The sequence below is a fragment of the Arthrobacter sp. 01N444 genome (assembly GCF_056399305.1).
Map to the genome: position 1 here is coordinate 57,672 of NZ_JBFTRB010000006.1, position 57,671 is coordinate 115,342.

General features: G+C 68.2%; 48 protein-coding genes (1 of these 48 only partly in view). 31 read left to right on the forward strand and 17 right to left on the reverse strand.

Annotation, left to right across the window (positions count from 1 at the left end; all coding sequences use genetic code 11):
* A protein-coding gene (gene clpS / locus AC1DKN_RS09240; protein ID WP_018775730.1) for an ATP-dependent Clp protease adapter ClpS crosses the window boundary here: on the forward strand, positions 1-246 show its 3' portion. The gene continues 120 nt to the left of window position 1, outside the view; the window shows 246 of its 366 coding nt (coding positions 121-366); its start codon lies beyond the left edge, outside the window; the stop codon is at positions 244-246.
* Entirely contained in the window at positions 239-799 is a 561-nt protein-coding gene (locus tag AC1DKN_RS09245) for a DUF2017 domain-containing protein (RefSeq protein WP_476871082.1), read from the forward strand. The genes clpS and AC1DKN_RS09245 overlap by 8 nt, the downstream gene beginning before the upstream one ends.
* A 5-nt stretch (positions 800-804) precedes the next feature.
* Here AC1DKN_RS09245 and AC1DKN_RS09250 read toward each other — a convergent pair whose 3' ends face one another.
* A complete protein-coding gene (locus AC1DKN_RS09250) occupies positions 805-1,599 on the reverse strand; it encodes an EAL domain-containing protein (protein WP_476871083.1) in 795 nt (264 codons plus the stop codon).
* Positions 1,600-1,799: 200 nt separating this feature from the next.
* On the opposite strand from AC1DKN_RS09250, the gene murI reads away from it, so the two are divergent.
* From murI to rdgB, 4 genes are read left to right on the forward strand one after another with little or no spacing between them, the layout of a single operon-like run.
* Positions 1,800-2,816, forward strand: a complete 1,017-nt coding sequence (gene murI, locus AC1DKN_RS09255) for a glutamate racemase (RefSeq protein WP_374706737.1) — start codon at positions 1,800-1,802, stop codon at positions 2,814-2,816.
* Positions 2,813-3,610 carry an MBL fold metallo-hydrolase gene (locus AC1DKN_RS09260; protein ID WP_223915988.1) on the forward strand — a complete coding sequence of 266 codons (798 nt, stop codon included), beginning with the start codon at positions 2,813-2,815 and terminating at the stop codon, positions 3,608-3,610. The genes murI and AC1DKN_RS09260 overlap by 4 nt, the downstream gene beginning before the upstream one ends.
* 53 nt (positions 3,611-3,663) lie before the next feature.
* Complete coding sequence (rph, locus tag AC1DKN_RS09265) at positions 3,664-4,422, forward strand: ribonuclease PH (RefSeq protein ID WP_028276043.1); 759 nt, start codon at positions 3,664-3,666, stop codon at positions 4,420-4,422.
* The gene (rdgB, locus tag AC1DKN_RS09270; protein WP_476848863.1) at positions 4,419-5,096 is read left to right on the forward strand and encodes an RdgB/HAM1 family non-canonical purine NTP pyrophosphatase; all 678 of its coding nucleotides are present in this window, start codon (positions 4,419-4,421) and stop codon (positions 5,094-5,096) included. Before rph ends, rdgB begins: the two co-directional genes overlap by 4 nt.
* A gap of 127 nt (positions 5,097-5,223) precedes the next feature.
* Here the strand turns inward: rdgB and AC1DKN_RS09275 are convergent, their stop codons facing one another.
* Complete coding sequence (locus AC1DKN_RS09275) at positions 5,224-5,991, reverse strand: VTT domain-containing protein (protein WP_476849009.1); 768 nt, start codon at positions 5,989-5,991, stop codon at positions 5,224-5,226.
* 114 nt (positions 5,992-6,105) lie between these two features.
* On the opposite strand from AC1DKN_RS09275, the gene AC1DKN_RS09280 reads away from it, so the two are divergent.
* Both AC1DKN_RS09280 and AC1DKN_RS09285 read left to right on the forward strand, forming a co-directional pair.
* A complete protein-coding gene (locus AC1DKN_RS09280; RefSeq protein WP_223915982.1) occupies positions 6,106-7,122 on the forward strand; it encodes a 3'-5' exonuclease in 1,017 nt (338 codons plus the stop codon).
* Between the two features lie 142 nt (positions 7,123-7,264).
* Positions 7,265-7,807: a DUF4395 domain-containing protein gene (locus AC1DKN_RS09285; RefSeq protein WP_223916168.1), complete on the forward strand. Its 543-nt coding sequence runs from the start codon at positions 7,265-7,267 to the stop codon at positions 7,805-7,807.
* A gap of 453 nt (positions 7,808-8,260) precedes the next feature.
* Here AC1DKN_RS09285 and AC1DKN_RS09290 read toward each other — a convergent pair whose 3' ends face one another.
* Positions 8,261-9,445 (reverse strand): ADP-ribosylglycohydrolase family protein, encoded by a 1,185-nt coding sequence (locus AC1DKN_RS09290; RefSeq protein ID WP_476871084.1) that lies wholly within the window; start codon positions 9,443-9,445, stop codon positions 8,261-8,263.
* 184 nt (positions 9,446-9,629) lie between these two features.
* Here AC1DKN_RS09290 and AC1DKN_RS09295 point away from each other — a divergent pair, with 184 nt between their 5' ends.
* From AC1DKN_RS09295 to AC1DKN_RS09320, 6 genes are all read left to right on the forward strand, one after another.
* Positions 9,630-9,986: a YidH family protein gene (locus AC1DKN_RS09295; RefSeq protein ID WP_018775740.1), complete on the forward strand. Its 357-nt coding sequence runs from the start codon at positions 9,630-9,632 to the stop codon at positions 9,984-9,986.
* Positions 9,983-10,324: a DUF202 domain-containing protein gene (locus tag AC1DKN_RS09300; protein ID WP_476871085.1), complete on the forward strand. Its 342-nt coding sequence runs from the start codon at positions 9,983-9,985 to the stop codon at positions 10,322-10,324. Before AC1DKN_RS09295 ends, AC1DKN_RS09300 begins: the two co-directional genes overlap by 4 nt.
* Positions 10,325-10,509: 185 nt before the next feature.
* Positions 10,510-11,514, forward strand: a complete 1,005-nt coding sequence (locus tag AC1DKN_RS09305) for an MIP/aquaporin family protein (RefSeq protein ID WP_476871086.1) — start codon at positions 10,510-10,512, stop codon at positions 11,512-11,514.
* 82 nt (positions 11,515-11,596) lie between these two features.
* Positions 11,597-12,778 (forward strand): exonuclease SbcCD subunit D, encoded by a 1,182-nt coding sequence (locus AC1DKN_RS09310; protein WP_476857503.1) that lies wholly within the window; start codon positions 11,597-11,599, stop codon positions 12,776-12,778.
* On the forward strand, positions 12,775-15,873 hold the full coding sequence (locus AC1DKN_RS09315; protein WP_476871087.1) for an AAA family ATPase: 3,099 nt from the start codon (positions 12,775-12,777) through the stop codon (positions 15,871-15,873). Before AC1DKN_RS09310 ends, AC1DKN_RS09315 begins: the two co-directional genes overlap by 4 nt.
* A gap of 166 nt (positions 15,874-16,039) precedes the next feature.
* Complete coding sequence (locus AC1DKN_RS09320; RefSeq protein WP_476871088.1) at positions 16,040-17,485, forward strand: MFS transporter; 1,446 nt, start codon at positions 16,040-16,042, stop codon at positions 17,483-17,485.
* Between the two features lie 40 nt (positions 17,486-17,525).
* On the opposite strand, the gene AC1DKN_RS09325 is transcribed toward AC1DKN_RS09320, so the two are convergent.
* Complete coding sequence (locus AC1DKN_RS09325) at positions 17,526-18,242, reverse strand: IclR family transcriptional regulator (protein ID WP_476871089.1); 717 nt, start codon at positions 18,240-18,242, stop codon at positions 17,526-17,528.
* A gap of 199 nt (positions 18,243-18,441) precedes the next feature.
* On the opposite strand from AC1DKN_RS09325, the gene AC1DKN_RS09330 reads away from it, so the two are divergent.
* The 3 genes from AC1DKN_RS09330 (at position 18,442) to AC1DKN_RS09340 (ending at position 21,999) form a co-directional block, all read left to right on the forward strand.
* A complete protein-coding gene (locus tag AC1DKN_RS09330; protein WP_476857500.1) occupies positions 18,442-18,978 on the forward strand; it encodes a flavin reductase family protein in 537 nt (178 codons plus the stop codon).
* A 51-nt stretch (positions 18,979-19,029) separates the two neighbouring features.
* Complete coding sequence (hpaB, locus tag AC1DKN_RS09335; protein WP_476871090.1) at positions 19,030-20,484, forward strand: 4-hydroxyphenylacetate 3-monooxygenase, oxygenase component; 1,455 nt, start codon at positions 19,030-19,032, stop codon at positions 20,482-20,484.
* 159 nt (positions 20,485-20,643) lie between these two features.
* Entirely contained in the window at positions 20,644-21,999 is a 1,356-nt protein-coding gene (locus tag AC1DKN_RS09340) for an MFS transporter (protein WP_476858811.1), read from the forward strand.
* Between the two features lie 138 nt (positions 22,000-22,137).
* Here the strand turns inward: AC1DKN_RS09340 and AC1DKN_RS09345 are convergent, their stop codons facing one another.
* From AC1DKN_RS09345 to AC1DKN_RS09365, 5 genes are all read right to left on the reverse strand, one after another.
* Positions 22,138-22,965 (reverse strand): alpha/beta fold hydrolase, encoded by an 828-nt coding sequence (locus AC1DKN_RS09345; protein ID WP_476848875.1) that lies wholly within the window; start codon positions 22,963-22,965, stop codon positions 22,138-22,140.
* Positions 22,966-22,969: 4 nt separating this feature from the next.
* The gene (locus AC1DKN_RS09350; protein WP_018775751.1) at positions 22,970-23,299 is read right to left on the reverse strand and encodes a biotin/lipoyl-containing protein; all 330 of its coding nucleotides are present in this window, start codon (positions 23,297-23,299) and stop codon (positions 22,970-22,972) included.
* On the reverse strand, positions 23,292-24,275 hold the full coding sequence (locus AC1DKN_RS09355) for an alpha-ketoacid dehydrogenase subunit beta (protein WP_476871183.1): 984 nt from the start codon (positions 24,273-24,275) through the stop codon (positions 23,292-23,294). Before AC1DKN_RS09355 ends, AC1DKN_RS09350 begins: the two co-directional genes overlap by 8 nt.
* Positions 24,276-24,390: 115 nt before the next feature.
* Entirely contained in the window at positions 24,391-25,428 is a 1,038-nt protein-coding gene (locus tag AC1DKN_RS09360) for a thiamine pyrophosphate-dependent enzyme (RefSeq protein ID WP_476858808.1), read from the reverse strand.
* Positions 25,429-25,534: 106 nt separating this feature from the next.
* Positions 25,535-26,983, reverse strand: a complete 1,449-nt coding sequence (locus AC1DKN_RS09365) for an amino acid permease (protein WP_476871091.1) — start codon at positions 26,981-26,983, stop codon at positions 25,535-25,537.
* A gap of 183 nt (positions 26,984-27,166) precedes the next feature.
* Between AC1DKN_RS09365 and AC1DKN_RS09370 the strand changes: the two genes are divergently transcribed.
* Positions 27,167-27,643, forward strand: coding sequence for an Lrp/AsnC family transcriptional regulator (locus AC1DKN_RS09370; RefSeq protein WP_476871092.1), 477 nt, complete (start codon positions 27,167-27,169; stop codon positions 27,641-27,643).
* On the opposite strand, the gene AC1DKN_RS09375 is transcribed toward AC1DKN_RS09370, so the two are convergent.
* A complete protein-coding gene (locus tag AC1DKN_RS09375) occupies positions 27,640-28,299 on the reverse strand; it encodes a maleylpyruvate isomerase N-terminal domain-containing protein (protein ID WP_476871093.1) in 660 nt (219 codons plus the stop codon). The genes AC1DKN_RS09370 and AC1DKN_RS09375 overlap by 4 nt on opposite strands.
* 218 nt (positions 28,300-28,517) lie before the next feature.
* Here AC1DKN_RS09375 and AC1DKN_RS09380 point away from each other — a divergent pair, with 218 nt between their 5' ends.
* Genes AC1DKN_RS09380 through AC1DKN_RS09400 form a run of 5 tightly spaced genes read left to right on the forward strand, consistent with a single transcriptional unit; the run spans position 28,518 to position 34,501 of the window.
* The gene (locus tag AC1DKN_RS09380; protein ID WP_230012031.1) at positions 28,518-29,234 is read left to right on the forward strand and encodes an NUDIX hydrolase; all 717 of its coding nucleotides are present in this window, start codon (positions 28,518-28,520) and stop codon (positions 29,232-29,234) included.
* Positions 29,231-30,538, forward strand: coding sequence for a quinolinate synthase NadA (gene nadA, locus AC1DKN_RS09385; protein WP_476871094.1), 1,308 nt, complete (start codon positions 29,231-29,233; stop codon positions 30,536-30,538). The genes AC1DKN_RS09380 and nadA overlap by 4 nt, the downstream gene beginning before the upstream one ends.
* On the forward strand, positions 30,535-32,376 hold the full coding sequence (locus AC1DKN_RS09390) for an L-aspartate oxidase (protein WP_476871095.1): 1,842 nt from the start codon (positions 30,535-30,537) through the stop codon (positions 32,374-32,376). The genes nadA and AC1DKN_RS09390 overlap by 4 nt, the downstream gene beginning before the upstream one ends.
* A 35-nt stretch (positions 32,377-32,411) precedes the next feature.
* A complete protein-coding gene (gene nadC, locus AC1DKN_RS09395; protein ID WP_476871184.1) occupies positions 32,412-33,338 on the forward strand; it encodes a carboxylating nicotinate-nucleotide diphosphorylase in 927 nt (308 codons plus the stop codon).
* Positions 33,339-33,346: 8 nt separating this feature from the next.
* A complete protein-coding gene (locus tag AC1DKN_RS09400) occupies positions 33,347-34,501 on the forward strand; it encodes a cysteine desulfurase family protein (protein WP_476871096.1) in 1,155 nt (384 codons plus the stop codon).
* An 80-nt stretch (positions 34,502-34,581) separates the two neighbouring features.
* Here AC1DKN_RS09400 and AC1DKN_RS09405 read toward each other — a convergent pair whose 3' ends face one another.
* Positions 34,582-35,067, reverse strand: a complete 486-nt coding sequence (locus AC1DKN_RS09405; protein WP_476857822.1) for a GtrA family protein — start codon at positions 35,065-35,067, stop codon at positions 34,582-34,584.
* A gap of 4 nt (positions 35,068-35,071) precedes the next feature.
* A complete protein-coding gene (locus tag AC1DKN_RS09410; protein ID WP_476871097.1) occupies positions 35,072-35,746 on the reverse strand; it encodes a DUF1684 domain-containing protein in 675 nt (224 codons plus the stop codon).
* A gap of 126 nt (positions 35,747-35,872) precedes the next feature.
* Here AC1DKN_RS09410 and AC1DKN_RS09415 point away from each other — a divergent pair, with 126 nt between their 5' ends.
* The 3 genes from AC1DKN_RS09415 to AC1DKN_RS09425 all read left to right on the forward strand — a co-directional run bounded on the left by AC1DKN_RS09415 (position 35,873) and on the right by AC1DKN_RS09425 (position 39,113).
* Complete coding sequence (locus AC1DKN_RS09415; protein ID WP_476871098.1) at positions 35,873-37,345, forward strand: M20/M25/M40 family metallo-hydrolase; 1,473 nt, start codon at positions 35,873-35,875, stop codon at positions 37,343-37,345.
* Positions 37,346-37,375: 30 nt separating this feature from the next.
* Positions 37,376-38,224: a hypothetical protein gene (locus AC1DKN_RS09420; protein ID WP_476871099.1), complete on the forward strand. Its 849-nt coding sequence runs from the start codon at positions 37,376-37,378 to the stop codon at positions 38,222-38,224.
* Positions 38,225-38,309: 85 nt separating this feature from the next.
* On the forward strand, positions 38,310-39,113 hold the full coding sequence (locus AC1DKN_RS09425; protein ID WP_476857819.1) for a transglutaminase-like domain-containing protein: 804 nt from the start codon (positions 38,310-38,312) through the stop codon (positions 39,111-39,113).
* A 26-nt stretch (positions 39,114-39,139) separates the two neighbouring features.
* Here AC1DKN_RS09425 and AC1DKN_RS09430 read toward each other — a convergent pair whose 3' ends face one another.
* Both AC1DKN_RS09430 and AC1DKN_RS09435 read right to left on the reverse strand, forming a co-directional pair.
* On the reverse strand, positions 39,140-39,601 hold the full coding sequence (locus tag AC1DKN_RS09430; protein ID WP_223916163.1) for a MarR family winged helix-turn-helix transcriptional regulator: 462 nt from the start codon (positions 39,599-39,601) through the stop codon (positions 39,140-39,142).
* Complete coding sequence (locus tag AC1DKN_RS09435) at positions 39,601-40,725, reverse strand: LLM class flavin-dependent oxidoreductase (protein ID WP_476857818.1); 1,125 nt, start codon at positions 40,723-40,725, stop codon at positions 39,601-39,603. Before AC1DKN_RS09435 ends, AC1DKN_RS09430 begins: the two co-directional genes overlap by 1 nt.
* Before the next feature lie 277 nt (positions 40,726-41,002).
* Here AC1DKN_RS09435 and AC1DKN_RS09440 point away from each other — a divergent pair, with 277 nt between their 5' ends.
* From AC1DKN_RS09440 to AC1DKN_RS09460, 5 genes are all read left to right on the forward strand, one after another.
* Positions 41,003-42,430 carry an MFS transporter gene (locus tag AC1DKN_RS09440; protein WP_476871100.1) on the forward strand — a complete coding sequence of 476 codons (1,428 nt, stop codon included), beginning with the start codon at positions 41,003-41,005 and terminating at the stop codon, positions 42,428-42,430.
* 43 nt (positions 42,431-42,473) lie between these two features.
* Positions 42,474-43,505, forward strand: coding sequence for a M20/M25/M40 family metallo-hydrolase (locus tag AC1DKN_RS09445; protein WP_476857816.1), 1,032 nt, complete (start codon positions 42,474-42,476; stop codon positions 43,503-43,505).
* Between the two features lie 473 nt (positions 43,506-43,978).
* Positions 43,979-45,250 (forward strand): diaminobutyrate--2-oxoglutarate transaminase, encoded by a 1,272-nt coding sequence (gene ectB / locus AC1DKN_RS09450; protein WP_476848890.1) that lies wholly within the window; start codon positions 43,979-43,981, stop codon positions 45,248-45,250.
* 75 nt (positions 45,251-45,325) lie between these two features.
* A complete protein-coding gene (locus tag AC1DKN_RS09455; RefSeq protein ID WP_476848891.1) occupies positions 45,326-46,777 on the forward strand; it encodes an aspartate kinase in 1,452 nt (483 codons plus the stop codon).
* Positions 46,778-46,792: 15 nt separating this feature from the next.
* Positions 46,793-51,088: a Pls/PosA family non-ribosomal peptide synthetase gene (locus AC1DKN_RS09460; protein ID WP_476871101.1), complete on the forward strand. Its 4,296-nt coding sequence runs from the start codon at positions 46,793-46,795 to the stop codon at positions 51,086-51,088.
* Here the strand turns inward: AC1DKN_RS09460 and AC1DKN_RS09465 are convergent.
* The 3 genes from AC1DKN_RS09465 to AC1DKN_RS09475 all read right to left on the reverse strand — a co-directional run bounded on the left by AC1DKN_RS09465 (position 51,085) and on the right by AC1DKN_RS09475 (position 57,620).
* Positions 51,085-54,264, reverse strand: a complete 3,180-nt coding sequence (locus AC1DKN_RS09465) for an efflux RND transporter permease subunit (RefSeq protein WP_476871102.1) — start codon at positions 54,262-54,264, stop codon at positions 51,085-51,087. The two genes, AC1DKN_RS09460 and AC1DKN_RS09465, sit on opposite strands and share 4 nt — an antisense overlap.
* A 119-nt stretch (positions 54,265-54,383) precedes the next feature.
* Positions 54,384-55,886, reverse strand: coding sequence for a malate:quinone oxidoreductase (locus tag AC1DKN_RS09470; protein ID WP_476871103.1), 1,503 nt, complete (start codon positions 55,884-55,886; stop codon positions 54,384-54,386).
* Positions 55,887-55,964: 78 nt separating this feature from the next.
* A complete protein-coding gene (locus AC1DKN_RS09475; RefSeq protein WP_476871185.1) occupies positions 55,965-57,620 on the reverse strand; it encodes an ABC transporter substrate-binding protein in 1,656 nt (551 codons plus the stop codon).
* Positions 57,621-57,671: the final 51 nt, after the last annotated feature.

Here is a 57,671-nt window from a genome sequence, read left to right on the forward strand (position 1 = left end):
CCCGTGAACCTGATGAGCTATGTGAGCTATGTGTTCCGCAGCTATTTCGGCTACTCGGAGGCCAAGGCGAACAAGCTGATGATGGAGGTCCACAAGAAGGGCCGCTCGATCGTGGCGCACGGCAGCAAGGAACAGGTGGAGCAGCACGCCGTCGCGATGCATGGCTACGGCCTCTGGGCGACGGTCGAAAAGGCCACCGGCGGCAACGCGGGCGGTTCCGGCAAAGGCAAGGGAAAACGTGGCTAAGGCATTCAAGTACGGGCTCAAGGGCATCAAGGGCCATCTGGAACCGGCCGAGCGGGAGCTGCTGCGCAGCCTTTTCGATGACGTCATCTCCATGCTGGAGCCGGAGCAGCGCGCCAACGAGGACCCGCTGGCGGCACTGGTGGGCCTGGACACCGAAGCCCGCGAACCCTCGGACCGCGCCATGCGGCGGCTGTTGCCGAACGTGATGAAGAACGACGACGACGCCTCCCTGGAGTTCCGCCGTTACACCGAGCGGTCGCTGCGCGAAAGCAAGATCGGCGCGCTGAAGGCGGCCGCACTGAGCCTGGACCGGGACAACCTCGTCCTGGCCCCGGACGACGCCCGGCACTGGGCCACCGCGCTCAACGATGTCCGGCTGGTGCTGGCCGAACGCCTCGACATCCGTGACGATGCCGACGCCGACAACATCCACCTCATGCAGGACTGGGCCCAGGCCGAGGACGTCGAAAGCTACCTGGCCCTGGTGTACAACTTCACCACGTGGCTGCAGGAGTCGCTGGTCCAGGCCATGGTGCACTCGCTCGATAGGTAGGGCAGCTAAGCGACAGCGGTGGCGTCAGAAACAGGCACGGACTGTATCTGTGGAAGCTCCTCGAATGCCGGCTTTGCGAACCAGTATCCCTGAAACAAGCGGATGCCGGCTTCCTTCAGAATCCGGAACTCCGCCTCCGTCTCGATGCCCTCTGCGAGCACCGTGATGTCGAGCTCCCTGGCGATGCCGACGATGCCAGCAACGACAGCCTGGCGGGCCGGGCTGGTATCGATTCCTCGGATGAGCTTCATGTCGATCTTGATCAGGTCTGGCTGGAAATCGACCAGGAGCCCCAGCCCTGCATGACCGGCACCAAAGTCGTCGATGGCGGTGGTGAAACCATGCTTGCGGTATTCGGTGATGATGTTCGTGAGGTGGGCAGTGTCGGAAACCTCCTCATTCTCCGTGAACTCGAACATGATCGACGACGTCGGAAAGCTGCAACGCCTGGCTGCAAGCAGCGTCGCACGAAGGCACGCAGCCGGTTCGTAGACCGCGTTCGGCATGAAGTTGATGGAGAGAATCAAGCCCTCACCGGCAGGAAACAGCCGCGATGCCAGCTCGATTGCCTTGACGCGGCAGTCCTGGTCGAAACGGTACTTCTGCTCAGGTGCGACTCTGGAAAGGACGTGAAAAGCCCCCTCGCCCGACAAGCCTCTGACCAGTGCCTCGTAGCCCCATACGCGAGCAGCAACGGCGTCATAGATCGGTTGGAAGGCCATGCTGAAATCGAAGTCGAGCTGTGACGACGTCGTGCAGCCGTCGCATGTCATATGCGGTCCTTTCGCTGTTTCGTCCATCGTGGGGGCACGACGGTCGCCCCCGATATCTCGACGGCGCCCATAGCATACAGGGCGGGGACAGCGGCAGGCTGCCACCGATGAGCAGGGGTCTTCCCCGCGTTGCCCATCCGCCGGAAACCCGTGTGACCCATCAGACACGAGTTGCAGGACACAATGTGATGGCCGCGCCTGTAGTGAAGCCCTATCCTCGAATAATCATGACTTCAGCATCAAATACGGATCCGGCAGCGCCAGCTGCGGCGGAGACCGCAGCGGGCAGCGCCGGAAATGCCGGGCTGGCATCGCGCCCCATCGGCGTCTTCGACTCCGGCGTCGGCGGCCTCACGGTGGCCCGCTCGATCATCGACCAGCTGCCCAACGAATCCATCCTGTATGTCGGTGACACTGCGCACGGCCCCTACGGCCCCCTTCCCATCGCCGAAGTCCGGGCCAACGCCCTCGGCGTCATGGACGAGCTCGTGGATTCCGGCGTGAAACTGCTGACCATCGCCTGCAACTCCGCGTCCGCCGCCGTGCTGCGTGACGCCCGCGAACGGTACACGGCCCGGTACGGGATCCCCGTGATCGAAGTGATCCAGCCGGCCGTGCGGCGTGCCGTCGCGGCGACCCGGACGGGCCGGGTGGGCGTGATCGGGACCTCGGCCACGGTGGGCTCGCGCGCCTACGAGGACACCTTCGCCGCGGCCCCGGACCTGGAGATCACGTCCGTGGCCTGCCCGGCGTTCGTGCCGTACGTGGAGGCCGGGATTACCACCGGACCGGAACTGCTCGCCGTCGCCCGCGACTACCTGGCACCGCTCATTGCCGCCGGGGTGGACACCGTGGTGCTCGGCTGCACCCACTACCCGCTGCTCACCGGCGTGATCTCCTTCGTTATGGGCGAGGACGTCACGCTGGTTTCCAGCGCCGAGGAGACGGCCAAGGACGTCTACCGGGCTTTGGCCTCCCGGGGCCTGGAGCGCACGGACACCGCGGCGCCGGAGCACAATTTCATCGCCACCGGCGACGCCGCCCAGTTTGAGCACCTCGCCCGGCGCTTCCTGGGCCCCGAAGTCCTCAGTGTCCGCCACGTGGACCACGTCGCGGCGCAGTACCCCACCGGCAGCCTCGCCCGGATCACCCCGGAAATGATCGCCGCCGCCCGGGCCGGCGCGGGACGGCCGCGGATCTCCAACTTTGTGGGCGGATCCGCGGGCGGGGGACCACGGCTGTGAAGCTGACAATCGTGGGCTGTACCGGCTCCTTCCCGGGGCCGGGCTCGCCGGCGTCGTGCTATCTGCTGACCGCCAACGACGGCGAGCGGAACTGGAAGATCGTCCTGGACCTCGGCAGCGGGGCGCTCGGCGCCATCCAGCGCTACACAGACCTGGAGGACATTGACGCGATCTTCCTCACCCACCTGCACCCGGACCATTGCATGGACCTGTGCGGGCTCCATGTTGCCGTGCGCTGGAAGCCGGGCGGCTGGGGACGGGGCAGGATTCCGGTGTGGGGGCCTGCCGCGACGGCCGACCGGATGGCCACGGCCTACGGGCTGGACCTGGATCCGGGCATGCACGAGGAATTCGATTTCAGCAACTGGTCCGAGCGCAAGCCAGTCAGCGTCGGCCCGTTCACGGTGACGCCCTACGCGGTGAACCACCCCGTTGAGGAGGCCTACGCCCTCCGCGTGGAGGTCACCGAGCCCGCCAAGGACGGCACGCCCGTGACCCGCGTCCTGAGCTACTCCGGGGACACGGATTCCTGCGCGGGCCTGGAGGACGCCGCTCGCGACGCCGACCTTTTCCTGTGCGAGGCGGCGTTCGAGGAAGGCCGCGACGACGGGATCAAGGACGTGCACCTGACGGGCAAGCGGGCGGGGGAGGCCGCCGTCGCCGCCGGCGCGCGCCGGCTGTTGCTGACGCACATTCCCGTCTGGACGTCGCCGACCACCGTCATGGCCGAGGCCAAAGAGATCTTCGGCAAGGACGTGGCCGTCGCCGTCGCGGGTGTGCACTACACCGTCTAGCGCGCGCTGGCCGCCCGCGCGGGCCGGGGCGGGTGAGTCGATAAGCTAAAGGCATGACTTCCCAAGCTCCCAGTGTCCCCGTCATCCGCGCCGACGGCCGTACCCCCGACCAGCTGCGCCCGATCAGCATCACGCGCGGCTGGTCCAAGCAGGCCGAGGGTTCGGCCCTGATCGAGTTCGGCAACACCCGGGTCCTGTGCACGGCTTCGCTGACCGAAGGCGTGCCGCGCTGGCTCAAGGGCGAGGGCCGCGGCTGGGTCACGGCCGAGTACGCCATGCTGCCCCGGGCCACGAACACCCGGTCCGACCGTGAGTCCGTCAAAGGCAAAATCGGCGGCCGCACCCACGAGATCTCCCGGCTGATCGGCCGCTCGCTGCGCTCCATCATCGACACCAAGGCCCTCGGCGAGATCACGATCGTGCTGGACTGCGATGTCCTGCAGGCCGACGGCGGCACCCGCACCGCGGCGATCACCGGAGCCTACGTGGCACTTGCCGACGCCATCCGGTTCGCCCGCGAGAAGAAGATGATCGCCCGCAACGCCCAGCCCCTGATCGACACGATCGCCGCGGTGTCCGTCGGCATCATCGACGGCGTCCCGATGCTCGACCTGCCCTACGTCGAAGACGTGCGCGCCGAGACCGACATGAACGTCGTGGTGACAGGCTCCGGCAAGTTCGTCGAAGTCCAGGGCACCGCCGAGGGCGCACCGTTCGACCGCGACGAGCTGAACAAGCTGCTGGACCTGGCGCTGCTGGGCACGGAGCAGCTCGCCGCGATCCAGCGCGACACCCTGGCGGAGGCCCCGTGACGGAGACGCCCCTCGCGGACCGGCCGGAAGCCGACGGCCCGGGCCCGCGGCTCGTCCTCGCCACCCACAACAAAGGCAAGCTCCGGGAACTCCGTGAGCTGCTCCGCGGCCAGGTTCCCGGGCTCGACGTCGACACGCAGGTGGTGGACGCCGGCGCCGTCGGTGCCCCCGACGTCGCCGAGACCGGCGTAACCTTCGCCGAAAACTCGCTGCTCAAGGCCCGGGCGGTGGCAGAGGCCACGGGGCTCGTGGCGATCGCCGACGACTCCGGGCTTTCTGTGGACGTCCTCGGCGGCGCGCCCGGGATTTTCTCGGCCCGCTGGTCCGGCCGGCACGGCGACGACGCCGCGAACCTGCAGTTGCTGCTCGCCCAGCTGGCCGACGTGCCGGACAAGTACCGCGGGGCCGCGTTCGTCTGCGCGGCAGCGCTGGCGGTCCCCGGGTCCTCGCCCGACGGCGGCCGGGAAGTCGTGGAATACGGGCAGCTGGAAGGGACACTCCTGCGGGAGCCGCGCGGGGAGGGTGGCTTCGGCTATGACCCCGTCCTGCAGCCGAACGGGCTGGACCGCAGCTGCGCCGAGCTCAGTTCCGAGGAGAAGAACGCCATCAGCCACAGGGGCCATGCGTTCCGGGCGCTCCTGCCGGCCATCGTCGAGGCCCTGGCCGGGAAGTAGCCGGCCCGGCCAGGCTCAGGACGAAGGAAGGCGCCCCACTCGGTGGGGCGCCTTCCTTGTTAACTGCTGCGTTCACTGCGGCACTGCATTTACTGCGGCGCTGCGCTACATTTACTGCGGCGCTGCGCTACGGGGTCCGGCGTTCTTCTTCCGGCTCGTGCTCTTCGATGAATTCGTCCACGACGTCGGTGCCGTACTTCTCGGCCTGGCGCTTGGCGATCGTGCCGCGGACAACCTCGATGGCGATCGGGATCACGGAGACCAGCACGATGGCGATGAAGATGATGTCCAGGTTGTCCTTGACCCACGGGACCTTGTCCCCGAGCAGGTAACCGAGGAGCGTGACGCCGCCGCCCCACAGCACCGCGCCGATCACGTTGTAGGTGAAGAATTTGCGTTTGCTCATCTGCGCGACGCCCACGATCACCGGGACGAAGGTGCGGATGATCGGAACGAACCGGGCCAGGATCAGGGCCTTGCCGCCGTGCTTTTCGAAGAACGCATGCGCACTATCCACGTTTTCACGCTTGAACAGCTTGGAGTTGGGCCTGTTGAACAGGGCAGGTCCCGCCTTGGACCCAATCAGGTAGCCCACCTGGTTGCCGATGATCGCGGCGACGATGATCAGCGCGGTCAGGACCCAGATGTTGACCTGGATGGTGCCGGTGGCCACGAGCAGCCCGGCCGTGAACAGCATGGAGTCCCCAGGCAGGAAGAATCCGATCAGCAGCCCGGTTTCGGCAAAGATGATGCCGCAGACCAGCAGGACCACCCACGGCGCGAAGGCCGGATTCGCCAGGAAAACCTGGGGGTTGAGCCAGTCCGGCAGGAAGGAGGCCAGGTGCGGCTGGACGGGGCCGGCGCCGCCAAGGGCGGACACGGCGAGGTCGCTCATTGCTAGTACGTTCACCTGTTAAGGGTACTTGACGGCAGGCTGCAGGCCCGGGGGCCGAGCCCCGCGGGCCGGTCCGGTGCGGGAGGGTCCGTCCGCGGGCGGTAAAGTTGGGCCGTGACTTTGGACTTTACGGCGATCGACTTTGAGACCGCGAACGGCTTCCGCGGTTCACCGTGCGCTGTTGGCCTGAGCAAGGTCCGTGGCGGCGTCGTCGTAGAGGAAGCCTCCTGGCTCATGCGGCCACCGGAAAACCATGACACATTTGATCCCCACAACGTCCGGATCCACGGCATCCGGCCGGATCAGGTGGCTGGACTGCCCCGGTTCGGGGAGCTGTTCCCGGAGATTGGCGCGTTCATCGGCGGCGACGTGCTCGCGGCCCACAATGCAGGGTTCGATCTCGGTGTGATCCGCTCCGGCCTGGAGGTGTCCGGGCTGTCCGGACCGGCCTACGACTACGTCTGCACGGTGATATTGTCCCGGCGCTGCTACTCCCTGGTGTCGAATTCGCTGCCCTACGCCGCCGAGGAGGCCGGGGTCCCGCTGCTCAACCACCACGATGCCGCCGAGGACGCCCGCGCCTGTGCCGGCATCCTGATCGACATCGCGGCCCGCAACGGGGCAGCAAGCATCGCGGAACTCTACCTGTCCCTCGGCCTGACGGTGTCCCACCAGCCGGCGTTCGACCCCCGGCGCGACCCGCTGTCCAAGGCCACGCTGGCCGCAATGGAGGCGCTCGCGGGGGGAACCGCCGGCTCGCCCCCGGGCCGGCGTTTCGTGGCCGGGTGGCCGGAGGAAGGCCCCAACCCGGCCCCTAACGCCGCCGCCAGCCCTGACCACCCGCTGTTCGGCCAGACCGTGGTGTTCACCGGCGAACTGGCAATTCCCCGCCCCGTTGCCAAGGTCCGTTCCGCGGAGCTTGGCGCCAGGCCCGAAAGCCGGGTGACAGCCCGTACCACCGTTCTGGTGGTGGGCGACGGGTTTGTGGCCGCGGACCTGCGCTCCGGCCGGTTGACCGGCAAGGCGCGCCGCGTCCTGGAACTGCACGAACGCGGGCAACGGATCGAGGTCCTGTCCGAGGGCGAATTCCTCCAGATGGTCGGCGGACATCTGGCTGCCGCACCTGCCTGACCCGGTCCTGGCTGAACCCGGCAGTCACACGGCGCAACAATCATTCCTCCCACTGCGCGCCCGCTCGTAGCCTTGGCGGATGAGCAAACCCACGGATGCACAGGCCCCCACGGCGCCGGCCAAGTCAGCGCCGCCGGCGTCAATGCCGGCGGACTCGGCGTCGTCGGCGCCCGCGAAGTCAGCACCGGCGACGCGCGGAATTGACTGGCATCGGGTGTTCGCGTTTCCGAACCCGGTGAATGAGTACGCCGCCCGCATCACCGCAGCCCTGGTGGTGGCGCTGTCCGCCGTGACCCTGCTGACCGGTTTCGGCTGGGGGCTCGCCGTCATCGCGGCCGGTTTCTGGCTGCGCGTGCTGTTCGGTCCCCGGATCTCGCCCCTGGCCCAGCTCTCGGTCAAGGTCCTGACGCCCTGGCTCGGGCGGACCCGTCTCGTTCCCGGTCCGCCCAAGCGGTTCGCCCAGGGCATCGGCGCTGCCGTGTCGACGGCGTCGGCGGTGCTGCTGGCCGCCGGCCTCGCACCGGCGGCGTGGGTGCTGCTCGCCGTGCTGATCGCCGCCGCGTCCCTTGAGGCGTTCGCCGGGTTCTGCCTCGGCTGCACCATTTTCGGCTTCCTGCAGCGCCGCGGGCTCATCCCCGAGGACGTCTGCGAAGCCTGCAACAACATCTCGCTCCGCGGCGCCTAGGACTCGGGGCGCTTAGGTCCGGAGCACCGGGGCTCCGCCGAAGCGGCCGGGTTCCGCCGAGGCGGTCGCCAAGGACGGACATGGCCTCCGGAGGCTCGGACGGGTGGACATAGTGGCAATATGTCCAGTCCCCGCCGCCGGAGATGGGCAAGTCCTGAGGATGCCGCGGCCAGGGATGGACATGTCCTTCGCAGCGGGGGCGCCCGGACATGTCCTCCGGAGGCTCTGACGGGTGGACAAAGTGGGAATATGCCCAGTCCTAGCCGCCAGAAATGGGCATGTCCTGAGGATGCAGCGGCCGGGGATGGACATGTCCTTCGCAGCGGGGAGGTACGGGGCATGTCCCGCGGACAGGCCGGGCCGCTGCTTCCAAGCGGAGCCGGCTGCACTGCGCAAATGCCGGATACTCGACGCCTGGCGTGCAGGGGCCCGGCTGACAGTTGCCCGCCGAAGCTATGAGCCAGTGACGGCGGCCAGCTTCGAGGCCATGCCCCGGATGACCTCCGGCGCCTGAAGGGCCGCCAGCCAGTCTGCCGGCAGGCACCGCTCGCCGTAGAACGCGCCCAGGATGTTCCCGGCGATCGACGCCGTCGAATCGCTGTCCCCGCTGTGGTTCACCGCCACCGCGATCGCGGCACGGAAGTGGGCCTGGGCAGCGGCCTGGGCGGGATCGGCCTCGGCAGCGCCGGCGTCCGCCGTCCCCGTTCCTGTCCCGGTTCCCGGGGCTGTGGCCAGCACGGCGTACAGCGCGACGGCAAGGGCTTCCTCGGCCACCCACCCCTCGCCGAGTTCGCCGACCAGGCCCTCAGGGCTGAGCACGTCTCCGCCGGGCAGGTCTCCGGCCAACCGCAGGGCCGCCTCCAGCCGCGCCACCACCTCCGGATCCGGATTTTCGCCCTTGCGCAGGATGCCGCCGAGCAGCTGCCCGAGGGCCGATTCCGCCGCTTCGCGCAGCCCGTGGCCGGAGGACAGGGCATGGATGAGAAGGCTGAAAACTCCGGCGCTCTGCCGTGCCGCGGGGTGGCCGTGCGTCAGGGACGCGGCATCGGCGCTGAGCTTATAGACCGTTTCCGCTTCGAGGTGGGGGATCAGGCCGAAGGGCGCCGACCGCATCACGGTGCCGCAGCCCTTCGAATCCGGATTGACCGGCCGCTTCACGGTACCCATCTCGCCCGTGGCGAGTCCGCTCAGGCACGCGTTGCCGGGTGAGCGCCGGCTCTTCAGGACATCCTGGGCATCGATCCAGCGCGGCGGCTGGAACGGGGCCGACGCCGGCACGGCGACGCCCTGGGTGCCCAGCCAGCGCAGGTACGCGAGCCACAGGCACGCGTTGATGTCCGCCGCCACGCCGTCGTTGGCCCATTCCAGCGCCTCGAGGAGGCCGTCGGCGGTGTACAGCGTCATTTGCGTGTCGTCCGAAAACGGGCTGCCGGCGTCGAGCGCGGAAAAATCCTGCAGGCCCGAGGGGCCGAACCGGGCCCGGATGGCGGAAATGCTGTCGAACTCGACGGCGTAGCCCAGCGAATCTCCGAGCGCGCCGCCCAGCAGGCAGCCGTGGATGCGCGAGCCGTGGGCAGGGGAGTGCGGCTGGCCGGGTGTTGGGGCGGGTGCGGGGCTGGTCCCGGGCTCGGTGCTCATGCCCTCAAATTTACCCGGCGCTGCACCGCACCCCGCAATGCCGGCGCCCGCCGGGGACTTAGCGCCGCCGCCTGGGGGCCGGGCGGCGGCGGATGCGGAAGGCCGGTAGGGTGCTGGTAGGACCCGTCCAGCGGTCAGACGAGGCAACCGCCGGCGCCGTACCGCCGGGCAGCGGAGGAAACGAATGCGCGAACCAGCGTGGCGGAAGACCGGGACCACCCCCGACTACAGGTTCTCCCTGGCCAACGAGCGGACCTTCCTGGCCTGGATCCGCACGTCCCTGGCCCTGATTGCCGGAGCCCTTGCGATCGACCAGCTGGCCCCGGAGATCGCGCCCGGACCCGTGCGGATCGTGTTGTGCGTCATCCTCGCGTTCCTGGGCGCGGGCCTGGCCGCCCTGTCCTACCACCGGTGGGGGCTCATGGAGGCTGCCATGCGGAACAACAGGGAGCTGCCGTTCTCCGGAGTGATGCTGGTGATGACCATCGGCGTCGCGGCTGCGGCCCTGGTGTTCGCGGTCCTGATCCTGGTGGCGCGGTGAGGCCAGCTGCGGCCAGGGACCCCGGGCTGCAGCCCGAGCGGACCTCCCTGGCCTGGCGCCGGACGTTGCTGGCCCTCATCGTGGCGGACCTGTTGGTCTGGCGCAGCTGGGCGCTCGCAGGATCCCGGGGCGGCGTTGTAGGTCCCGTTGATTTCCTTGGCATCTGCGCGCTGGCCGCCATGGCCGCGACGCTGGTCCTGGGTGTGTGCGTGCTGGTCCGCGGGCGCGAGCTCCGGCGGTCCAACGCTGCGCCGCCGGCGCCGTTGCTGCGCTGGGCCGCCGCCGCCGTCGTGGTCCTGGCCGCCAGCGCCGTAGCCGCGGTGGCCCTGGGGCACTGAACTGAGCCGCGGCCCGGAACGGGCACCCAGCCGGAATCCAGCCAACATCCAGATTGCGCTGGCAGACTGCTGGCGGACCCATTCTCCCAGGCGGCCGAGGCCGCCCCGGACCACGAACCCGGCGGCGGTCCAGCGACGCCGCAACTGCAGCCCCTGGGCGCGCCGCCAGCAAAGGAATCCTGACCATGACCCTGCTTGTGCCAGCCCCAGACTCCGTTGACGTCCAGCCACCGGCCGCCAGCGACGTCCCGCCCCGGCCCGGGCTCGTGGCCCGGCTGTCCGCCGAGGCCCTGGGGACCCTGATCGTCGTGGTTGCGGGCCTGGGCGTGCCGCTCTTCACCATTCCGCAGTCGAGCCCGCTGCCCGCCGCCCTGGCCGCCGGCCTGACCCTGACGGCGGCGATGCTCGCCGTCGGTTACGTCTCCGGCGGCCACTTCAACCCCGCCGTCACCGTGGGCAACGCCATCGCCGGCCGGATCCGGCTTGCCAACGCCGCCGCCTACATCGGCGCGCAGCTGGTGGGCGCCGTGCTCGGGGCCGTCGCCCTGTACGGCGTCCTGCGCACCGTGCCGACCATCAACGACTCCCAGGACGCATTCGCCACCGTGGCCGCCGGATTCGGCGAGCACTCGATCATCCAGGTGCCCATGGCAGGCGTCCTGCTCGTGGAGGTCCTCGGCACGGCACTGCTCGTGGCCATCTTCCTTGCCACGACCGCCCGCCGGAATCCGGCCAGGGCGGCTGCGCCCTTCGCGGTCGGCCTGACGACGGCGATGCTCCTGCAGTTGGGCCAGGCCCTCGGCAATGTGCCGTTCAACCCGGCCCGGGCAACGGCGGCGGCCATCTTCAGCGGCCCGGACGCGCTCGGGCAGCTGTGGCTCTTCTGGGTGGCACCGGTGGTCGGTGCGGCCATCGCCGGGCTGGTTTTCCGCGGCTTCGTGCAGTCGGCCCGGACCAGTGGACAGGCCAGTGACGCTGCCACTGCCGCTGTCACCGCCCAGCCCGCCGCCCAGCCCGCCGCCCAGCCCACCGACCAGCCCGACGGAAAGCTCACGGAAGCCGATGTGGATGGCGCCGATTTCGATGACGCCGGGCTGGCCGAGGTCACGGCCACCACCGCTTCTGCTTCGGCCGTCCCCGCCGGCAACGACGAGGCCCGCAGCTTCTTCGACCGCAAGGGCGGGAAGTAGCCACTGCTGACCACTTTTAACCTCCGTCACACCTCCGGGGTGGTGGCGCAAGAGTGTCGGTGGCAGCCGATACCGTAGGAATATGCGGTTATTGCACACCTCCGACTGGCACTTGGGCCGGTCCTTCCACGGCATCGGCATGCTGGATGCCCAGCGCGCCTTCATCGACCAGCTCGTGGCGTTTGTCCGGGAAGAGAGCGTCGACGTCGTCCTCATCGCCGGGGACGTCTATGACCGCGCACTGCCGGGCGTCGACGTCGTCGGCCTGCTGGATGACGCCCTGGTGCGCCTCACCGGGGCCGGCGCCGAAGTTGTGTTGACCAGCGGCAACCACGATTCCGCCATCAGGCTGGGGTTCGCGTCGCGGCTGCTCGAGCGCGGGGGAGTGCATTTGCGCACACGGCTGAATGAACTGGACGTTCCCGTGCTCTTTCCGCTCGGGGACGATGCCGGGAATGAGGCAGCGCCGGTGCTCGCCATCTACGGGATCCCCTGGCTGGAGCCCCGGCTCGTCGCCGAGCAGCTGGGCGTAGAGACCGCGAGCCACTTCGAGGTCACCCGCGCCGCCACCGAACGGATCCGTGCCGACGTGCGGCAGCGGAGTCAGACCCGGACCGTCCATTCGGTGGTCCTGGCGCACACCTTCGCCAGCGGCGGCATCAGCTCCGACAGCGAACGGGATCTGAGCATCGGCGGCGTCGGCGCGGTCCCGCTGGATCTCTTCGACGGCTTTGGCTACACCGCACTGGGCCACCTGCACGGCAGGCAGGAGCTCTCGCCGGCAGTGCGCTACTCCGGCTCGCCGCTCGCGTATTCGTTCTCGGAGGCGAAGCACAGGAAGGGCAGCTGGCTCGTGGAGGTCGACGCCGAGGGGATCGGCGGCGTGCGCGAAGTGCTCTGGGACGCGCCCCGGACCCTCGCCGTGCTCCGCGGGAAGCTGGATGACCTACTGGAGTCGGAGGACTTCGCGTGGGCCGAGACCGCCTACTGCCAGATCACGCTGACGGACGAGGCCCGCCCGGCCCAGGCGATGGACCGCCTGCGGGCACGGTTCCCCGACACCCTGGTGCTCGGCTTCGATCCCGATGGTCCCGGCGCGGCGCCCAAAGCCAGCTACAGCAGCCGGCTGGCCGAAGCCGGGGACGACCTCTCCGTCTGCTGCGGATTCCTCGAGCACGTCCGGGGCAGGCCGGCTTCCGACGCCGAAGCCGCAGTCCTCGCCGAGGCGCTCGACGCCGTACGCCTGGAAGGAGTGTCCCTGTGAGGATCCACCGCCTGGAGATTTCCGCGTTTGGCCCGTTTGCCGGCACGGAGCGGATCGACTTCGACCGCCTGAGCGCACACGGGCTCTTCCTGCTGAACGGCGCCACCGGCGCGGGCAAGACCAGCGTCCTGGATGCCATCTGTTTCGCCCTCTACGGATCGGTTCCCGGGGCCCGCCAGGACGGAAAGCGGCTGCGCAGCGACCACGCGGCGGCCGCCGCCGAACCGCGCGTCACCTGCGAATTCTCGGCCAAGGGCCGGCACTTCGAAGTCTCCCGCACGCCCGCGTGGGACAAGCCGAGTGCCCGGGGCCGGAACGGCTTCACGGTCCAGCAGGCCAACACGCTGCTGCGCGAACGCATCGACGGCGCGTGGGTGGAGAAATCGGGCCGGAATGATGAGGCGGGCGCCGAGATCACCGACGTCCTGGGCATGAACCGGGACCAGTTCACGCGCGTGGTCATGTTGCCGCAGGGGGACTTCGCGGCGTTCCTGCGCTCCAAGGCATCCGACCGTCTGGAGCTGCTGCAGAGCCTGTTCGGCACCCAGCGCTTTGAAGCCGTGGAACAGGAACTGTCCCGGCAGGCGCAGACCGCCAAGGCCGAGGTCGCCAACCTCAACGCGAAGCTGGACCTGCTGCTGGCACAGGCGGAGTCCGAAACAGCTGCGCTCGAACTCGACCCCGACGGCGCCCCCGGCCGGGACGAGCCCGATGCCCTGTTGGCCTGGCTCGACGCCGCCGCGGCAGCCGCCGCGGAGGGCCGGCGCAGCGCTGCCGCGGGAGCCGAGAAGCAGGCCGACGATCAGGCGTCCCTGTTGGAGGCGGCGAACGCGCGGGCCAACCGCCACGCCAAACTCGCCGCCGCGGAACAGCGGCGGATCGACGCCGACGCCGCCGCCCCCGTCCTGGCGGGCAAGGCCGTCACACTGGGCCTGCACCGCCAGGCCGAAATGCTCGGCGGCCAGTTGCAGGCGGTCGAAAGCGCCGCGGCAGCCGAGGACCTGGCAGGAACGGCCCTGCTGGAGGCCGCGCGGCAGCTGCGGTCCGCGGCCGCCACGGACCCGGAGCTCGCCGGGCAGGACGTCCTCGACGCCGGCGCCCCCACCGCCGACGACGACGCTGCCGACCCCGTCCGGGCGGGTAAATCCGTCATGTTGGACAGCGCGGCCGTCCGCGGAACCCTCGCCCGGCTGCGGTCCCTGCACGCAGTGCTCACCGAACGTCTGCCCGACGAAGCCCGGTTCCTCGGGCTGACCCAGCGCGGCAGTCGGCTGCGCCTGCAACTGCAGGAGCTGGAAAAAGGACGGCTTGCCGGCACCGCCGCACTGGACACCCTGCGCACTGAGTCGGCGGCCCTGTCCGCCGGCATCCGCCCCCTCGAGGAGCTGGCCGCGGAAGTCCAGTTGCGCACCAAGGAGGCCACGGCAGCGGACGAACTCGTGACCATCGTTGGCCGCTTCCTCGCCGCCGAGGCCGAGTGCGCGGCAATCTCCGGACAGCACGCCGCGGCCCTCAGCACGCACCAGGACCGGAGGCAGCACTGGCTGGACCTCCGTGAGCAACGGCTCACCAACGCCGCCGCCGAGCTCGCCACCCAGCTCCTGGCCGGGGTCCCATGTCCTGTCTGCGGCAGCCCTGAGCACCCGGCACCTGCCCCCGCGGCAGCCTCCGCCCTGGCCGTCGCCGAGGCCGAGAAAGCCGCGCAACTGGCCAGCGACACGGCAGAAGAAGCCGTCGCCGCCCTAGGTCGTGAGCTCGCCGGGGCCCAACAGAACGTCGCCGTCCTGGCCGCGCAGGGCGGCAACACACCTGCCGGGGAAGCCCGTGAGGAGGCAGCCTTGGCCCGGGAACGGGCTGATGACGCCGTCCGCGCTGCCACGGACCTTGCTGCGAGCCGGGCGCGGATGGCAGAACTCGAAGCGGTGATCGCCGACGCAGAGCGGGCGCAGGCCGACGCCGCCTCCGGCATCGTGCAGACGCAATCGACGATCGCCGAAATCGACGAACAGGCACAGGCCCTCGAAGCCACCCTGGACAAGCTGCGCGCCGGCCACGCGACCCTCGAACAGCGGATCGCCGCCCTGACGGCAACCACGGCGGTCCTGGAGCACGCCGACGCCGCACACTCAGCCCACGAACAGGCTGCCGCCCGCACCGCGGAGGCACGCCGGCACCTTGAAGTGGCCCTTCCCGGAGCCGGTTTCAGCACCGAAACCGCGGCGCGGGAAGCGCTGCTGGCAACGCCGGTGGCAACAAGCCTTGAAACGGCCATCCGGGTCGGACAGGACGAGGCCGCCAGGATCCAGGAACTGTTCGCCGGAGAGGACCTGGCCCTGGCGGCAGCCGAGCGGGCCGCCGAGGACATCGTCAGCGACGCCGCCCTCGAGGAGCTCAGGACGGAATCGGCGGCGGCTGAACGCAAAGCCCGGGAAGCCGTGCTTGCGGCCGGGCTGGCGGAAAACTCGCTCCGGATACTCGGGCGCATCGCCGGTGACTACGCGGACCTCGCTGCCGCCGGCAGGGAACCGCGGGACCGGGCCGCGATGCTCACCGCCGTCGCCGACGCGGCCAAGGGCGGCGGAGACAACACCTATCGCATGAGCCTGAACAGCTATGTCCTCGCCGCCCGGCTCGAGCAGGTGGCCGTCGCTGCCTCCGAACGCCTGATCGGTATGAGCGATGGCCGCTACACGCTGCAGCACACCGACGCCAAGGCAGCACGCGGCGCGAAGTCCGGCCTTGGCCTGGAGGTCGTGGACGAGTGGACCGGCCAGCGCCGGGACACCGCCACCCTCTCCGGCGGCGAGTCCTTCATGGCCTCACTGGCGCTGGCCCTTGGGCTGGCGGACGTCGTGCAGCATGAGTCCGGTGGCGTGGACATCGAGACCCTCTTCGTGGACGAGGGCTTCGGCAGCCTCGACGAACAGGCGCTGGAACAAGTCATGGACGCCCTGGAAAGCCTCCGCGACGGCGGCCGGGTGGTGGGGCTCGTGAGCCACGTCGCCGAAATGAAGCAGCGCATCGGCACCCAGCTCCAAGTGGTCAAGGGCCGCAGCGGCTCCACCCTGCACATCAGCGACGACACCCGGGCCTGAGCCGGTCCCAGAGTGGGCCCCGGGACCGGTCCCGAGGCCCACTCTGGTCCCGTCCCGAGGTCTGGTCCCAGGGCCGGCGTCCCGGGATCGGGTATCATTGGTCTGTTACCGGGTCGCGCGCATCGGGAGGAGGGACGATGCGCAGTATTTAGCGAACCCGGAAACCATGAACCCTTCACCGTCTTCTTTGGGGTCTACTCTTGACGCCCCAGTGCCGCAGACCTACGCGCTGCCGGCCACCGCAATTTCGACCGACGCTCTGCCTGCCCCGTCGCCCGCAAAGGGCGGCCGCTACGCGCAGCTGCCGTTGCTCGCCGGCCGCAGCTTCATCCCCCTCGGGCTCTTCGCCCGCCTGCCGCTTGCCATGCTGACAGTCGGCGCCCTGACACTCGTCACCGCCGTCACAGGCTCGTACGCCGTGGGCGGCGCCGCGGCCGGCGCCGTCGGCATCGGTTCAGCACTCGGTGCCCCCGTCCTCGGCGTCCTCGCAGACCGGCTCGGCCAGCGCCGCGTCCTGCTCGTATCCGCCATCGCCAACACCGTGGCCATCGTTGCCCTGATCCTCACGGCCTACCTCATCCCCGGGGTCCACGACCTTGCCGCCGCGGTGCCCGTGCTGGCCGCGGCCTTCGTGGCCGGGGTGAGCTGCCCGCAGGTCGGTCCGCTGGCCCGCGTCCGCTGGATGGCGCTGACCTCCCGGACGTCCGGCTCCGGAACCCGTGCGGCCGGAAACTCCGCGGACCTGGACACCGCCCTTTCCTATGAGAGCACCGCGGACGAGCTCACCTTCGTGCTCGGCCCCGCACTCGTCGGAATCCTCGCGAGCCTGCTCGCGCCGTGGCTGCCGCTGGCCCTCGCTGCAGCACTGACCGTGGTCCTCGTACCCGCCTTCGCCGTCCACCCCACGCACCTCGCGGTCGTCCGCACAACGAAACGCCGGCCCGCCGGTCCGGCCGCAGGCCACGCGGCCGGCCCGGCGCCCACGACGGCGGGGGACAACCACGGGGAAACCCGCACGGCAGCCCAGCGGGACAAAACCTTCGCCGCCGTCGCCCTCCCCGTGCTGGCGATGGTGTGCATGGGCACGTTCTTCGGCTCCACCCAGACAGCCCTGAGCTCTTTCTCCGCCAGCTTCGCCACCTCCGAACTCGCGGGCCTGCTCTACGCAGTCATGGGACTGAGCTCTGCCGCGGCCGCCCTCTCGGTCGCGTACTGGCCCCGGCGCTTCACGGTGAACGCCCGCTGGATTGCCTGCGCGGCCCTGATGGCCGGCTTCGCATCGCTGCTGTTGCTGCCCTCGACGGCGCTGCCCATGGTCCTTGTACTGCTGGTCCTGGGCCTGCCCGTTGGTCCGCTCATGGTCACTGTCTTCGCGATCGGTGGCCTCGTGGCCCCGGCCGGAAAGCTCGGCACGGTCATGACAGCCCTGGCCAGCGGCGTTGTGGCCGGCACCGCGCTCGGATCCTCCATCGCCGGACAGCTGGCGCAGAACTTCGGCTATTCGACGGCCTTCCTGGTTCCGGTGTGCGCCGCCACGGCGCTGTTCCTGCTCGGAACGGCAGCCGCCGTCGTACTCCGGCAACGCGGGAAGAAGACGGCCGCGGCCGCATAGACCCCGACGGGACAGCGCTGCTGCGGGACGGGGCGCGGGCTTAGCCCAGCTGCGCCTCGATGCGACGCGCCGCGTCGGTCAGGGCCGCTGCGACCTCGTCCGGATCCTGCGCGGCGCGGATATAGACGACGGCGAGGGCGGCCGGACGCCCGCCAGGCACACGCAGCGGCACCGCAATCGAGGACACCCCGGGGATCACCTCGTCATGGCTGGCGGCATAGCCGCGGCGCCGGGCCTCGGCAGCCTCGGACCGGTACGGGATGCCCGGGACCAGGGCCCGCCACTCCTGCTCCGGGAAGGCTGACTGGATCGCAATGCCCGGCGCCCCTGCGCTGATGGGGTGCCGCGACCCCGGGTGCTGCACCACCGCGGCGCCGCTGTGCCGCGGATCCACGGTCACCAGCGTCACGCACTCCTCCCGGTCCCAGACCGCCACGAAGGCGCTCATGGTCAGGGTGTTGGCCAGCTGGGTCAGTTCCGGCAACGCCGCCGACTGCAGGTTCCGGGAGACCCCGCGGGCCAGGACCGCGAGGCCCGGGCCGGGCTGGACGCGGCCGCCATCGTCACGCACCAGCAGCGAGTGGTCCTCGAGCGTGCGCAGGATCCGGTAGGCCACGGAGCGGTGGACGCCCATGGCGTCGGCGAGTTCGGCAATGGTCAGCGGCTGCTGGGCCTCGGCGAGGATCTCCAGCGCCCTGATACCACGGGACAGCGTCTGGGACGGGGAAGCCTGGGCGGTGCCGGCATTCGGGGTCATGGGGTCCATCCTAGGTGCGGGGTTACTGGACGCCGGGCTCGCCGGGCTACCCTTGTGTTCCGGCTCATGGTCAGCTAGCGTTCTATATGGGAACTGTTTGTTCGATTATAGAACACAATACAGAACTCGACTATAGAACACGGCTGATCCAAAGCACACCCACACCACGGTCGGGAAACGCAACGAACGCAAGGGATCAATGATGATTGCCACGCCGCGCGGCCACGCCGGGGGCGCCCAGGGCCCCCTGTCGGTACCGCGGGCCAACCACTTCCGGGGCAGCCTCGGCAGGTTTGCCACCGGCGTCGCGATCGTGACCTTCGACGGGGCCACGAAACGCCACGGCATCACCGTGAACTCCTTCACCTCGGTCTCGATGGACCCTCCGCTGGTGCTGGTGAGCATCGCCCGCACGGCCAGGGCCCACGACGAGCTCGCCGGCCGGCCCTTCACCGTGAATATCCTTGGCGCCGAGCAGCGGTACCTGGCCATGCACTTCGCCGGCAGGCCCGGCCCCGAGCCGCTGTGGGTGGAGGGGAAGACCGCGCCGCGGCTGTCCAATGTCCTCGCCTATTTCGAATGCAAGCCGTGGGCGGCGTACGACGGCGGCGACCACACCCTTTATATCGGCGAGGTGGTGGACTTCAACTACCGCAACGGCGATGCCTTGGCCTTCGCCAACAGCACCTTTACCACCATCCCCGAAAGCCAGCTGGGCATGGAGGATCTGCTCTAGCGCCACATTCCTTCCCGGCAATTCAGCTCAACGACGACTGGAGGACGACCAATGGGTATCCGTACCGGACGGCAGTACCTGGACAAGCTCAATGCCATGACGCCGCACGTGGTGATCGACGGCGAGGTGGTGAGCGAGAAGATCGCCGAGCACCCGGCCTTCCGCAATGTGGCCCGCTCCTACGCCAGGCTCTTCGACATGCAGCATGATCCGCAGTACCAGGAGGCGCTCACTTACGCCTCACCCAGCACCGGGGACCTGGTCAGCGCCTCCTTCCTGGTGCCGAAGACCGTCGAGGACCTCCAGCGGCGGCGCCGCGCCATCTCCACCTGGGCCGAGTCCTCCAACGGCTTCCTTGGCCGCTCCGGGGACTATATGAACTCCGCGCTGACCGCGCTGGGCACGGCGGGGAAGTGGTTCGCGCAGGCGGATCCGAAGTTCGGCGAGAACATCCGCAACTACTACGAGTGGGCCCGGGAAAACGACGTGCTCGCCACCCACACACTCATCCCGCCGCAGGTCAACCGGTCCGTCTCCGGGTCGGAGCAGCTCGGCGGCCAGCTCTCGGCCCGGATCGTGGAGGAGCGCGGGGACGGGATCGTCATCCAGGGCGCGCGCATGCTCGCCACCATCGCCCCGATCGCCGACGAACTGCTCGTGTTTCCGTCCACGGTCCTGCGGGGCACCCCGGAGGACGCCCCCTACTCTTACGCGTTCGCCATCCCCAACGACGCCCCGGGCCTGCGCTACCTCTGCCGCACCTCGCTGTACAACGGCGGCAGCACCCACGACGAGCCGCTGGCCTCCCGCTATGAGGAAATGGACGCCGTCGCGGTTTTTGACCAAGTCTTCGTGCCCAACGAGCGCATCTTCATGCTGGGCCACCCGCAGCTGTGCAACAGTTTCTACACCGAGACCGGGGCCGGCGCGCTCATGACCCACCAGGTGGTCACCCGCACGATCGCCAAGAGCGAGTTCTACCTGGGCCTGGCATCGGAACTGGCCGAATCGATCGGCATCGACGGATTCCAGCACATCCAGGAGGACATCGCAGAGCTGATTATCGACGTCGAAATCGGCAAGGCCCTGGTCCGCGCGTCCGAGGCCGACGCCGGACTCAACGACGCCGGCGTCATGCTGCCGAAGTGGTCCACCCTGAACGCCGCCCGCAACTGGTACCCGAAGATCGCCCAGCGCTTCCCGCAGATCATCCGGAAGTTCTCGGCGTCGGGCCTCATGGCCCTGCCGGGGGAGGCGGACGTCAACAGCGAGGCCCGGGAGGATATCGAGCTGTACCTGCAGGGCAAGACCCTGACCGGCCCCGAGCGGGTCCGGCTGTTCAAACTGGCCTTCGACGCCTCGATCTCCGGGTTCTCCGGGCGCCAGTCGCTCTACGAGTACTTCTTCTTCGGAGACCCCGTCCGCATGGCCGGCGCCCTGGTCAACACCTACGACCGCGAGCCGGTCCGGGCCAGGGTCCGCGAGCTGCTCAACCGCACCGACTGACCCGCGGAAGACACTTTCCGGGAACATGTGTGCCTTATCACATCTTTCGTAGTAGTATTCAGGATACTAACTGACCGTTCGATCAGTAATTCATGAGGCATCAGTTATCCACTTCGCACCCACCCGGGCAGTACCTCTGCCCCCAGCAACGGAGTTCCAATGACCGTAACTTCATCCGTAGATTCCGAGGCGGGTCCCAGCAGCAAACACGAGGAACGCAAGGTCCTCGCCGGGACACTGGTCGGTACCACCATCGAGTGGTACGACTTCTTTATTTTTGCCCAGCTGACAGCAACGCTGCTGTCGCCGCTGTTCCTGGCCCCGCTGAACGCCTCCAACCCTGGCCTGGCGCAGATCCTGTCCTTCGCCCTGATCGGCATCAGCTTCCTCTTCCGCCCGCTCGGCGCGATCGTCGCCGGCCACCTCGGCGACCGCCTCGGCCGCAAGGCCATGCTGGTCTTCACCCTGATCATGATGGGCGCCGCCACGGCCCTGATCGGCATGCTGCCCACCTATGCGCAGATCGGCGTTTGGGCCCCGATCCTCCTGATCCTGCTCCGCGTCATCCAGGGCTTCTCCGCCGGCGGTGAATGGGGCGGCGCTGCCCTGATGGCCGTGGAGCACGCTCCCAAGAGCAGGCGCGGCCTGTTCGGCGCCTACCCGCAGATCGGCGTCCCGGTCGGCATGATCCTCGCGACCGGCCTGCTGTACTTCCTCAACACGTCCATGTCCAAGGAAGACTTCGCATCCTGGGGCTGGCGTGTGCCGTTCCTGCTCTCCATCGTGCTGATCGTCGTCGGCTACCTGATCCGCCGCGCCGTCGCTGAGAGCCCCGTCTTCAAGGAGATGCAGGACCGCAAGGAAGAAAGCAAGGCGCCCCTGGGCGAGCTGCTCCGCAAGCACAAGAAGGCCGTCCTTTACTCGACGATGATCTTCATCGGCAACAACGCCGCCGGCTACCTGCTGATTGCCTTCTTCATCTCCTACGCCACCAAGACGCTGAAGATGCCCACTCCGCAGATCCTGCTCGCCACCACGCTGGCCTCCTTCGGCTGGCTGATCTTCACCCTGGTCGGCGGCTGGCTCTCGGACAAGATCGGCCGGGTCAAGACGTTCCTGATCGGCTACGGCATTGTCTTTGCCTGGATGATCCCGATGTTCGCCCTCATCGACACCAAGAACATCGTGCTCTACGGCGTCGCGCTGTTCGTCCTCACGGTCGGCCTGGGCCTGTCCTACGGCCCCATGTCCGCCATGTACGCCGAGATGTTCCCGCCGGAGGTGCGCTACTCGGGCATCTCGATCGGCTACGCCTTCGGCGCCATCCTCGGCGGCGCGTTCGCGGCCACCATCGCGGAAGTCCTCCTGCAGGGCACCCACTGGACCGGCTCCATCGGCATCTACATCATGATCCTCTGCGTCATCTCCGCCGTCGGCGTCCTGTTGGCCGGGGAAACGAAGGGCCGCCCGCTCGGCGTCGCGCACCACGCGCCGGCCGAAGCCGCAAAGCACTAGCAACCAGGCAAGCACGAGGGGCGCGGACCGCAAGGTCCGTGCCCCTCTGGGTTAAAGAGCAACGCGGGGTCACTTCGCGCCCATCCAGATCATTCGGATGGGCCGTAAGTGACCCCGCGTCGCTTTTGTGAGGCGGGTTTAGACGCCCAGGAAGCTGATGGCGCCTTGCTTGAAGGCGCGGCTGGTGATGGCGTTGGTGTGGTTGCGGCCCGGCAGCACGAGCTGTTCGACCATGCCGCCGGCCTTGGCGCCCAGGGCGGCGAGTTCCGGCATGGTGGCGGCCCGGTCGTCGTTTTCCCCCGCCACGAGGAGCATCGGCATGTGGGGGACCGCTTCGGCGGGGTCATACGGCTCGGTCTTGATTGCCTCGACCAGGGACAGCAGCGCGAAGATGTTGTTGCTGGGCAGCAGCATGGCCATTTTCAGCAGCCCGGCGGTCGACTCGTCCGCGATCGGCGTGCCGTCGGCCAGGTACCGCTGCGCGGCGATCAGGTCGAAGTCCGCCAGGGGGTCGGCGACGTTCGGGCCGCCCAGGACCAGCCGGTGCACCAGCTCGTGCTGCGTGGCCCCGAACTCCCAGGCGAGCCGGGACCCCAGCGAATAGCCGATCACGTCGAGCCCGCTGGACGGGTCCCCGTCGCGCAGCGGCCGCGCGCCGGCGTCGAAGACTATCTGCAGCAGGTCCGCACGGATCCGGCTGGGGGAGTAGGAGTCCATGTCCTCCGGGGCGCCGCTGCGGCCGTGGCCGGGCAGGTCCACGGTGATGACGCGCCGGCCGGCTTCCAGGAGCGCGGTGAGCCAGCCGCTGTCTTCCCAGTTGAGCTTGGAGGAGGAGGAGAAGCCGTGCAGCAGCAGGACGGGACGGAACCCGGCGTCGTTCTGGGGCTCATGCACCTGCACGTACAGCTGGGGGTCGGTGCCCTCAACGGTGTGCGAATGCTGCTCGCCGGTGTGTCTGCCGCTCATGCTCTCAGTCCTCATCAAGTACGGCGCTCAGGCGGACCCGGCGCTTAGGTGCCTCTTCCTTCGGGACCGTGCCCACGATGCCGGCGGTGTTGTCCGGCACCTCAAACACAATCAGGGGCTCGCCGACATTGATCTTGTCGCCGGGCCCGCCGTAGATACGCACTACCTTACCTGCCTGCGGGCTGGGCAATTCAACGGCCGACTTGGTGGTTTCGACCTCCACGAGCGGCTGGTTGCGCTCCACCTGCTCGCCCGGGGAAACCAGCCATTCCAGCACGGTGGCCTCGATCAGGCCCTCGCCGAGATCCGGGAGCGGGAAGGAAATTTCAGCCACGTTTGTACTCCAACACTCGCTGGATGCCGAAGAGGATCCGGTCAATGTTCGGGATGTATTCATCTTCCAGGTCGCCCGAGGGGTACGGGACGTCGAAGCCGGTGATGCGCTCCACCGGCGCCCTGAGGGTGTCGAAGCAGCTTTGCGTGATCAGCTGCGCCACTTCGGCGCCGAGGCCGGAGGTCAGCGGCGCCTCGTGGACGACGACGGCGCGGCGCGTCTTGCGCACGGAGGCGGCGAGGGCCTCGGCGTCGATCGGCTTGAGCCAGCGCAGGTCCAGGACCTCGATATCGATCCCGTCCTCGGCCGCGAGCTCCGCCACCTGCAGGCAGCGGGCCACCATGGCGCCCCAGGCGACCAGCGTGAGGTGGCGGCCTTCGCGCATCACCTTGGCGCCGGTGGGGGAGCCGCCGTCTGCATCGCAGTGCGCAAGGTCCACCTCACCCTTCTGCCAGTACCTCGACTTGGGCTCCATGAAGATCACCGGGTCCGGCCGCGTGGCAGCGTACTTGAGCAGGTGGTAGGCCTCATGCGGGTTCGACGGCGAGACCACCTTCAGGCCCGGTACGTGGGCGAAGAGCGCCTCCAGGCTTTCGCCGTGGTGTTCGGGGGCGCGGATGCCGCCGAAGCTGGGCACCCGCAGGGTGATGGGCATCGGCATGGTGCCCCGGCTGCGGTAGTTCATCCGGGCGATCTGGCAGACGATCTGGTTGATGGCAGGGTAGGCGAAGCCGTCGAACTGGACCTCGGGAATGGGGTGGAACCCGGCCATCGCCAGGCCCACGGACATGCCCAGGATGCCGGATTCCGCCAGCGGGGTGTCAAAGACGCGCTGCGCGCCGTGCCTGGCCTGCAGGCCGTCGGTGATGCGGAAGACGCCGCCGAGCCGGCCGCAGTCCTCGCCGAAGATGACGGCTTTGGGGTTGTCCGCGAGGACCTCGTCGAGGGCGCGGTTGAGTGCTTGCTGCATCGACATCACCGTGGTGGCGGGCTCGCTTCCTGCCGGGTTGGTGACAGTGTCGTCGCCGGTGTTGTCGGCAGTGTTGTCGGCAGTGTTGTCGCCTGCGGCGTCTACGTTTTCGAGAATCGAGTTAGACATGTTCGGACTCCTCGCGCCAGTTGGCGGCCTGGGCCTGCAGGGCAGGGGTGGTTTCCTGGAAGACCAGGTCAAACATTTCGGTGCCGGGCCGGGAGCCCAGGGCCTGGATGCCGGTACGGATCTGCTCCTCTTCGGCCTTGGCCGCGGCCAGCGCTTCGGCGAAGAACGCCTCGTCGGCGATGCCATCGGCCAGCAGCCGCTGCCGCAGCCGTTCGAGCGGGTCGGTGCCGGCGCTGTCGCGTTCCTCGTCGAGGGAGCGGTAGCGGCCCGGGTCATCGGACGTGGAGTGCGGGCCGCGGCGGTACGTCATGGCCTCGATGAGCACGGGGCCGTTGCCGGCGCGGGCGTGGGCGAAGGCGCGGCGGGTCGCCTCGAGGACCGCGACGACGTCGTCGCCGTCGATCTTCAGCGCGGGCATGCCGTAACCGGCGGCGCGGGCGGCGACGGAGCCGCCGGCCACCTGCCGTTCGGTGGGGACCGAGATGGCCCAGCCGTTGTTCTGGACGAAGAACACGACGGGCGCCTTCATCACGGCGGCGAAGTTCATCGCCTCGTGCACGTCGCCCTGGGAGGAGGCGCCGTCGCCGAAGTACGTCATTGCGACGCCGTCCTTTTTGTCCAGCGTCTGGCCGTGGGCCCAGCCGACGGCGTGCAGGACGGATCCGGCAACTACCGCCTGGATCGGGGCCAGCCGGGATTCCAGCGGGTTGTACAGGCCGCCGTGCCACGTGGCCTTGTGGGTGGACATGTAGGCCACCATGTCCACCCCCATGGTCCGGGCAACGCCCATTTCGCGGTAGGTGGGGAAGACGAAGTCCCGGGTGGTGTCCACGGCGTAGCCGCTGCCCACCTGGGCCGCTTCCTGGCCGAGTTCGGGGGCGTAGCCGGGGATGATGCCCTGCCGCTGCCAGGCGATGGCCGAGGTGTCGAGGTGCCGGACGGCCACCATGAGCGAATAGAGCTCGCGGAGTTCATCGGCTGTGAGCGGCCCGGCAGCGCTGCCGGAAGCCACGGGGAGAAGTGTGTCCATGCCTGTGACCCTAGTCACCGGCGGCGGGGTGGGCAATCAGCCTAGGCTGGGGTGCCCAGACTGCACACTTATGCCGCCCCGCGCGCCGGTGAGCTTGGCAATTTGTCTAGCGGCTGGGCTGTTCCGCCTGGTCGGCTTTTGCGCCGGCGCCGGCGCCGGCGCCGGCGGCGGCGGCGTTGCGGTTCCGGGTGATCCGGGCGCCGGTCCAGCACGCCACGGCGATGCCGGCCACCAGTACCAGGGTGCTGACCAGCTGCTTGCTGCTCTCCGGGCTGCTGAAGCCGACGGCGAAGATCAGTGCCAGGAGCACGAGCCCGAAGATCGTCAGCCCGGGGAAGCCCTTCATCCGCAGCGGCAGCGCCGTGCCGTCGCGGTCTGCCCGGCGGCGCAGGATCAGCTGGGACACCAGGGCCGAGCCCCACACAACGAGGCAGGTGGAACCGACCAGCTGGAACAGCGCCGGCAGGATCTGGTCGGGGAAGAGCAGTTCCAGGACGGCGGCCAGGAAGCCGAAGGCCACGGAGACGCTCACCGCCACGACCGGGACCCGGGCCGTGTTGAGCCTGGAGAGGAACTTGGGGGCTTCGCCGCGCTCAGAGAGCGAGTAGACCATGCGGGACGCGCCGTAGAGGTTGGCGTTCAGGGCGGACAGCAGCGCGATAACGGCGACCAGGGTGATCGCGGCGCCGGCGCCGGGGATCCGGGCGACGTCGAGGACGCCGGCGAAGGGGGACTTCAGGGCCGCGGAGGTTGAGGGAAGGACGGCCGCGATGACGAATACCGAGCCGATGTAGAACACGAGGATCCGCCAGACGACGGTGCGGATCGCCTGGGCGACGCTGCGCTCCGGGTTTTCCGTCTCGGCCGCGGCCACGCTGACAATCTCGGTGCCGCCGAAGGCGAAGATGACGACGAAGAGTGCGGTTGCGATGCCGCCCAGGCCAGCCGGGGCGAAGCCGGATGTGAAGTTGCCGAGGCCAGGAGACGGGACGTCCGGCAGCAAGCCCAGCAGCAGGGCCCCGCCGATGGCCAGGAATATCACGATCGCAGCCACTTTGAGGATGGCGAACCAGAATTCGAACTCGCCGAAGTTCTTTACGCCCGCCAGGTTGATGGCGGTGAACAGGGCCATGAAGATCAGGGACAGTGCCCAGACGGGGATCACCGGCCACACCGTGAACAGGAGCCCGGCCGCGCCGAGGGCCTCGGCGGCGATGACCACCACGAGCTGCAGCCACCAGAGCCAGCCGACGGTGGCGCCCGCGGTCTTGCCCATGGCCTTTTGCGTGTACACGGAGAAGGCGCCGCTGTTGGGATTGGCCGCGGCCATCTCTCCGAGCGCCCACATCACCAGGATGATCAGGGTTCCGGCGACGAGGTAGGAGATCAGCACGGCCGGTCCCGCCGCCTGGATTCCTGCCCCCGAGCCGAGGAACAGGCCGGCGCCTATCGCGCTGCCCAGTCCCATCATGGTCAGCTGGCGTGGTTTCATGCTGTGCCCCAGGCTCGGGGCGGGAACCGCGGTGGGTAGCGTCGCGGTGGACTTCATCGTCATGGCGAACCTTCGTGTGGTTTGGATCTTTGCGTCCTTATGGGACCTATTGAATTTACCGGATTTGGGCCCGGCCCCCGGCCGCCGGGGCGCCTCCGCCGTGAGAGCATGGTGGCAGTTTGCTAACTGAATCGGGGCATCGGTGGCTGTTTGTCCGGCCCGGTCCCGCTTGGGAAGGAAGAATCAGTGGACGTTGATCCGCTTGATGCAAAGATTGTCCGATTTTTCACGGATTCCCCCCGGGTCTCGGTCCTGGAGGCCTCCCGGGTGCTGAAGGTTGCCCGCGCCACGGTGCAGTCGCGCCTGGACCGGATGCAGGACGCCGGCGTGATTGGCTCATGGGTGCCCCAGCCCGATCCGGCGCACTTCGGCTACCCCGTGGTGGCTTTCTGCTCCCTCACGATCAACCAGGACCTCGGGCACGACGCCGTCGTGGAGGCCCTGGCGCGGATCCCCGAGCTGATCGAGATCCATACCGTCTCCGGGAGCTCGGACCTCATGGCCCGGATAGCCGCCCGCTCCAATTCGGACCTCCAGCGCGTCCTCGATGCCATGATCGCCACCAGATCGGTCCTGCGCTCGTCCTCCGTGATCGTGCTCAATACGCACTTCCAGGGCCGCACCCTGCCGCTGCTGGAAGCCGCGGCCGCCGGCACGGGCTAGAGGACACTCAGGTTTTCGGGCAGGCCGGTCCGGCCGGTGAGCAAGAGCAGCAAATCACCGGCGGACGGCAACCGGGAGCCGATGGCTCCGGCGAGCTCCAGGGAGGCCGCGACCGCCGGGGCCAAGGCGGCGGGCGGCGGCAGGCCCAGGGCGCGCGCCAGATCCAGGGTGTGCACGGCCAGCTCGAAGGTCCGGGTCGGCAGGTAGTCGATGAGCGTCATTACTCCGGCCGGGGTGGCCACCAGGGCATCGTCGGGCGTGTTCCTGACGAGGGCCGTGACGCGTTGGACAAGCTCCCGCACGGCAGCGGCAGGGTCCTCGCCCAGCGCCTCCCCGGTTTCCCTGCCCCGCTGCGCAATCGCGGCGGGCGAGGTGGCGCCCCGGACGCCCAGGAAGTATTCCACTGGACCCGGCACCCGCGCCCCGGCGGCCGGGGTGGCGAGGTAGGTTTCCACGGTTGTCAGGGCGCGGCTCGTGTGGCCGGTCAGCGCCCGGACATCCCATTCACCCAGTGCCGGCCGCGACCACGCCTGGTGCTGTACCCGCCCGGCGAGCTCCATGAATGCCTGGGCCGCTCCCGCGTATCGGGCCCTGACCGCCTCTGCGCCCGCTGCCTCTGCGCCCGTACCCTCCGGGTCCATGACTTCTCCGTCCATAGCCTCGATTAATACCGTTGCCGGCACCCGCGGACAAGCCCGGTCCGTGCGCCGGCGGCATCCCGGTCCGGCCCATGTGACCTGAAACATTTTGCGCCCGGGCGGCGCGGCCGTATCATTAGTTCTAGTCAATGTGACTATAACTAATCCGGCGGTCGGGCCGGATCCAGCCGGGCAGTCCATCGCGGGACCCGCCCGGGACCTCAGAGGGCGGGTAGATCACCGTTTACACCACAGCAGCCAACGTCTCGGAGCGCCAGACCGCGCCGCCGTCGCTGGCCATCTCCACGGTGATCTTTGCGCTGCGTCCCAGCGAACGCTCCGGGCGGCCCACGCTGTGGATCCCGCTGGTGCGCCGGATCCGCGAACCGTTCAAGGGCCTCTGGGCGCTGCCGGGCGGCCCGCTCACGCACTCCGAGTCACTCCAGGACGCCGCCTCGCGGAACCTGCGCGAGACCACCGGGCTGGCCCCGAACTACCTCGAACAGCTCTACGCCTTTGGCGGGCTGCACCGCTCGCCCACCCAGCGCGTCGTCTCGATCGTGTACTGGGCACTCGTCCAGCCCACGGAGGCCGCGCTGGCCGACGAATCGGAGAACGTGCGCTGGTTCCGCGCCGACAGGCTGGACGGGCTGGCCTTCGACCACAACTCGATCGTCGACTACGCGCTGTGGCGGCTGCGCAACAAGATGGCCTACGGATCCATCGCCTACCACCTGCTGGGCGAGTACTTCACCCTCGCCCAGGTCCGGGAGGTCTACGAGGCCGTCCTGGACCGCGAACTCGATCCCGCCAACTTCCGCCGGCAGGTCAAGGCCACGCCGGAAATCGAAGAAACCGACCATTATCTGCAGGGCGGCAAGCACCGCCCGCCCCGCCTCTACCGCTTCACCGGCCGCCCAGGCCTCGACCCAGACAACAGGAGCACACCATGAGCAGCGTCAACACGGCAATCCAGCTGATCACGCGCGAGCAGGCCACCACTCTGGCACAAGGCGCGGCCGCCTCCACCTGCAGCCCCGCGCTGGCCCGCGGGCCCTGGGACTACGACCTCGCCGAGGCCCTCGCCGGAGTGCCCGCCTACGGGCCGGGTGCCTCCTCCACCGACGTCGCACCTGCCTCCACTCCCCGGCAGGGCCAGCTCCCGGAAGAGTACAAGCTCGCTTCCGACGCCGAACTCGACGCCCGGATCCGCGCCGCCAAAGCGGCACTGGGGGACCGCGCCGTCGTGCTGGGGCACTTCTACCAGCGCGACGAAGTGATCGAATACGCCGACTTCGTGGGCGATTCGTTCCAGCTCGCCAACGCCGCCCTGACCCGGCCCGACGCGGAGGCCATCGTCTTCTGCGGCGTGCACTTCATGGCCGAGACGGCGGACATCCTGTCCCGCCCCGACCAGGCCGTGATCCTGCCCAACCTGGCCGCGGGCTGCTCCATGGCCGACATGGCGGACATCGACTCGGTCACCGAGTGCTGGGAACAGCTTGAGGAGGTCTTTGGCACCGAGCCCGACGCCGAGGGCCGGGTCCCGGTCATCCCGGTCACCTACATGAACTCCTCCGCCGCCCTCAAGGGCTTCTGCGGCGAGCGCGGCGGGATCGTCTGCACCTCCTCGAACGCCGCGACGGTGCTGGAATGGGCGTTCGAACGCGGCCAGCGCGTGCTGTTCTTCCCCGACCAGCACCTGGGCCGCAACACCGCGAAGGCCATGGGGGTGCCGCTGGAGCAGATGCCGATGTGGAACCCGCGCAAGGACCTCGGCGGCAACGACGAACAGGCCCTGCTCGACTCCCGGGTAATCCTCTGGCACGGCTTCTGTTCGGTCCACAAGCGCTTCAACGTGGGCCAGATCGAAAAGGCCCGCGCCGAGTTCCCCGGCGTGCAGGTGATCGTGCACCCGGAATGCCCCATGGAGGTGGTGGATGCCGCCGATTCCGCCGGGTCCACCGACTTCATCAAGAAGGCCATCGCCGCGGCCACGGAGCCCACCACGTTTGCGATCGGCACCGAGATCAACATGGTGAACCGGCTCGCTGCGGAATACCCGCAGCACACCATCTTCTGCCTCGACCCGGTGATCTGCCCCTGCTCCACGATGTACCGCATCCACCCCGGATACCTCGCCTGGGTCCTGGAAGCGCTCGTCCGCGGCGAGGTGCTGAACCGCATCACCGTGGACGAGGACGTGGCCGCCCCGGCCAGGGTGGCCCTGGAACGCATGCTGGCGGCGCGGCCGTGACCAGGCGGCTCGTGATCGTCGGCAGCGGGATTGCTGGGCTCTACGCCGCGCTGCTCGCCACCGACGACGCCGCCACCGGCGGCCGTGACATCGAAGTGGTCCTCCTGAGCAAGGGGACGCTGGAGCAAAGCAACACCTTCTACGCCCAGGGCGGCATCTCGGCCGTGCTGGCCCCGGAGGATGCTGCCCCCGGGGACTCCGTGGCAGCGCACATCGCGGACACGCTCGCCGCCGGTGCCGGGCTCAACGACCCCGAGGCAGTCCGGATCCTGTGCACGGAGGCTGTCCGGGACATCGCCGGCCTGGGCCGCTACGGCGTGCACTTCGACGCAGCTCCCGACGGCGGACCGGCCCTGGGCCTGGAAGCGGCACACTCGGCCCCGCGCATCCTGCACGCCGGCGGGGACTCGACGGGCGCCTGCATCGCCCGCGGGCTCGTCGCCGCCGTCCTCGAACGCGCCGTCCTGGACCGCGCCGGCCACGGCCGGCTCCGGGTGGAGACCAGCGCGTTCGTCACCGGGCTCCTGACCGAACCTGGTGTCCGCCCGGAAGCTCCGTCACAGCCCGGCAGCGCACCCCCGACGCCGGCCCGGGTCACCGGCGTGGCCTACCAGGCTGGCGGACGGCCCCAGGAGCTGGCCGCCGACGCCGTCCTCCTCGCCACCGGCGGTGCGGGCCGGCTCTTTGCCCGCACCAGCAACCCCGCCGTCGCCACCGCCGACGGCCTGGCCCTGGCCTGGCGTGCCGGCGCCGCGGTGCGGGACCTCGAGTTCTTCCAGTTCCACCCCACCACCCTTGCCGCCGGGGAGATTCCGGGCGGGCCGCCGGCCCTGCTCATCTCCGAAGCGGTCCGCGGCGAGGGCGCGGTGCTGCTGGATGCCGCGGGATACCGCTTCATGCCCGACTACCACCCCGACGCCGAACTGGCCCCCCGCGACGTCGTCTCCCGCAGCATCGCCTTGCACCTGGCCGCCACCGGGGCCGCGCCGGACAGCCCGGTCTACCTGGACGCCCGCGGCATCGAAGCAGAGCGGGGCGCGGGCTTCCTGGCCCGGCGGTTCCCGACCATCACGGCGGCCACCCTCGCCGCAGGGTACGACTGGACCACAGAGACCGTACCCGTGTCCCCGGCAGCCCACTACTGGATGGGTGGCGTGTGCACCGACCTGTGGGGCCGCACGTCGGTACCCGGCCTGTATGCCGCCGGCGAGGTGGCCCGCACGGGCGCCCAAGGGGCCAACCGGCTGGCGAGCAACTCGCTGCTGGAGGGCCTGGTGTTCGGCCGCCGGGCGGTCGAGGACTTCCTGCGCGCCGACCCGTCGCACGACACCACTGCTCCGTGTGCTCCCCACGATCCCCCTAGCCTCGCAAGCTCGGCCAGGGAACCCGGATCGTGTGGGCCCACGGCCGCGGGCGGCCTCCCCTTGACGCACGCTTCCGCAGCGCCGTCGCACGACTTCACGTCAGGGGAGGACACTTTAGCGAGCGTGTCCGAAGATTTTGTGAAGTCGGTATCCGCGTACGGGGTTTTCTCGCGCGACGCTCTTCGGCGGTTGATGACGGCGGACGCCGGGGTAATGCGCAGCGGGGAGCAACTGCGGGAGGCGGAGACCGTGCTTGCGGCCTGGGACGCCGTTGTCCATTCTGAGACCGGTCCCGATGCCGGCCACAGTGACTGGCTCTGCCAGGATGCCCATGAGGACCGGAACCTGCTCCTCGCGGCCCGCCTGCTTGTGGCGGCTGCCCTGAACCGCACGCAGTCCGTCGGAGCCCACTACCGGGCGGACACGGACGACGCCTCAGCCCTCACCCATTCCATGCAAAGGATTTCCTCGTGACCACCACTGCCCACGCAACCGCTGCCCCGGAAACCCTGCCCTCCCGCACCGCGGCGCTCGCCGGGAGCCTGCCCGAGGCTGCCGTCCTGGCCGTCCTCCGCGCGGCGCTGCAGGAGGACGCCCCGTACGGGGACGTCACTTCCCAGACGCTCATCCCGGCGCAGGCGCGGGCCACCGCGGTGCTCAACGCCCGCGTTCCCGGCGTGCTGAGCGGCGGGGAGGTCTTCGCCGCGGCGATGCGGCTGACCGACCCGGGCGCCGTCGTCGAACTGCTGGTCACCGACGGCGAGGCCTTCGCCGCCGGAACCGCCCTGGCCCGCGTGACCGGGAACGCCCGCGCCGTGCTGCTGGCCGAACGCGTCGCACTGAACCTGGTCCAGCGGATGAGCGCCATCGCCACCAAAACGGCCGAGTTCGTGGCGCTCGTGACCGGCACCCGGGCCCGGATCACCGATACCCGCAAGACCACGCCGGGGCTGCGGGTGCTCGAACGCTACGCCGTCCGCTGCGGCGGTGGCGCCAACCACCGCTTCAGCCTCTCCGACGCCGTCCTGGCCAAGGACAACCACCTGGCCGTCCTCACCGGCGGCGACCCGGCGAAGCTGACCGCAGTGCTCAGCGGCGCCAAGGCCCAGCTCGGCCACACAACACACTTCGAAGTGGAGGTGGACACCATGGAGCAGATCGAGCCCGTCCTGGCCGCCGGGGTGGACACCATCATGCTGGACAACTTCTCCCTGGCCGAGCTCGCGGCCGGCGTCGGGCTGGTGGGCGGCCGGGCCCGCGTCGAGGCCAGCGGCAACGTCAACCTCGCCACCGTGGCGGACATCGCGGCCACCGGGGTGGACGTCATCTCGATCGGCGCCCTGACGCACAGTGTCACGGCACTGGACCTCGGCCTGGACATTGAGCTTGACGTCGAGCCGGCCGTCGACTCAGGCGCCGGCCCGGCGGCCGGCTGAGGCGCGCCATGATCTTCCTCGACGCCGCGGCCACCACCCCGGTCCGCCGCGAGGTGCTGGAGGCCATGTGGCCGTACCTCACGGGCGAATTCGGCAACCCGTCAAGCCATCACTCCCTGGGTGAGGCGGCTGCCGCGGCGCTCGCAGGGGCCCGCGCCGCAACCGCCAGGGCCCTCGGCTGCCGCCCCGGGGAAGTCGTCTTCACCTCCGGCGGCACGGAAGCGGACAACCTCGCCGTCAAGGGCATCGCCCTGGCCCGGCGCGCCGCCGATCCGCGCCTGGACCGGGTGGCGATCAGCGCCGTCGAGCATCCCGCGGTGGAAGAATCCGCCCGGTACCTTGAACGGGTCCACGGGTTCGCCGTCGACGTGATCCCCGTGGACCGCTTCGGGCAGGTGAGCGAAGAGGCCCTCGCCGCCGTGCTGCAGCCCGGCACGGCCCTGGTCAGCATCATGTACGCCAACAACGAGGTCGGCACGGTCCAGCCCATCGCCCGGCTCGCGGCGCTGGCCCATGCCCACGGGGTCCCGTTCCACACCGACGCCGTCCAGGCCGCCGGCTGGCTGCCGCTGGACACCGGCGCACTGGGCGTGGACGCGCTGAGCATTTCCGGCCACAAGCTGGGCGCGCCCAAAGGCAGCGGCGCGCTGTTTGTGCGCGGCCGGGTCCGGCTTGAACCGCTGGTCCACGGCGGCGGGCAGGAGCGCGGCCGCCGGTCGGGCACGGAAAACGTCGCCGGCGCCGTGGCGCTGGCGACGGCACTGGCGCTGCCGCGGGAACCGGCCGGGCACGTCGCTGCCCTCCGCGACGGGTTCATCGGCGCCGTGCTGGCCGGTGTTCCCGGCGCACTGCTCACCGGCCACCCCACCGAGCGGCTGCCCTCAGTGGCATCCTTCTGCTTCCCGGGCACCAGCGGCGAGTCCGTGCTGCTGGAGCTCGAACGCCAGGGCATCATCTGCTCCAGCGGTTCCGCGTGCGCCGCCGGCTCGGATGCGCCCTCACCCGTGCTGCTGGCCCTGGGCATCGAGCCCGAGATCGCCCAGACGGCGGTGCGGTTCAGCTTCGACTCGACCGTGACGGCAGCGCAGTTGCAGGAGGCGGCGGCCGCGGTCCGCAACGCCGTCGCCGGCGTCCGCTCCCTCGGGACCCCCTCCACCGGTTGAGCTGTCACTAAATGTCCTTATCGGGCCTCCATAGCGGCTTGAACTGATAGCTCAACCCGGGGTGAGGGCCCCGGGCGACGTCAGCGGTGGCGGGCGCGGCGGAAGATCCAGTGCCGCAGCATCGTGAACCGCACGGCGGTGGCGGCGAAACCGGAGAGGGTGGTGGTCCACAGCTCCTCGGCCACGGTGGCGTCCGGGTTGACCCAGTGCAGGACGGCGAGGCTGCCGCCGGTGATCAGCAGCGCGACGACGATCACGATCAGGCCGTTGAGGTGGTCGCGCTTCATCCGGCGGCGTTCGGTGATCTTGAACGTCAGGCGCCGGTTGAGGGCGGTATTCATGAACGACGTCAGGATCAGGGCCGCCGCGTTGGCCGGCTGGGCCCCAAGCCAGGGCCGGGAGAGGGCGTACAGGGCCAGGGAGGTCAGGGTGCAGACAATGCCGACGCCGGTGAACCGGATGAGCTGCCGGACCACGGGGTAACGGAGGACTCCACGGTACCGGCGGGTCTTCGGCCCGAGGACGACGGCGGGGGCAGGGTCAAGCTGTTCGAGCTGGGACTCCATCCGCTCAGTACAGCTCGCCCACGGGGATGTCCACGGCCAGCCGGTTTGCCGGGCCCGCCAGCGGACATGCCCAGGCCTCGTTGTAGGCGCACGAGGGGTTGTAGGCGAAATTGAAGTCCAGGATGAATTCGGCCTGGGGCCCGGAGCCCCGCACGCCGTGGAAAGCTCCCTTGATGGTGTCCAGGAGGTAGCGTCCAGCGCCGTAACTGCCGCCGGGCTGGCCTGCGGTGGCGTCACGGAACGGCACGAAGATGCCCCCGCCGTAGCCCCTGAGCTTCCAGACCGCGAGCTGTCCCATCTCGGGCAGGTCGAAGGTGCCCAGCCGCACAAACCGGACCAGGCCGTCGGTCCCGGTCTCTACGTTCATCTCCCGCCCGGCGCCCTCGGGGGTCAGCGGGACGTGGAAACGGTAGATCGGATCGTAGTCCGCCGTCTTCAGGCCGCCGAAAGTGGCCTTGGCCTCGGCCGTCAGCGCGGAGGCCGGATGGGTGCCGAACATGCGGTCCCGCTCCTGGCGCCAGTAGGAATGCGCCTCGGCCGGGCTGTCCGCGGCAATCTTCCGCGTGGTGGCGTAGAGGGCAAAGGTCCGCAGCCGCCAGTCCGCGATATCGAGGGCCGACATGCCTGCCACGTCGCCCACATCCCCAAAGTGCGTTCCGTCAATGCTCTGTTCGGCCATGCCCCCAGCGTATCCGCTTTCGCGGGGCCGAAATTTGTGCGCCGAAATTGTGCCCCGGATTCCGGGGCCGGACCCGCGCGCCGAATGGCCCGTTCCGGCGGACCCTCCGGCCGTAGACTTTCGCGCATGCGCAACCCCCTGCAGAACGCGGCCGCCGGCAATACCCTCAAGAGCCCCGGCGGAACACCGGGCGGCCCCGGGCACCCGCCGGGCGCCGGGCGCGCGGCGGCGTCGCTGGCGGAGCTCGTAACGTACCGGACTGTGTCCATCCGGGCCGCGGGGTCCTCCCATGCCGGGTCCTCCCGGTCCGGGTCCTCCCATGCCGGGGCCGGGGTGGAAACAGCGGAGTTCGAGGCCTTCATCGCGGCGCTGCCCCGGTTGTATCCGGCGGTCCATGCTGCCCTGGAACTGGAGCGGGTCAACGGCCACGCACTCCTGTACCGCTGGCCCGGCGCCGCACCAGCGGAGGACGCAGCGGCCGTGCACCGGGCGTCGGTGCTGATGGCGCACTACGACGTCGTCCCGGCAGACGACCCGGGGGAGTGGACACACCCGCCGTTCTCCGGCCACAACGACGGCACGTTCCTCTGGGGCCGCGGGACGCTCGATGACAAGGGCCAGCTCGTGGCCATCCTGGAAGCGGCCGAGAGCCTGCTGCTGGCGGGGTATGCGCCCGCGCACGACCTCTACTTCTCGTTCGGCAACAACGAGGAGACGGCCGGCAACAGCGCGGCGGCCGCCGCGGACCTGCTGGCCGGCCGCGGCGTGGTGCCCTGGCTCGTGCTGGACGAGGGCGGTGCCGTCGCGGGCGGCGCCTTCCCGGGGGTGAGCCGGCCGGCCGCCGTCGTCGGCGTGGCCGAAAAGGGAATCCTGGACGTGGAGCTGCTGACCCGGGACCCGGGCGGACACGCCTCCACGCCGCCGCGGATGGGGGCGACAGCGCGGCTGGCCCGCGCCATCACCCGGATCGAGCGCAGCCCGTTCCCGCAGTCGCTGCCGGAGGTGACCGCCGAGATGCTGCGCCGCTTCGGCCCGCACACCCCGCCACCGCTGCGGGCCGTGTTCGCGAACGTGGCACTGCTCCGGGCGCCGATCACCTGGCTCTTCGGCCGGCTCGGCAGCGAGACCAACGCCATGACCCGAACCACCGTCGCCATCACCACGCTCGAAGGCAGCTCCGGGGCCAACGTCCTCGCCGCCACGGCGAAGGCCAACGCCAACATCAGGGTGGCGGTGGGGGAGACGGTCGAGGGCACCATGGCACTGCTGCGGAAGATCATCCGCGACCCGAAAGTCGAACTGCGCGTCGTGGAGGGCAACGACCCGTCTCCGGTGTCGCCGTCCTCGGGGGCCCAGTGGGACCTGCTGGCGGACTGCATCGGGCAGGTCTTCCCCGAGGCGATCATCACCCCCTACATCATGATGGGCGGCACCGACTCGCGCCGTTTCACCGGGATCTGCGGTGCCGTGTACCGCTTCGCGCCCTTCTTCATGGACGTCCGGGCCCGCGGCTCGATCCACGCCGTTGACGAAAAGATCGGGCTGGAGACGCTGGAGCAGGGGGTCCGGTTCTACGAAACACTGATGCGGGAGCTCTGAGTCATGCGGCGCCCCGGCTACGCTGGCACCATGACAGGGACGGCCCCTTCTTCAGCAGGCACCGCTTCTTCAGCAGGCACTGCAGGAATCCGGTGCGCTGTGCTGCGCACCGGCGCGGTGCTCGCGGTCGCGGCGGCAGCCCTTTCGGGCTGCAGCAGCGACGGCAAGGGGACGCCGGTCTGGACCGCGGGCAGCAGCGCGGCGGACAGTGCGGGTCCCGGTGCGACTGAGAGTGCGACGCCGTCTGCCACCACTGGTGCCGCCGCCTCGGCCGGCGCTTCCCCCAGCGCGGGCTCGAGCGCAGCGGCCTGGAAGGTCTTTACCGACCCGGCAAAGTCCGTCAGTTTTGAGGTGCCGCAGGACTGGATTGTCCAGTCCGTAGCTCCCGACGCCGGTGCGCTGCCCGGAGCGCTGAAGATCACCGTCAAGGACGCCGGCGGTGCTTACCTGGCCACCTTGCAGACCGGCCTGCCCCCGCAGCCGGCCGCGGCCTGCCCGGACGACGCCGCCCGCAACTACGTCGTGGTCAGCAGCGTGCCGGTTGACCTGCCGCACGCCGGCGGCGGGGGAACCATTGACCCGCACGTGGTGTTCCGGGTGATCCAGGGCTACAAGTACTTCGGCTCCTACGGCATCACCAACGTGGCGGGCGGCGCCGGCGGCAGGAGCTGCGCGTTGCAGAACGTGGTCCGTGGCCCGGCCGGCAAGGGGGACTATTCGTTCGGGGACCTGACAGTGCTCAAAGCGTTGGCGCCGGACCAGAAGGTTGCCCCCGCCAAGGCCTTCGACACTCTCGACCAGGCGGCCAAGTACGTCAATGAGGGGTCCGAATTCGCGAACCTCCAGCGGATGCTAATGTCTCTGAAGATCAAAAACTAGTCCCGCCCGCCCCGCACATCCCCGGGCCGTTGACGGCGGCTTCCCCTGCACCCACCTCAATCCCACATCCCGGAGACAGAGATACATGGAACGCGCCGTAGCCGCCCGCATGGCCTTCAAGACCGTTGCCGAAACCAAGGTGGCTCTCGCCGTGGCGGTGGCCCGGAACGCCGGCTACGACTCGATTGAAGAATCGCTCAGGGTGACCGCGGGAGGCGGGGACGTGCCGCTGACCGAGCTCTCGGACCATCACGGCGGCCGCTTCCACTACATGGAATTCGCCGAACCCACCGAAGTCCTGGTTGAGTATTCGGCCACCGTCACCGGCTTCGCGCTGCCCGAGGAACCCGGGCTCATGGAACTGATCCGCTATGTCAGGCCCAGCCGCTACGCGGAATCAGACCGGCTGTTGCCCACCGCCTATGCCGAATTCGGCGGGCTCCAGGGCGAGGAGCTACTCCACGCCGTCCGGGACTGGGTTTTCAACGAGCTGCGCTACGTCAGCGGATCCTCGCGGGGGACCGACGGCGCGGTCGAAACACTGCTGCACCGCCGCGGCGTCTGCCGGGACTTTGCCCACCTCGCCATTGCCCTGCTGCGTTCCAAGAACGTCCCGGCCCGGCTGGCCGCCGTCTACGCCCCGGGACTGACCCCGATGGACTTCCACGCCGTGGCCGAGGCGCACATCAATGGCGCCTGGCACGTCATCGACCCCACGGGGCTGGCGCCGCGGGACAGCATGCTGCGGATCACGGCAGGACGCGATTCCTCGGACACCGCCTTCCTGTCCACCGTGGGCGGCAGCCTGTCCCTGAAGGAACTCAGCGTCACCGCCGTCGTCGATGACCTGCCGCAGGAAGACCCGGCCCAGCTCGTCGCGATCCACTAGGCAGCGCACGGCCTCACGGCACGGTCTTAGCGCACGGAGACAGCGGCGCGGAGCTTCTCGGTCAGCCGCAGCAGCTCCTGCTGTTCGGCGGCGGAGAGGGCCGGGCCCACGAGCGCGGCGATGTCGCGCACGTGTTCCCGGCCGATCTGCTTCTGCAGGTCCCGTCCGGCATCGGTGAGCCGGATGAGGATCCCGCGGCCGTCCTCCGGGGCTGGAGTCCGTTCAACGAGCCCGCGCTTCCCGAGCCGCTCCACCAGCCGGCTCAGGCTGGACTGGCTCAGCAGCACGTTGTCGTTGAGTTCGTTCAGGCGCAGCCACCCGGAGGGGCAGCGGGAGAGCGTAAACAGGACGTCGTACTCATTGAGCGCCAGGGCTTTGAATGCCGGCGCCGCCTGCAGCTTGCGCATCACCGCCACCTGGGCCCGGAACAGGGACTCCCAGGTTTCCGCGGCCAGGCGTACCGGCGATTCGGTAGTCTTGGCGGGCATCATGAGCCCTGAACGGTGGTCTCTGCCGCGGCGGCATCGGCGGTGCCCGCTGCCAGTGCGGCCGCCACCCGGCCGGCGTGCGTCGGCGGTTCGGGAACGTGTGCCGGCTTGAGCGCGGCATATTCCTTGCGCAGCACCGGCAGCACTTCCTCGCCGAACAGGTCCAGCTGTTCCAGGACGGTCTTCAGCGGCAGGCCGGCGTGGTCGATCAGGAAGAGCTGGCGCTGGTAGTCGCCGAAGTACTCCCTGAACGTCAGGGTCTTTTCGATCACTTCCTGCGGGCTGCCGACGGTCAACGGGGTCTGGGACGTGAAGTCCTCCAGCGAGGGGCCGTGGCCGTAGACCGGGGCGTTGTCGAAGTAGGGGCGGAACTCCTTGACGGCGTCCTGGGAGTTCTTCCGCATGAAGAACTGGCCGCCGAGGCCCACAATCGCCTGGTCCGCCTTGCCGTGGCCGTAGTGCTCATAGCGTTCGCGGTAGAGGCCGATCAGCTGCTGGTAGTGCTCCTTGGGCCAGAAGATGTTGTTGGCGAAGAAGCCGTCACCGTAGTACGCCGCCACTTCGGCGATCTGCGGCGTGCGGATCGAGCCGTGCCACACGAAGGGGGCGACGCCGTCGAGCGGGCGGGGGGTGGAGGTGAAGTTCTGCAACGGGGTGCGGTGCTTGCCGGACCAGTTGACGGTGTCCTCGTCCCAGAGGCGGCGCAGCAGGGAGTAGTTCTCGATCGCGAGTTCGATCCCGTCCTGGATGTTCTTGCCGAACCAGGGGTAGACGGGGGCGGTGTTGCCGCGGCCCAGGACCAGGTCCACGCGTCCGTCCGCGAGGTGCTGGAGCATCGCGAAGTCCTCTGCGATCTTCACGGGGTCGTTCGTGGTGATCAGGGTCGTGGCCGTGGACAGGATGATGCGCTCGGTCTGGGCCGCGATGTACGCCAGCGTGGTGGTGGGGGAGGACGAGAAGAACGGCCGGTTATGGTGCTCGCCGATGGCATAGACATCCATGCCGATCTCTTCGACCTTCTTGGCGATCGCCACGGACGCCTTGATGCGCTCGTGCTCAGTCGGGGTGCGGCCCGTGGTGGGGTCGGTAGTGATGTCGCTGACGCTGAATACGCCGATCTGCATGGTGTGCCTTTCCGTGGCCGGGGTGGATCCGGGATCTGTTTCTACTATAGCCGATTTAGATGCGTTTGCATCTATCGACCGGTATAACGCCCGGCGTGGACGAATATTCCCGCGCCGTTCCGGCCGGGTTTGCCGCCCCGTCTTCCCGGCCGCGTTGCCGGCCGCGTTCCCGCCTTCGGCGCTGGCGCGGGCCTAGGATGCAATCAATCGGCTGGCCGCGAGGTGCCCGCCCTCCCGGAAGGCCGCCATGCGCCGTGTTGTAGCTTTTCTGTGTCTGGTGGAGCTCACCAGTGGAATCCTGCAGGGCTATTACACGCCCATCCTCACCGATATCGCCCGGCACCTGGGGATCCACGACGCCGACGTCAACTGGTTCGAGGCCGCGCAACTCATGGTCAGCGCCCTCGCCGTGCCGGTGCTGGCCAAGCTGGGGGACATGTACGGGCACAAGAGGATCCTGCTGGTTTCCACGCTGGTCACCGCCACGGCCTCCTGGGGCGTCGCGCTCGCCCCGGACTTCTGGACCTTCCTGGCCGCGTGGTCGTTCCAGGGTTTCTACGTGGTCTGGCTGCCCCTGGAAATTGCCCTGATCTTCAGCCGCGTCCATCAGTTGCCCGACGGCGCCGCCCGCACGCGGCGCGCGGCCGGCGTCCTCGTCGGGGCGCTGGAAGCCGGTGTCATCGCCGGGGCGCTCGCCGCCGGTGCGCTCGTGGAAGTGTTCGCGGGCCAGCTGCAGCTGGTGCTCCTGGTCCCCGCGGTGGCCGTCTCCGCATGCTGGTTCGCCGTCAGGTTTGGCGTGCCGGAGTCGCGGGAGCGCAGCGGCGGACGCGTGGACACCCGCGGCTTCACGCTCCTCGCCCTCGGGCTGCTGCTTATCACGTCCGGTCTGACCTTCATGCGCCTCAACGGGGCCGGCGCGTGGTGGCCGTGGGCGCTGGTGGGAGCCGGAATTCTGGTGTTCGTTCCGTTTGCGCGGTTCGAGCTGCGCGCGGCCGATCCGCTCGTCGACATCCGAATGCTGCGGGGTAAGTCCATGTGGCCCGTCCAGCTGACCGCCGGGCTCTTTGGCGTCTCGGTGCTCGGCGCGCAGGCCCCGCTGTCCACCTTCGCCCGGACGGATCCCGCGCTGCACGGCTACGGCCTCGGGCTGCGCGCCGGGCAGGTCCCCATCATCATCGGGGTCTACGTGCTGGCGCTGCTGGTGGGCGCGCTGCTGTACCCGGTGGTGACCCGCCGGCTCACCCCGCGCTGGACCCTCGTGGGCGCCGCCACGCTCGTGGGCCTGGGCTACCTGCTGTTCCTGCCGTTCCACGGCAGTCTCGCCCAAGCGCTGGCCAACATGGCGATCGCCGGTGTCGGCTCCGGGGCCCTCGTGGCGGCGCTGCCTTCGGCGGCCGCCGCGGCCGCGCCCCTCAACCGGACCGCGATGGCCACGGGTTTGACCAACACCACCAAGACCATCGGCGGAGCCTTCGCGTCCGCGGTGTTCGGCATCGCCCTGGTCAGCCACGTCCTGGCCGAGGCCGGGGCCGGCGCGGGGGACGCCGGTCAGACCGCGGCGCCGCTCGCTGGCTACCTCACGGTATGGACCATCTGCGGAGTCACCGGGCTTGCCGCCGCTGCCGCGCTGGTGGTGGTGCCCCGTCTGGCCTTCTCCGACCCGGCGGCCGTGGCCGCCGCACCGCTTAGGGCCGGCTCGCACTAGGGGTGGCCTTCCTCCCCGGCGGCTGAGGCAGTATGTTCTTAGCGTGACGGGTACGCGGAGGTACGAGCGGGGGCGCGCGGCGGCCGCGGCTGTCCTGGTGGCAATCAGCCTTTTGGTTTCGGGATGTTCGGCACCCACCGTGCTGGCCCCGGCGAGCACGGTGGACGCGCGCGCGGTGCTGGCGGCGTTCGAGTCCCGGGACGTGGTGGGGCACCTGCAGGCGCTGCAGCGGGTTGCCGATGCCAACGGCGGGAACCGGGCCTCGGGCACCTCGGGGTATGAGGAGTCGGCCCGATACGTCGAGGAACAGCTGCGCGCGGCCGGGTACTCGCCGGTGCGGCAGAGCTTCACGTTCAAAGAGGACGGCCGGCGCGGCAAGACGGTGGAGTCCTTCAACATCCTCGCCGACACGGGTGGCGATGCCGGGCACACCGTGGTGGTGGGTGCGCATCTGGACTCCGTGCAGGAGGGCCCGGGCATCAACGACAACGCCAGCGGGGTCGCGGCCGTCCTGGAGACCGCGCGGTGGATGAAGGAGGCCGGGATCACCCCGGCCAACCGGGTCCGGTTCGCGTTCTGGGGCGGCGAGGAGGACGGGCTGTACGGGTCCCAGCACTACGTCGACGAACTCAGTGCGGCCGAGATCGGCCAGACCGCGGCGAACCTGAACGTGGACATGGCGGCCTCGCCCAACGGGGTCCGCTCGGTGCATGACGGGGACGGATCGGATTTCGGCGACGGCGGCCCGGCCGGGTCCAAGGCGATCGAGGACATCCTGTTCCGGTACTTCCAGGAGAACGCGCTGCCGGCCGAGACCACGCCCTTTGACGGCGGCTCGGACTACGACGCCTTCCTCTCGGCCGGCATTCCCGGCGGCGGGCTGTTCACCGGCGATGTCGAGAAGAAGACCCAGGCCCAGGCGCAGGCCTATGGCGGGGTGGCCGGCAAGGACCTCGATCCCTGCTACCACGAGGCCTGCGACACCATCGCCAACACCAACCCGCAACTGCTCACCGAAATGTCCGGCGCCCTGGCCTACGGCACCGTGGCCTACGCGATGGCCAAGACCGGCTAAACACCAGCTTCGCCTTTCAAACGACTCTCAAAACGGTGTCCCATCCCTCGCCGCGTTCGCCGGCCCCGTTGGCAGAGGAAGTCGGATGTCCATGGCGCCGGCGCCCATGTCCGCCGGATGCCCGGCAGCCGGCATTTTTCCGAGTAGCCCGGGGCCTTCAAAGGTGAGAAACCCTGCCGAATCGGGTAGTTAATCAGCCGTTTGAGGGGAAAAGACAGGTACCCGCTACTCAGGTGCTGTGAGTTTCCTGAGTTTACGATAAGAAACGGAAAAGCATTTGGGCAGGCGTCTAGGATCTGCCCAGTTCCCGCCTAGAGCACCTCTATGCGGGAGTAAATACGGGCCCCGTGAAGCAAAGGTCAGTGCGCCACAGGCGCTGCGCTGTCCCCTTCCCCGCGCCCGTCATCCGGGAACCCGGGTTGTGTTTGCGCTCGGGCAACGTCGCTAGTCGGAAGTACGGGGGACATCGACAGATGGATATCTTCGAAAGCTTGGAGTCTGAGGTCCGTAGCTACTGCCGCAGTTGGGACACCGTGTTTGAACGTGCGTCCGGCAGCAGCCTCTACAGTGAAGACGGCAGAGAATATTTGGACTTCTTTTCCGGTGCCGGAGCACTGAACTACGGGCACAACAACCCGGTGCTGCTGCAGCCGCTGGTGGACTATCTTCTCTCCGGCGCAATCGTTCATTCACTCGATATGAAAACACCGGCCAAGCGGCGCTTCCTGGAAACCTTCCGGGAGTTGATCCTCGAGCCCAGGAATTTGGACTACAAAGTCATGTTCCCCGGACCGACGGGAACAAACTCAGTGGAGGCAGCCCTGAAGCTTGCCCGGAAGGTTACCGGCAGGCAGCATGTCCTGAGCTTCACCAACGCGTTTCACGGGATGACCCTGGGATCGTTGTCGGTCACGGGCAATTCAATGAAACGGCAGGGAGCCGGCGTCCCGCTGACGAACACATCGAGCATGCCCTATGACGGGTTCTTCAATGGTCAGATGCCGGACTTTCTGTGGCTCCGGCAAGCCTTGGAGGACAGGGGATCGGGCATCGATAAGCCCGCAGCGGTGATCGTGGAAACCGTCCAGGGCGAGGGTGGGCTCAGGGCCGCCCGGGTGTCCTGGCTGCGAGGCCTTGCCGAGCTGTGCCGGCAACACGACATCCTGCTCATCGTGGATGATGTCCAGGCCGGCTGCGGACGGACCGGGACCTTCTTCAGCTTCGAGGAGGCGGGGATCACTCCGGATATCGTCTGCCTGTCGAAGTCCATCTCGGGCTTTGGACTGCCTTTGGCACTGACACTGTTCAAACCCGGACTGGATATTTGGAAGCCTGGCGAGCACAACGGAACTTTCCGGGGGCACAACCCGGCATTCGTCACCGGCGCCGCTGCCCTGGAGCACTACTGGCGGGACGGCAGCTTCCAGTCAAGCGTCGCGGGGCTCATTTCCCAGCTCCACGAGGGGCTTACCCAGATCGCAGCGGGCGTCGAAGGCGCCACGGTCCGTGGCCGGGGACTGCTCGCGGGTGTTTACTACCCCAACCCCGAGACTGCGGAGAGGATTGCGGCTGAATCCTTTGCCCGGGGTCTGCTCGTGGAAACGTCCGGACCCGAAGGGGAAGTGGTCAAGACGATGCCCGCGCTGACTATCAGCCCCGAGGATCTTCAGAAGGGACTCGATATTCTCGCTGCGGCCGCAGTGACTGTGACCGGGGAGCCGGTGGCCTTGGGATCAACCATTTGAGCATCCGATCAGGGCGAAACGGCTCGAAGGGGCCAGTGCCCCTTGCAAGAATCGAAGTAGATTTCGGGGAGCAAAATGGGTACCCGCAAGGCAACAGCTTTCAACGACAGTGATCTAGCGGAAACCGACCGGGCGATTCCCCCGGGTAGTGTCATTGTTCAAAAGTTTGGCGGTTCGTCCCTGGCGGATGCCGCGGGTATCCTCCGGGCAGCCGAGCGGATCGCCAAAACACGGACCAACGGCTATCGGGTCGTGGCGGTGGTGTCCGCCATGGGGGACACCACCGATGAACTCTGCGATCTTGCCGCGGAAGTTTCCGCCCGGCCCTTGCCTGTGGACCTTGACGCCCTGCTGAGCATCGGCGAGCTTGTGTCCTCGGCCCTTTTGGCGATTGCCCTGGCGGATCTCGGCCAGCTGCCCCGCACATTTACGGGCAGTGCGGCCGGCCTCATTACCGACAACATCCACGGCAAGGCACACATCACCGATGTCAGGCCGGACCGCGTCCGCAGTAGTCTGGCCCGTGGCGAGGTCCCCATCGTCGCAGGATTCCAGGGCAGGACGCAGAAACGGAACAGGGTGACCACGCTCGGCCGTGGCGGCTCGGATCTCACCGCGGTCGCCCTGGCCGCTGCGCTCGAAGCTGATATTTGCGAGATATACACGGACGTCGACGGCGTCTACACCGCGGACCCCCGGGTTGTCCCGACGGCGCGGAAGATCGAGATCCTCTCGAGCGAGGAAATGCTTGAGTTCGCCGCCTCCGGCTGCAAGGTATTGCACCTGCGGTGTGTTGAATACGCCCGCCGGTTCGGTATTCCGATCCATGTGAGGTCCTCCTTCGTGCCGGAGCCCGGGACGTTGATCCTGCCCGGCCTTGACCGTCATCCACTGCTCCAGCCCGCCAGGGAACAACCCGAGGTGACCGCTGTAGCCGGGGTCAACTCGGCGTCGAAAATCACTGTCGTGGGAATTCCGGACCAGCCGGAGAGCATGGCGCGCATCTTGCATGTCCTCTCTCGGTCCGGGGCGCATGTCCAGGCAATTGTCCAAAATACGGCCGGCCCCGGCCCGAGGCGTTCCGATGTTGCACTGATCGTGCCTGCTGCCCATGCAGGTAACGCCCTTGCTGTGCTGGATGCCGAAAAGGGAAGCATTGGATTTGAAGGTTTGCAGCACGACGACCGGGTGGGCCGGGTGTCCATTACTGGACTGGGCATGCGGTCGTCCCCGCAAATCTTCTGCACCTTTCTCAAGGCCCTGTCCGACGCCGACGTGGAGCTCGATCTCGTCGACATCTCCGAGACGTCCGTGGGGGCTGTCACGCACGCCGACCGGCTCGCGGATGCCGAGCGCGCTGTCCGGCGGGCCTTCGGCATGACCCCGGCGGACGAGGCAACGGCGGCCGGTCATGAAGGCCATCTCACACCCGCTGTTGGCCCCCCGCTCCAGACGTGGGTCCCGATTTCCGGCCAGGATATGACCCCTGTTCCGGCGGGCGACAGAACTGTGGCACGTCACTTCTAGCGAAGGAGCTAAAGGATGGGCAAGACCGCGAGGACCGGAAACGGCCTCACCAGACCTCCCGAGTTGCGGGGAATCATGTCGATGATCGGCGGCTCGGAAGGCGGAACTGTCCTGACGTCGGCTGCGCCCGATCAGGCCGCCCGCTGGCGGCGGGGCGAGCGGTTGGACCGGCTGTTTGAGGATAGTTGCGACCGCTTGCGGGAACAGGGGCGCGGCGACCAGGTTGCCGTCGATGCGGGGGACGTTGTCCTGACGTACACGGAGCTGGATGAACGGGCGAACCAGCTGGCGCGGCATCTCCTGGTGTGCGGTGCCCGGCCGGGTGACCGCATCGCCCTGCTGTTTGACCAGCCATGGCGGGCCTACGTGGCGATGCTGGCCGTTCTGAAGATCCACGCGGCCTATGTTCCCCTGGACCCGGGTTTTCCCCCTGACCGTCTTCAGTACATTGTCGAGGACGCCAACGTGGCCATGGTCCTGTCTCTGTCCCATCTGAGGGATCTGCTGCCTGAGGTGGCCGCTGTCACGGTGTGCGTCGATGATGTGCAGGCCCAGATCGACGCCAAGGATTCCTCCCGTTTGGGAAGCGCGGACCATGGCGGAACCAAGGATGAGCTGGCCTACATTATCTACACCTCCGGCTCGACCGGCCGGCCCAAGGGCGTGGCAGTGGAGCAGGCCAGCATCTGCAATTTTGTCCGGGTGGCCTCTGACATCTACGGGATTGAGTCCACGGACCGCGTGTACCAAGGCATGACGATCGCCTTCGATTTCTCGGTGGAGGAAATCTGGGTTGCCTGGATGGTCGGAGCCACGCTGGTGCCCAAGCCGGGCCGGTCCAGCATGCTGGGTGCCGAACTCGCGGAGTACCTGCAGGAAAAACGGATCACCGCCCTTTGCTGCGTTCCAACGCTGCTGGCCACTCTTGACGAGGACCTGCCCGATTTGCGGTTCCTGCTGGTCTCCGGAGAGGCGTGCCCGAAGGATCTCGTGATGCGCTGGCACCGCCCCGGCCGGCGCTTCCTGAACGTCTACGGCCCCACCGAAGCGACCGTGACTGCCACCTGGTCGGTCCTGGACCCGGACCTGCCCGTGTCCCTCGGAGTGCCCTTGCCCACCTACACCGCGGTCATTGTGGATCCCGCCGAGCTTCGGGCCCTGCCGCGCGGTGAAATGGGAGAAATCGGCCTCGCAGGGGTGGGGCTGGCGCGCGGGTACGTGAACCGTCAGGACCTGACGGAGCGGGCCTTTGTCCCGGATTTCCTCGGAATCGAGAACAACCCGTCCGGCCGGATTTATCGCACAGGGGACCTCGGACGGGTGAACGACGACGGGCAGCTCGAATATTTCGGCCGGATCGATACCCAAGTCAAAATACGTGGCTACCGCATCGAACTGAGCGAAATAGAATCCGTCCTCCTGCAGCTCCCCGGCATTGCACAGGCAGTCGTACAGACGTATGAGCCGGAACAAGGAACCGTGGAGCTGGCGGCCTACTACACCCTTCGCCAGGACGTGGAGGGCGTGGATGCTCATGACCTCCACCGGATGCTGCGCACCAGGCTCCCCGGATACATGGTTCCTGCCTATTTTGAACAGCTGGACTCCATTCCCATGATGGCCAGTGACAAAGTGGACAGGAAGCGGCTACCCCGTCCCGAGCACAGGATCAGCCGGGCGGCTGCGGGGTCCTTCACTGCCCCCACAACCGCCGCCGAAGAGGCCCTGGCCGCGCAGCTTGGCACCGTCCTGAGGCTTGAGAAGGTTTCCACCGATGCCCACTTCTTCAATGACCTTGGCGCCGACTCGCTGTTGATGGCCCGCTATTGCGCCCGCATCAGGAAAGAAACCGCCCTGCCCGCAGCCGCGATGCAGGATATCTATGAGAACCCGACGGTCCGGCAGCTCGCCGCCTGCCTCGAAGCCCGGCACAGTGAATCCGTCCTCAGCGCGGCCGTACCTGAGACCGGCGCCGTACCCCCGGTACCGATGCCACCACCCAGCACCTTCCAGTTCGTCATGTGCGGGGCAATTCAGTTGCTGATTTTCCTGGGTTACACTTCGTACGCTGCTTCCCTGCTGATTATCGGCTTCCAGTGGACATCCGGGGGCAGCAATCCATTTGATATGTGGCTGCGGTCCATTGGTTTCGGCGCCGCCATGTTCCTGATCCTTTCCGTGACCCCGATCCTCGCCAAGTGGATTCTGGTTGGGCGGTGGAAGCCGGGCAACATTCGAATATGGAGTCTGGCTTATCTCCGTTTTTGGGCAGTCAAGACACTTACCAGGGCAAATCCACTGGTCTTGTTCGCCGGCTCTCCGCTGTATGTGGTGTACCTGCGCCTCCTGGGCGCAAAGATCGGCAAGGGGGTGGTGATCTTCTCCCGGAAGGTGCCCGCGTGCCCGGACCTGCTCAGCGTCGGTGACAACACAGTCATCCAGAAGAACTCCTCGTTCCAATGCTATCGGGCACGCTCTGGCATGATTGAAACCGGTCCCGTGATGCTGGGCAGAAATGTCCTTGTGTCGGAGAAAACCACGTTGGACATCGGTACGTCGATGGGAGACGAGACTCAGCTGGGACATGCTTCATCGTTGCAGACCGGGCAGGTTGTACCTGATGGACAAATCTGGCACGGTTCGCCTGCTGCGCGCACCAACACCAATTACCTGCGTGTCCCGCCCACTAATTGCGGCACGCGACGCAGGGTCATTTTCAGCCTTCTCCAGTTGTTCAACCGTTTGGTGCTGGTGGTTCCGGCGGGCCTTCTCGGGCTGGCCGTGCTCCTGCCGCCCTACCTGAGCACCGGACACCTGCAGCCCGGCTCCCCAAGCTTTTTCATAGACGTACTCGCCGTAACGCTGGTTCTGTTCGTTGTCGGGCTGATCACCGGCCTGATCATCATCTTCAGCATCCCGCGTTTGCTCAACCGCTTCATCAAGCCGGAAAAGGTCTATCCGCTGTACGGCGTGCACTTCACCCTCCAGCGCATGATCGCCCGCGTGTCCAACGTCAAACTGTACAAAGACGTCTTCGGCGACAGTTCGTACATCGTGCACTATCTGAAGGCCTTGGGTTATAACCTCGGCAGGGTGGAGCAAACCGGGTCAAACTTCGGCCCCACACTGGCCCACGAGTCGCCGTTCCTGAGCTCAGTGGGAACAGGAACTATGGTCGCGGACGGCCTCAACATGATGAACGCCGACTTCTCAAGCACGTCGTTCCGTCTCTCGCGGGTCCACCTGGCTGGCCACAACTTTCTCGGTAATGCCATCAGTGTTCCGATCGGATCCAAGGTCGGGGAGAACTGTCTTTTGGCCACGAAGGTGATGATTCCGATCGACGGTCCGATCCGTGCGGATGTGGGCCTGCTGGGGTCACCGCCGTTCGAGATTCCCCGGTCTGTTCAACGTGACGCCCAGTTTGATGAACAGACGATTGCAGAGGCGCGGAACAGCGCTCTCCCGGCAAAGAACCGGCACAACATCCTGAGCATGGTGCTGTTCCTGGCCGTGCGCTGGTTCCTGTTGTTTGTCGCCACGCTCAGCGCCGCCGTTGCCGTGTCGGCATTCAGCTTCCTCGGTGTGCTGGCGATCGCAGCCATGATGCTCACCTTGCTGCTGTTCCGCGTACTGATTGCCGTGCTTGTTGAGCGCTCGGTCATGGGCTTCCGCCACCTGAAACCGCAATACTGCTCGATCTACGACCCCTACTTCTGGCGGCACGAACGTCTATGGAAGCTGCTGGCCATGCCGGGCTTCAACGGAACCCCGTTCAAGCCTGTGATCTGGCGGATGCTGGGCGTCAAGGTCGGCAAGCGGCTCTACGATGCCGGCGCCAACATACCGGAGAAAACTCTTGTGGCTATCGGTGATGACTGTGCGTTCAATGAAGGAGCCACCATTCAGGGCCACTCCATGGAAGACGGGGCCTTCAAGTCCGACTACATCGTTCTCGGCAACCGCTGCTCCCTGGGCGTGGATTCGTGGGTCAACTACGGGGTGACGATGCAGGATGGTTCGTCACTCGGTGCCGACGCCCTCTTGATGAAGGGCGAAGACGTCCCGGAAGATGCAACCTATACCGGCAACCCGGCGCGCGAGGTTACGGTCCCCGCGGCACCGTCAACCCTCGCGGCCTTGGTGTCCAGCGGGCCCCGTCACAGGGACGGCGTCGCGGCGGCGGCCGGCCGGCCAAGACTCTCCAAGGGCACGAACGGAGCCCACGCAACCCGCGCTGCAGCCAACGCAGTCCACGGGACGCACCGGGCATCGCGGGACAAGGCAGGGACGCCGGGTTCTGGTTCCTAGTGCGAACTGGTTGGCAGGGGAGCGTCTTCGGGGAAGTCGTCGGGGAAGTCCTCGGTCACGGCCGGCCCGGAATGGCGTCCGCGGCGCAGCGACTTCTGCAGTGTCCTGCGCTCGCGCCGGCCTTCCACGAGCCGGTACAGCACCGGGACCAGGATGAGTGTCAGGGCGGTGGAGGAGATCAGGCCGCCGATCACCACGATCGCCAGGGGCTGGGAGATGAATCCGCCGCCGCCGGTCAGTCCCAGCGCCATCGGTGTCAGGGCGAACACCGTGGCGAGCGCCGTCATGAGGATGGGGCGGAGGCGCTGGCGGGCGCCGTGCATGATCGCGTCCGCCACGTTCATCCCGGGTTCGCCGGTGCGCGGCTGGCGGTACTGGTTGATGAGGTCGATCAGCACAATCGCGTTGGTCACCACGATGCCCACGAGCATCAACATGCCGATCAGCGACGGCAGGCCCAACGGCACACCGGTCACCACGAGCAGGGCGATTGCGCCTGTCGCGGCGAACGGGACGGAGACCAGCAGGATCAGCGGCTGCACGAGCGATTTGAACGCAGCCACCATGATCACGTAGACGATCGCGATGGCGGCGAGCAGCGCGAGCCCGAGCTGGCGGAACGAATCGGCCTGCTGCGTCGTGGCACCGCCGATCGTGGCGGTCACCCCGGGCGGCAGCTGGACTGACTTGAGCCGGTTCTGCACCTCGGTGCTGACCGCGCCGAGGTTGGAGCCCGACGGCGTCACCGAGACCCGCGCGGTGCGCTGGCCGTTGCTGGCGGTGATGGAGACGGGGACGTCCACCTGCTCTACCGAGGCGATGCTGCCCAGCGCAACGGCGCCGGCCGCCGTCGGGAGCGGCATGTCCCGGACGGCCTCGATGCTCGTGAAGCGGGTGCCCTCGCCAATCCGGACCGGGAAGTCGTTGGTGTCGATGCGGATCGTCCCGGCCGGAATCGGGCTGATCGTGGCGGCCAGGACCCCGGCCACGCGCTCCTCGTTCAGGCCGGCCGCGACGGCCTTGGCGCGGTCCACCTTGACCTGGACCACCGGCTGGCTGGCGGCCAGGTTGGTGGCCACTTCGCTGCTGCCCGGGACACCGTCCATGGCCTTGACCATCGCGTCACTGGCCGTCTGGAGGTCGGCGGTGGTGGCGGCCTTGAGGGTGATGTCCACGGTTGACGAAGTGCCGAAGCCGCCCTGCTGGGAACCAACCGTGATCTTTCCGGCGTCGCCGAGCTTGGAGAGTTCGCTGCGGACAGTCTCCTGGAGCTTGCCCTGGTTGGCTTTCTCGTCCGTCACCACGGTGAACGTCGAATTGGACGCGCCGGAGGAGAGCAGGGCCGAGAAGCCGGTCTGGGCGTTGCCGGTGGTGGCCTGGACGTCCTTGATTCCGTCGATGCCCCGCAGGGTGTCCTCGACGCGGATCGCCGAAGCGCTGGCCTCGTCAAGGCTGGTCCCTGCCGGCAGGGCCTGCTTGACGGTCATGCTGTTCTCGCCGGAGCGGCCCAGGAGGTCGGTGGCGAGCAGCGGGGACATCGCCACGGTGCCGGCAAGCACCAGGGCCGCGGCGACCAGGGTGAGGACCGGGTGCCGCTGCGTGCCGGACAGAACAGGCAGGTAGCCGCGCTGCAGGAGCGTGCTCTGCTCGGCCTCGTGCGCCTCGGCGGCAATGCCAGCCGCAGAAGCCGGAGAGCCGGTGACGGCGGGCGTGCGCAGGAACCAGTAGGCCAGCACCGGCACGATGGTCAGCGAGACCAGCAGCGAGGAGAGCAGGGCGATGGTCACTGTCAGGGCGAACGGACGGAACAGCGCACCGGCCAGGTCGCCGACGAAGGCGATGGGCAGGAAGACGGCCACGGTGGTCAGGGTGGACGCCGTGATGGCGCCGGCAACTTCGCGGATGGCGGTTCCGATCGCGGTGATCTTGTCCTCGCCGTAGCTCAGGTGCCGTTTGATGTTTTCGATGACCACGATCGAGTCGTCCACGACGCGGCCGATCGCGATGGTGAGCGCGCCAAGGGTGAGGATGTTGAGTGAGTAGCCGGTGCCAGCGAGGCCGATGAACGTGATCAGCAGGGACAGCGGGATGGACACGGCCGTCACCAGGGTGGCGCGCACTGACATCAGGAACACCAGGATCACCAGGACGGCGAAGCCCAGTCCCAGCAGGCCCTCGGTGGTGAGGTCCTTGATGGACTTCTCGATGAACGGCGCCTGGTCGAAGACCGGGGTGAATTTGGCGTTGGAGCCAAGCTCGGCCTCAAGTTGCGGGATGGCGTCCTTGACCGCGTGGGAGATCGCGACGGTGTCGCCCTCGGGCTTCTTGGTCACGGACAGGGCGAGGGTTTCCTTGCCGTTGGTCCGCGTGATTGACGTGCGGGCGTCCTCGACCAGGCTGACATCCGCCACGCTGCCGATCGTCGCCGCATCACGGGCCGCGCCCAGCGGGAGGGCCTTGGTGGCGTCGAGGGAGTCCACCGGGCTGCCGATCTGCAGCGAGAGGGTTTTGCCCTGTTCCTCGATGGTGCCGGCCGGGACCAATGCACCGTTGTTCTTCAGCGCGTCGCTGATGGCCTGGAGGCTCGTGCCCGATGCCGCCAGGTCCCGGGGCCGCGGCAGGATCTGGATGTGCTGCGTGGCGCCGCCGGTCACGTCGGCGCCGCGCACGCCGTCGAGCTTCTGCAGCACAGGGACGCTGAGCCGGGCGAGATCGGCGTTGAGTTCACTGAGCGGCTTGTCCGAGGACACGGCCAGGAAGACGATCGGGAAGTCGCTGATGCTCCCGGCGATCGCCTGCGGCTGGACGTCCTTCGGCAGGGCCTGCTTGGCGTTGGAGATGGCGCGGTCGATCTGGTTCCGGGCCCGGTCCAGGTTGGAGCCGTAGGTGAACGCCAGGGAAATCTGCGAGACGCCGTTCCGGGACGTTGACGACGTCGACTCCAGCCCCTCGACGCTGTTCAGCGCCTTTTCCAACGGGGCGCTGATCTGCTTGTCCACGACTTCCGGCGACGCACCGGGCATCGAGGAGATCACGGTGATCTGCGGGAACTCGATGGAGGGGATGAGCTCCTGTTTCAGCGAGGACATCGTGATCACGCCGAAAACGCAAGCGAACACCGTGATCAGCGCGATCAGGGCCCGGTTGGCGAGAGACAGCTTTGCGAGCCGGAACATCTCATGGTCTCCTGGTGGGTCGGGGGCGTCCTGCACAACGGGACATCAAAAAACGGGGACGTCACGGGTTGCAGCGGTCCCAAACCAGCAGTGTAAACCAGCCGCGGCCGGGCGCCGGCTTAGTTGCTGGCGGTGACCTGTTCGAGTTGCAGCGCCTTGGCCGTCTCGGCCTCCAGCGTGGCGGCGAGCTCAGGGTTGTCGTTGAGCTTGACGCCGTAGCCGGGCATCATGTCCTTGAGCTTGGACTGCCAGCCCTTGAAGTTCTTCGGGAAGGACTTCTGGAGCAGCTCGATCATGATCGGCACGGCGGTGGACGCGCCCGGGGATGCGCCAAGCAGGGCGCCGATGGTGCCGTCGCGTCCGGCGATGACCTCGGTGCCGAACTGCAGCACGCCGCCCTTCTTCGGGTCCTTCTTGATGATCTGGACCCGCTGGCCGGCGGTGATGAGCTCCCAGTCGCCGTCCTTGGCCTCGGGGTAGTACTCCCGCAGGGCCTCGACCTTGTCGCCGTGACGCTTGGCGACTTCCTTGATCAGGTAGGCGGTGAGGTCCATGTTGTCCTTGGCCACGGCCAGCATCGGGATGATGTTGGAGGGGCGGATGGACAGCGGCAGGTCCAGGTAAGAGCCGCTCTTGAGGAAGTTCGTGGAGAAGCCGGCGTACGGGCCGAACAGCAGGGAGCGCTTGCCGTTGACGTAGCGGGTGTCCAGGTGCGGCACGGACATGGGCGGGGCGCCGACAGACGCCTGGCCGTAGACCTTCGCGCTGTGCCGGGCAGCGATGCTCTCGTCGGTGCAGCGGAAGAACTGGCCGGAGACAGGGAAACCGCCAAACCCCTTGCCTTCCGGGATGCCGGAGGCCTGCAGCAGGTGCAGGGCACCGCCGCCGGCTCCGACAAACACGAACTTCGCGTGGATGGAGCCGTGCTCGCCGCTCCTGGCGTGCTTCAGCGACAGGTCCCAGCCGCCGCCGGACGCGCGCTTGATGTCGCTGACGTTGTGGCCGTAGTTGATCTCCACGCCGTTGTTGCCCAGGTAGGTGGTCAGCTCGCGGGTCAGGGCGCCGAAGTCGACGTCGGTGCCCTCGGCGGCGCGGGTCGCCGCGACGCGCTGCTTGGGGTCGCGGCCCTTGACGATCAGCGGGGCCCACTTGGCGATCTGCGCGTGGTCCTCGGAATACTCCATCGAACGGAACAGCGGGTTCGGCTTGAGTGCCTCGTAGCGGGTGCGGAGGAACTTGGTGTGGTCCTCGCCGATCACGAAGCTCATGTGCGGAACGGTGTTGATGAAGCCCTTGGGGGAGCCGATCAGCGAGTTCGAGACGAGGTGGGACCAGAACTGGCGGGACAGCTGGAACTGCTCGTTGATGTTCAGGGCCTTGCCGGGGTCCACCGAGCCGTCTTTGGCTGCGGGGGAGTAATTAAGCTCACACAGGGCAGCGTGTCCGGTGCCGGCGTTGTTCCACGGGTCGGAGCTTTCCAGTCCGGGCTCGTCCAGACGCTCAAAGAGCGAGATGGTCCAGTTCGGCTCAAGCTGCTTGATGAAGGCGCCGAGCGTGGCGCTCATGATGCCGCCGCCAATCAGGACGACGTCGGCGTGTTGGGTCTTGGAAATGAAAGTCACAATCAGTCTCCGATAGCAGCGGCTCTGGCTGTCACAGAATATCCCGCACCGCCCACTAACTGAAATTGGCCCCGGGCGTCAAGGCCTTAGCTCGACCTTTGTGAAAACTTCGTTCAGCACCGGCGACGCCGGGTACTTCAGCACCCGGTCCGAGAGCGCCAGGGCCGAGATCGGGAAGGCAATGGGAACCGCGGGCACCGTGGCCGCGATCTGCCCGTTGATGGTCTGGTACTCCTCGGTGCGGTCCTTGCCGTCCGGCAGGCCCCGGGCCCGGGCGATCTTGGAGAAGACCTGGGGATCCTGGTAACCGAATTCGCCGGTGTTCTCGCCGAAGAGCGGGCCCACGAAATTGTCGGGGTCCGAATACGAGCCGTTCCAGCCCAGCAGGTGCAGGGCGTGGTCGCCCGGGGACGTGACCTTCTGCAGGTAGCCGTCAGCCCAGTCCACCGGTACGGGCTTGACGTTGAGCCCGACGGCGGTCAGTTGCCGGCTGATTTCGGCGTACACCTTTTCCGGCGTTGGCAGGTAGGGCCGGGTGACGTTGAGCGGATAGTAGAACTTCAGCTCCTCGCCCTTGTAGCCGGCCTCGGCCAGGAGTTCCTTGGCCTTGCCCGGGTTGTAGCCGAGCGCCGCGGCATTGTTGTTGAAGCCGCTGAGCTTGGGCGGAACGAACTGGGATGCCTGGGCCGTGTTGTCGATGAAGAACCGGCGGATCAGCGTGTCCTTGTCCAGCGCCATTTCGATCGCCTGGCGGACCTTGAGGTTCTGCAGGATGGGGACTTGCTGGTTCATGCCCAGGTACATCACGGAGAACGGGTCCCGCTGGATGATCTGCTTTCCGCTCTTGACCAGTTGGTCAAAGTTTCCCACGGTGACGGCGTCGTAGGCGTCGATCTTGCCGTCCAGGAGCGCCTGCATCCGGGTCTGCGGGTGATCGTAGGTCACGAACTTGATGGTGCCGATCTGCCCTTTGTCACCCCAGTAGTCCTTGTTGCTGTCCAGGGTGACGCTGCCCGAATCCCAGGAGCTGAAAACGTACGGTCCTGTGCCTACCGGGTGGAGGCCGTAGGCGGATACCGGCTGCCCGCCCCGGCGCTGGTTCAGGACGTCAGCGTTCGCCGCGGCGAGGGCCTTGGGAGAAGAGATCGCGAAGGCGGGCAGGGTGAGGGCCTGGAGGAAACCCGTGAAGGGCTGGGTGAGGCCGATCCGCACATTGTCCGGCGCGACGGCGGTGCAGTTCTTGTATATGGACAGCGGCGCCTGGTCCGCATGGGCCTTGAAGACGCCCTTGAAGGTGGTACCGGTGGCCTGTTCGCGGAGGGCCGGTGAGAAGTTGAACCAGCGGTTGAAGTTGGTGCAGACCGCGGCGGCATCGAACGGTGTCCCGTCCTGGAATTTAACGTTCCCGCGCAGCTTGAACTCGTAGGTCCGGCCTTCATCGCTCTGGGACCATTCGGTGGCCAGCAGCGGCGTGGGTTGGCCGGTGGTCTGGTCTACGCCCACGAGGCCTTCCAGTACCTGCCGGGTGACGCGGTATGACTCGACGTCGGAGACCAGGGCAGGATCGAGCCCGAGCGGCTCCGAGCCGGTGCCGAAGGTGAAAAGCGCGGTAGGTGCCGCGCTGGCGGTGGCAGAGGCGGTGGGGGAGCTGGGTGCCGGGCCGAGGCTGCCCGTGCAGGACGCGAGCGGCAGGACAAGGAGGGCGGCCCCGATGCTGGCGGCAATCCGCCGCACTGTCCTGCTGGGCACTGTACTGCTGGGCACTCGAGAATCACCTCTGGGAAC

Excerpts from the sequence above, each read along its gene's own strand:
- AC1DKN_RS09250 (WP_476871083.1), bottom strand. The coding sequence starts at position 1,599 with ATGGACGAAACAGCGAAAGGACCGCATATGACATGCGACGGCTGCACG.
- murI (WP_374706737.1), top strand. The coding sequence starts at position 1,800 with ATGACTTCAGCATCAAATACGGATCCGGCAGCGCCAGCTGCGGCGGAG.
- rph (WP_028276043.1), top strand. The coding sequence starts at position 3,664 with ATGACTTCCCAAGCTCCCAGTGTCCCCGTCATCCGCGCCGACGGCCGT.
- AC1DKN_RS09275 (WP_476849009.1), bottom strand. The coding sequence starts at position 5,991 with ATGAGCGACCTCGCCGTGTCCGCCCTTGGCGGCGCCGGCCCCGTCCAG.
- AC1DKN_RS09285 (WP_223916168.1), top strand. The coding sequence starts at position 7,265 with ATGCCGGCGGACTCGGCGTCGTCGGCGCCCGCGAAGTCAGCACCGGCG.
- AC1DKN_RS09290 (WP_476871084.1), bottom strand. The coding sequence starts at position 9,445 with ATGAGCACCGAGCCCGGGACCAGCCCCGCACCCGCCCCAACACCCGGC.
- AC1DKN_RS09295 (WP_018775740.1), top strand. The coding sequence starts at position 9,630 with ATGCGCGAACCAGCGTGGCGGAAGACCGGGACCACCCCCGACTACAGG.
- AC1DKN_RS09305 (WP_476871086.1), top strand. The coding sequence starts at position 10,510 with ATGACCCTGCTTGTGCCAGCCCCAGACTCCGTTGACGTCCAGCCACCG.
- AC1DKN_RS09310 (WP_476857503.1), top strand. The coding sequence starts at position 11,597 with ATGCGGTTATTGCACACCTCCGACTGGCACTTGGGCCGGTCCTTCCAC.
- AC1DKN_RS09320 (WP_476871088.1), top strand. The coding sequence starts at position 16,040 with ATGAACCCTTCACCGTCTTCTTTGGGGTCTACTCTTGACGCCCCAGTG.
- AC1DKN_RS09325 (WP_476871089.1), bottom strand. The coding sequence starts at position 18,242 with ATGACCCCGAATGCCGGCACCGCCCAGGCTTCCCCGTCCCAGACGCTG.
- AC1DKN_RS09330 (WP_476857500.1), top strand. The coding sequence starts at position 18,442 with ATGATGATTGCCACGCCGCGCGGCCACGCCGGGGGCGCCCAGGGCCCC.
- hpaB (WP_476871090.1), top strand. The coding sequence starts at position 19,030 with ATGGGTATCCGTACCGGACGGCAGTACCTGGACAAGCTCAATGCCATG.
- AC1DKN_RS09340 (WP_476858811.1), top strand. The coding sequence starts at position 20,644 with ATGACCGTAACTTCATCCGTAGATTCCGAGGCGGGTCCCAGCAGCAAA.
- AC1DKN_RS09345 (WP_476848875.1), bottom strand. The coding sequence starts at position 22,965 with ATGAGCGGCAGACACACCGGCGAGCAGCATTCGCACACCGTTGAGGGC.
- AC1DKN_RS09355 (WP_476871183.1), bottom strand. The coding sequence starts at position 24,275 with ATGTCGATGCAGCAAGCACTCAACCGCGCCCTCGACGAGGTCCTCGCG.
- AC1DKN_RS09360 (WP_476858808.1), bottom strand. The coding sequence starts at position 25,428 with ATGGACACACTTCTCCCCGTGGCTTCCGGCAGCGCTGCCGGGCCGCTC.
- AC1DKN_RS09365 (WP_476871091.1), bottom strand. The coding sequence starts at position 26,983 with ATGACGATGAAGTCCACCGCGACGCTACCCACCGCGGTTCCCGCCCCG.
- AC1DKN_RS09375 (WP_476871093.1), bottom strand. The coding sequence starts at position 28,299 with ATGGACGGAGAAGTCATGGACCCGGAGGGTACGGGCGCAGAGGCAGCG.
- nadA (WP_476871094.1), top strand. The coding sequence starts at position 29,231 with ATGAGCAGCGTCAACACGGCAATCCAGCTGATCACGCGCGAGCAGGCC.
- AC1DKN_RS09400 (WP_476871096.1), top strand. The coding sequence starts at position 33,347 with ATGATCTTCCTCGACGCCGCGGCCACCACCCCGGTCCGCCGCGAGGTG.
- AC1DKN_RS09405 (WP_476857822.1), bottom strand. The coding sequence starts at position 35,067 with ATGGAGTCCCAGCTCGAACAGCTTGACCCTGCCCCCGCCGTCGTCCTC.
- AC1DKN_RS09410 (WP_476871097.1), bottom strand. The coding sequence starts at position 35,746 with ATGGCCGAACAGAGCATTGACGGAACGCACTTTGGGGATGTGGGCGAC.
- AC1DKN_RS09415 (WP_476871098.1), top strand. The coding sequence starts at position 35,873 with ATGCGCAACCCCCTGCAGAACGCGGCCGCCGGCAATACCCTCAAGAGC.
- AC1DKN_RS09420 (WP_476871099.1), top strand. The coding sequence starts at position 37,376 with ATGACAGGGACGGCCCCTTCTTCAGCAGGCACCGCTTCTTCAGCAGGC.
- AC1DKN_RS09425 (WP_476857819.1), top strand. The coding sequence starts at position 38,310 with ATGGAACGCGCCGTAGCCGCCCGCATGGCCTTCAAGACCGTTGCCGAA.
- AC1DKN_RS09430 (WP_223916163.1), bottom strand. The coding sequence starts at position 39,601 with ATGCCCGCCAAGACTACCGAATCGCCGGTACGCCTGGCCGCGGAAACC.
- AC1DKN_RS09435 (WP_476857818.1), bottom strand. The coding sequence starts at position 40,725 with ATGCAGATCGGCGTATTCAGCGTCAGCGACATCACTACCGACCCCACC.
- ectB (WP_476848890.1), top strand. The coding sequence starts at position 43,979 with ATGGATATCTTCGAAAGCTTGGAGTCTGAGGTCCGTAGCTACTGCCGC.
- AC1DKN_RS09455 (WP_476848891.1), top strand. The coding sequence starts at position 45,326 with ATGGGTACCCGCAAGGCAACAGCTTTCAACGACAGTGATCTAGCGGAA.
- AC1DKN_RS09460 (WP_476871101.1), top strand. The coding sequence starts at position 46,793 with ATGGGCAAGACCGCGAGGACCGGAAACGGCCTCACCAGACCTCCCGAG.
- AC1DKN_RS09465 (WP_476871102.1), bottom strand. The coding sequence starts at position 54,264 with ATGTTCCGGCTCGCAAAGCTGTCTCTCGCCAACCGGGCCCTGATCGCG.